55 protein-coding genes, 4 tRNA genes and 2 pseudogenes (2 of these 61 running past the window's edge) are annotated in these 55,574 nt (G+C 66.9%); 30 read left to right on the top strand and 31 right to left on the bottom strand.

Annotated elements, in window-relative coordinates; genetic code table 11:
* Positions 1-136, top strand: the 3' end of a protein-coding gene (dut, locus tag ACQPW1_RS34510) for a dUTP diphosphatase (RefSeq protein ID WP_433656313.1). 353 nt of this gene lie to the left of the window's left edge; the window shows 136 of its 489 coding nt (coding positions 354-489); the start codon falls outside the window, past its left edge; its stop codon occupies positions 134-136.
* Positions 137-141: 5 nt separating this feature from the next.
* On the top strand, positions 142-981 hold the full coding sequence (locus ACQPW1_RS34505) for a DUF3710 domain-containing protein (RefSeq protein ID WP_433665411.1): 840 nt from the start codon (positions 142-144) through the stop codon (positions 979-981).
* On the opposite strand, the gene ACQPW1_RS34500 is transcribed toward ACQPW1_RS34505, so the two are convergent.
* Positions 978-1,685 (bottom strand): alpha/beta fold hydrolase, encoded by a 708-nt coding sequence (locus tag ACQPW1_RS34500; RefSeq protein ID WP_433656311.1) that lies wholly within the window; start codon positions 1,683-1,685, stop codon positions 978-980. The two genes, ACQPW1_RS34505 and ACQPW1_RS34500, sit on opposite strands and share 4 nt — an antisense overlap.
* Positions 1,686-1,813: 128 nt before the next feature.
* On the opposite strand from ACQPW1_RS34500, the gene ACQPW1_RS34495 reads away from it, so the two are divergent.
* From ACQPW1_RS34495 to ACQPW1_RS34485, 3 genes are all read left to right on the top strand, one after another.
* Positions 1,814-2,191: an OB-fold nucleic acid binding domain-containing protein gene (locus tag ACQPW1_RS34495; protein ID WP_040736821.1), complete on the top strand. Its 378-nt coding sequence runs from the start codon at positions 1,814-1,816 to the stop codon at positions 2,189-2,191.
* A gap of 3 nt (positions 2,192-2,194) precedes the next feature.
* Positions 2,195-2,926, top strand: coding sequence for a DUF3159 domain-containing protein (locus ACQPW1_RS34490; RefSeq protein WP_433656309.1), 732 nt, complete (start codon positions 2,195-2,197; stop codon positions 2,924-2,926).
* Positions 2,927-3,128: 202 nt separating this feature from the next.
* Complete coding sequence (locus ACQPW1_RS34485) at positions 3,129-3,752, top strand: sigma-70 family RNA polymerase sigma factor (protein ID WP_433656307.1); 624 nt, start codon at positions 3,129-3,131, stop codon at positions 3,750-3,752.
* Positions 3,753-3,791: 39 nt separating this feature from the next.
* Here ACQPW1_RS34485 and ACQPW1_RS34480 read toward each other — a convergent pair whose 3' ends face one another.
* Together ACQPW1_RS34480 and ACQPW1_RS34475 are read right to left on the bottom strand one after the other, a co-directional pair.
* Complete coding sequence (locus tag ACQPW1_RS34480) at positions 3,792-4,463, bottom strand: potassium channel family protein (RefSeq protein WP_433656305.1); 672 nt, start codon at positions 4,461-4,463, stop codon at positions 3,792-3,794.
* 2 nt (positions 4,464-4,465) lie between these two features.
* Positions 4,466-5,131, bottom strand: coding sequence for a potassium channel family protein (locus ACQPW1_RS34475; protein ID WP_433656303.1), 666 nt, complete (start codon positions 5,129-5,131; stop codon positions 4,466-4,468).
* Between the two features lie 237 nt (positions 5,132-5,368).
* On the opposite strand from ACQPW1_RS34475, the gene ACQPW1_RS34470 reads away from it, so the two are divergent.
* A complete protein-coding gene (locus tag ACQPW1_RS34470; protein ID WP_433656301.1) occupies positions 5,369-7,357 on the top strand; it encodes an APC family permease in 1,989 nt (662 codons plus the stop codon).
* Positions 7,358-7,378: 21 nt separating this feature from the next.
* The gene (locus ACQPW1_RS34465; RefSeq protein ID WP_433656299.1) at positions 7,379-9,376 is read left to right on the top strand and encodes a TRAM domain-containing protein; all 1,998 of its coding nucleotides are present in this window, start codon (positions 7,379-7,381) and stop codon (positions 9,374-9,376) included.
* 15 nt (positions 9,377-9,391) lie between these two features.
* Here ACQPW1_RS34465 and ACQPW1_RS34460 read toward each other — a convergent pair whose 3' ends face one another.
* The 5 genes from ACQPW1_RS34460 to glsA all read right to left on the bottom strand — a co-directional run bounded on the left by ACQPW1_RS34460 (position 9,392) and on the right by glsA (position 15,635).
* Positions 9,392-10,195, bottom strand: coding sequence for an enoyl-CoA hydratase (locus ACQPW1_RS34460; protein WP_433656297.1), 804 nt, complete (start codon positions 10,193-10,195; stop codon positions 9,392-9,394).
* A 34-nt stretch (positions 10,196-10,229) separates the two neighbouring features.
* Positions 10,230-11,114 (bottom strand): lysostaphin resistance A-like protein, encoded by an 885-nt coding sequence (locus ACQPW1_RS34455; protein WP_433656295.1) that lies wholly within the window; start codon positions 11,112-11,114, stop codon positions 10,230-10,232.
* 107 nt (positions 11,115-11,221) lie between these two features.
* Positions 11,222-12,886: a DUF222 domain-containing protein gene (locus ACQPW1_RS34450; RefSeq protein WP_433656293.1), complete on the bottom strand. Its 1,665-nt coding sequence runs from the start codon at positions 12,884-12,886 to the stop codon at positions 11,222-11,224.
* A gap of 117 nt (positions 12,887-13,003) precedes the next feature.
* The gene (locus tag ACQPW1_RS34445) at positions 13,004-13,684 is read right to left on the bottom strand and encodes an SIMPL domain-containing protein (RefSeq protein WP_433656291.1); all 681 of its coding nucleotides are present in this window, start codon (positions 13,682-13,684) and stop codon (positions 13,004-13,006) included.
* An 85-nt stretch (positions 13,685-13,769) separates the two neighbouring features.
* Positions 13,770-15,635 (bottom strand): glutaminase A, encoded by a 1,866-nt coding sequence (gene glsA / locus ACQPW1_RS34440; protein ID WP_433656289.1) that lies wholly within the window; start codon positions 15,633-15,635, stop codon positions 13,770-13,772.
* A 167-nt stretch (positions 15,636-15,802) separates the two neighbouring features.
* On the opposite strand from glsA, the gene dxs reads away from it, so the two are divergent.
* Complete coding sequence (dxs, locus tag ACQPW1_RS34435) at positions 15,803-17,731, top strand: 1-deoxy-D-xylulose-5-phosphate synthase (protein WP_433656287.1); 1,929 nt, start codon at positions 15,803-15,805, stop codon at positions 17,729-17,731.
* Between the two features lie 36 nt (positions 17,732-17,767).
* On the opposite strand, the gene ACQPW1_RS34430 is transcribed toward dxs, so the two are convergent.
* Positions 17,768-18,424, bottom strand: a complete 657-nt coding sequence (locus ACQPW1_RS34430) for a PhzF family phenazine biosynthesis protein (RefSeq protein WP_433656285.1) — start codon at positions 18,422-18,424, stop codon at positions 17,768-17,770.
* 356 nt (positions 18,425-18,780) lie between these two features.
* A complete protein-coding gene (locus ACQPW1_RS34425; protein ID WP_433656284.1) occupies positions 18,781-19,512 on the bottom strand; it encodes a methyltransferase domain-containing protein in 732 nt (243 codons plus the stop codon).
* Between ACQPW1_RS34425 and ACQPW1_RS34420 the strand changes: the two genes are divergently transcribed.
* Positions 19,511-19,936, top strand: a complete 426-nt coding sequence (locus ACQPW1_RS34420; RefSeq protein ID WP_433656282.1) for a MerR family transcriptional regulator — start codon at positions 19,511-19,513, stop codon at positions 19,934-19,936. The two genes, ACQPW1_RS34425 and ACQPW1_RS34420, sit on opposite strands and share 2 nt — an antisense overlap.
* Positions 19,936-20,079: pseudogene (locus ACQPW1_RS34415) on the top strand (hypothetical protein); the annotation flags it as partial. The gene ACQPW1_RS34420 and the pseudogene ACQPW1_RS34415, both read left to right, overlap by 1 nt.
* 48 nt (positions 20,080-20,127) lie before the next feature.
* On the opposite strand, the gene ACQPW1_RS34410 reads toward ACQPW1_RS34415, so the two are convergent.
* Positions 20,128-20,706 (bottom strand): CGNR zinc finger domain-containing protein, encoded by a 579-nt coding sequence (locus ACQPW1_RS34410; RefSeq protein ID WP_433656280.1) that lies wholly within the window; start codon positions 20,704-20,706, stop codon positions 20,128-20,130.
* A 108-nt stretch (positions 20,707-20,814) separates the two neighbouring features.
* On the opposite strand from ACQPW1_RS34410, the gene ACQPW1_RS34405 reads away from it, so the two are divergent.
* Entirely contained in the window at positions 20,815-21,234 is a 420-nt protein-coding gene (locus tag ACQPW1_RS34405; RefSeq protein WP_433656278.1) for an SRPBCC family protein, read from the top strand.
* A 1-nt stretch (position 21,235) separates the two neighbouring features.
* Here ACQPW1_RS34405 and ACQPW1_RS34400 read toward each other — a convergent pair whose 3' ends face one another.
* Together ACQPW1_RS34400 and ACQPW1_RS34395 are read right to left on the bottom strand one after the other, a co-directional pair.
* A complete protein-coding gene (locus tag ACQPW1_RS34400) occupies positions 21,236-22,498 on the bottom strand; it encodes an HRDC domain-containing protein (protein ID WP_433656277.1) in 1,263 nt (420 codons plus the stop codon).
* 158 nt (positions 22,499-22,656) lie between these two features.
* Positions 22,657-23,295 (bottom strand): DUF3000 domain-containing protein, encoded by a 639-nt coding sequence (locus ACQPW1_RS34395; protein WP_433656275.1) that lies wholly within the window; start codon positions 23,293-23,295, stop codon positions 22,657-22,659.
* A gap of 202 nt (positions 23,296-23,497) precedes the next feature.
* Between ACQPW1_RS34395 and hemE the strand changes: the two genes are divergently transcribed.
* From hemE to hemQ, 4 genes are all read left to right on the top strand, one after another.
* Positions 23,498-24,553, top strand: a complete 1,056-nt coding sequence (gene hemE, locus ACQPW1_RS34390) for a uroporphyrinogen decarboxylase (protein ID WP_433656273.1) — start codon at positions 23,498-23,500, stop codon at positions 24,551-24,553.
* 26 nt (positions 24,554-24,579) lie between these two features.
* On the top strand, positions 24,580-25,086 hold the full coding sequence (locus tag ACQPW1_RS34385; RefSeq protein WP_433656271.1) for a uridine kinase family protein: 507 nt from the start codon (positions 24,580-24,582) through the stop codon (positions 25,084-25,086).
* A 94-nt stretch (positions 25,087-25,180) separates the two neighbouring features.
* Entirely contained in the window at positions 25,181-26,527 is a 1,347-nt protein-coding gene (locus tag ACQPW1_RS34380; protein WP_433656270.1) for a protoporphyrinogen oxidase, read from the top strand.
* Between the two features lie 201 nt (positions 26,528-26,728).
* Positions 26,729-27,424 (top strand): hydrogen peroxide-dependent heme synthase, encoded by a 696-nt coding sequence (gene hemQ, locus ACQPW1_RS34375; protein ID WP_433656268.1) that lies wholly within the window; start codon positions 26,729-26,731, stop codon positions 27,422-27,424.
* Between the two features lie 195 nt (positions 27,425-27,619).
* Here hemQ and ACQPW1_RS34370 read toward each other — a convergent pair.
* Positions 27,620-27,874: pseudogene (locus ACQPW1_RS34370) on the bottom strand (hypothetical protein); the annotation flags it as partial.
* A gap of 116 nt (positions 27,875-27,990) precedes the next feature.
* Between ACQPW1_RS34370 and ACQPW1_RS34365 the strand changes: the two are divergent.
* Both ACQPW1_RS34365 and ACQPW1_RS34360 read left to right on the top strand, forming a co-directional pair.
* Complete coding sequence (locus tag ACQPW1_RS34365; RefSeq protein ID WP_433656266.1) at positions 27,991-28,551, top strand: DUF6790 family protein; 561 nt, start codon at positions 27,991-27,993, stop codon at positions 28,549-28,551.
* 78 nt (positions 28,552-28,629) lie between these two features.
* Complete coding sequence (locus ACQPW1_RS34360; protein ID WP_433656264.1) at positions 28,630-29,052, top strand: MarR family winged helix-turn-helix transcriptional regulator; 423 nt, start codon at positions 28,630-28,632, stop codon at positions 29,050-29,052.
* Positions 29,053-29,062: 10 nt separating this feature from the next.
* On the opposite strand, the gene msrB is transcribed toward ACQPW1_RS34360, so the two are convergent.
* The 4 genes from msrB to ACQPW1_RS34340 form a co-directional block, all read right to left on the bottom strand.
* Positions 29,063-29,497, bottom strand: coding sequence for a peptide-methionine (R)-S-oxide reductase MsrB (gene msrB / locus ACQPW1_RS34355; protein WP_433656262.1), 435 nt, complete (start codon positions 29,495-29,497; stop codon positions 29,063-29,065).
* Positions 29,497-30,807, bottom strand: coding sequence for a glycosyltransferase family 87 protein (locus ACQPW1_RS34350; protein ID WP_433656260.1), 1,311 nt, complete (start codon positions 30,805-30,807; stop codon positions 29,497-29,499). Before ACQPW1_RS34350 ends, msrB begins: the two co-directional genes overlap by 1 nt.
* Before the next feature lie 84 nt (positions 30,808-30,891).
* A complete protein-coding gene (locus ACQPW1_RS34345) occupies positions 30,892-32,448 on the bottom strand; it encodes an alpha/beta hydrolase (protein ID WP_433656258.1) in 1,557 nt (518 codons plus the stop codon).
* Positions 32,449-32,480: 32 nt separating this feature from the next.
* The gene (locus tag ACQPW1_RS34340) at positions 32,481-33,242 is read right to left on the bottom strand and encodes a pyrimidine reductase family protein (protein WP_433665410.1); all 762 of its coding nucleotides are present in this window, start codon (positions 33,240-33,242) and stop codon (positions 32,481-32,483) included.
* Positions 33,243-33,277: 35 nt separating this feature from the next.
* Here ACQPW1_RS34340 and zapE point away from each other — a divergent pair, with 35 nt between their 5' ends.
* Both zapE and ACQPW1_RS34330 read left to right on the top strand, forming a co-directional pair.
* Entirely contained in the window at positions 33,278-34,294 is a 1,017-nt protein-coding gene (zapE, locus tag ACQPW1_RS34335; RefSeq protein WP_433656256.1) for a cell division protein ZapE, read from the top strand.
* A gap of 76 nt (positions 34,295-34,370) precedes the next feature.
* Positions 34,371-35,159, top strand: coding sequence for a tyrosine-protein phosphatase (locus ACQPW1_RS34330; protein ID WP_433656254.1), 789 nt, complete (start codon positions 34,371-34,373; stop codon positions 35,157-35,159).
* Between the two features lies 1 nt (position 35,160).
* Here the strand turns inward: ACQPW1_RS34330 and ACQPW1_RS34325 are convergent, their stop codons facing one another.
* The 3 genes from ACQPW1_RS34325 to ACQPW1_RS34315 form a co-directional block, all read right to left on the bottom strand.
* Positions 35,161-35,640 carry a GbsR/MarR family transcriptional regulator gene (locus tag ACQPW1_RS34325; RefSeq protein ID WP_433656252.1) on the bottom strand — a complete coding sequence of 160 codons (480 nt, stop codon included), beginning with the start codon at positions 35,638-35,640 and terminating at the stop codon, positions 35,161-35,163.
* 72 nt (positions 35,641-35,712) lie between these two features.
* Positions 35,713-36,492: an ABC transporter permease subunit gene (locus ACQPW1_RS34320; RefSeq protein WP_433656250.1), complete on the bottom strand. Its 780-nt coding sequence runs from the start codon at positions 36,490-36,492 to the stop codon at positions 35,713-35,715.
* A gap of 31 nt (positions 36,493-36,523) precedes the next feature.
* On the bottom strand, positions 36,524-37,408 hold the full coding sequence (locus ACQPW1_RS34315; RefSeq protein WP_433656248.1) for an ABC transporter ATP-binding protein: 885 nt from the start codon (positions 37,406-37,408) through the stop codon (positions 36,524-36,526).
* A gap of 102 nt (positions 37,409-37,510) precedes the next feature.
* Here ACQPW1_RS34315 and ACQPW1_RS34310 point away from each other — a divergent pair, with 102 nt between their 5' ends.
* Entirely contained in the window at positions 37,511-38,263 is a 753-nt protein-coding gene (locus ACQPW1_RS34310; RefSeq protein WP_433656246.1) for an alpha/beta fold hydrolase, read from the top strand.
* A 6-nt stretch (positions 38,264-38,269) separates the two neighbouring features.
* On the opposite strand, the gene ACQPW1_RS34305 is transcribed toward ACQPW1_RS34310, so the two are convergent.
* Complete coding sequence (locus ACQPW1_RS34305) at positions 38,270-38,809, bottom strand: GNAT family N-acetyltransferase (RefSeq protein WP_433656244.1); 540 nt, start codon at positions 38,807-38,809, stop codon at positions 38,270-38,272.
* Complete coding sequence (locus ACQPW1_RS34300) at positions 38,806-40,020, bottom strand: MFS transporter (RefSeq protein WP_433656242.1); 1,215 nt, start codon at positions 40,018-40,020, stop codon at positions 38,806-38,808. Before ACQPW1_RS34300 ends, ACQPW1_RS34305 begins: the two co-directional genes overlap by 4 nt.
* Positions 40,021-40,198: 178 nt before the next feature.
* On the opposite strand from ACQPW1_RS34300, the gene ACQPW1_RS34295 reads away from it, so the two are divergent.
* Together ACQPW1_RS34295 and ACQPW1_RS34290 are read left to right on the top strand one after the other, a co-directional pair.
* Positions 40,199-41,431, top strand: a complete 1,233-nt coding sequence (locus ACQPW1_RS34295) for a cytochrome P450 family protein (RefSeq protein ID WP_433656240.1) — start codon at positions 40,199-40,201, stop codon at positions 41,429-41,431.
* A gap of 58 nt (positions 41,432-41,489) precedes the next feature.
* Positions 41,490-43,127 (top strand): flavin-containing monooxygenase, encoded by a 1,638-nt coding sequence (locus ACQPW1_RS34290; RefSeq protein WP_433656238.1) that lies wholly within the window; start codon positions 41,490-41,492, stop codon positions 43,125-43,127.
* Between the two features lie 2 nt (positions 43,128-43,129).
* Here the strand turns inward: ACQPW1_RS34290 and ACQPW1_RS34285 are convergent, their stop codons facing one another.
* Positions 43,130-44,128, bottom strand: a complete 999-nt coding sequence (locus ACQPW1_RS34285) for a YncE family protein (protein ID WP_433656236.1) — start codon at positions 44,126-44,128, stop codon at positions 43,130-43,132.
* 133 nt (positions 44,129-44,261) lie between these two features.
* On the opposite strand from ACQPW1_RS34285, the gene ACQPW1_RS34280 reads away from it, so the two are divergent.
* On the top strand, positions 44,262-45,170 hold the full coding sequence (locus ACQPW1_RS34280) for a LysR family transcriptional regulator (protein WP_433656234.1): 909 nt from the start codon (positions 44,262-44,264) through the stop codon (positions 45,168-45,170).
* On the opposite strand, the gene ACQPW1_RS34275 is transcribed toward ACQPW1_RS34280, so the two are convergent.
* Positions 45,163-46,287, bottom strand: a complete 1,125-nt coding sequence (locus ACQPW1_RS34275; RefSeq protein WP_433656232.1) for a hypothetical protein — start codon at positions 46,285-46,287, stop codon at positions 45,163-45,165. The two genes, ACQPW1_RS34280 and ACQPW1_RS34275, sit on opposite strands and share 8 nt — an antisense overlap.
* Before the next feature lie 655 nt (positions 46,288-46,942).
* On the opposite strand from ACQPW1_RS34275, the gene ACQPW1_RS34270 reads away from it, so the two are divergent.
* Positions 46,943-47,890: a hypothetical protein gene (locus ACQPW1_RS34270; RefSeq protein WP_433656230.1), complete on the top strand. Its 948-nt coding sequence runs from the start codon at positions 46,943-46,945 to the stop codon at positions 47,888-47,890.
* Here ACQPW1_RS34270 and ACQPW1_RS34265 read toward each other — a convergent pair.
* A complete protein-coding gene (locus ACQPW1_RS34265) occupies positions 47,856-49,088 on the bottom strand; it encodes a sigma factor-like helix-turn-helix DNA-binding protein (RefSeq protein ID WP_433656228.1) in 1,233 nt (410 codons plus the stop codon). The genes ACQPW1_RS34270 and ACQPW1_RS34265 overlap by 35 nt on opposite strands.
* Before the next feature lie 221 nt (positions 49,089-49,309).
* Entirely contained in the window at positions 49,310-49,660 is a 351-nt protein-coding gene (locus ACQPW1_RS34260; protein ID WP_433665409.1) for an ArsR/SmtB family transcription factor, read from the bottom strand.
* A gap of 91 nt (positions 49,661-49,751) precedes the next feature.
* Here ACQPW1_RS34260 and ACQPW1_RS34255 point away from each other — a divergent pair, with 91 nt between their 5' ends.
* Positions 49,752-50,522 (top strand): glucose 1-dehydrogenase, encoded by a 771-nt coding sequence (locus tag ACQPW1_RS34255; protein WP_433656226.1) that lies wholly within the window; start codon positions 49,752-49,754, stop codon positions 50,520-50,522.
* Between the two features lie 514 nt (positions 50,523-51,036).
* Here ACQPW1_RS34255 and ACQPW1_RS34250 read toward each other — a convergent pair.
* From ACQPW1_RS34250 to ACQPW1_RS34240, 3 genes are all read right to left on the bottom strand, one after another.
* Positions 51,037-51,111, bottom strand: a tRNA-Val gene (locus ACQPW1_RS34250).
* Position 51,112: 1 nt separating this feature from the next.
* Positions 51,113-51,183, bottom strand: a tRNA-Cys gene (locus tag ACQPW1_RS34245).
* A gap of 48 nt (positions 51,184-51,231) precedes the next feature.
* Positions 51,232-51,303, bottom strand: a tRNA-Gly gene (locus tag ACQPW1_RS34240).
* Between the two features lie 356 nt (positions 51,304-51,659).
* Between ACQPW1_RS34240 and ACQPW1_RS34235 the strand changes: the two genes are divergently transcribed.
* A tRNA-Val gene (locus ACQPW1_RS34235) sits at positions 51,660-51,734 on the top strand.
* Positions 51,735-51,874: 140 nt separating this feature from the next.
* Positions 51,875-52,291: a hypothetical protein gene (locus ACQPW1_RS34230; RefSeq protein ID WP_433656224.1), complete on the top strand. Its 417-nt coding sequence runs from the start codon at positions 51,875-51,877 to the stop codon at positions 52,289-52,291.
* Positions 52,292-52,687: 396 nt separating this feature from the next.
* On the opposite strand, the gene ACQPW1_RS34225 is transcribed toward ACQPW1_RS34230, so the two are convergent.
* The gene (locus tag ACQPW1_RS34225; RefSeq protein WP_433656222.1) at positions 52,688-52,846 is read right to left on the bottom strand and encodes a hypothetical protein; all 159 of its coding nucleotides are present in this window, start codon (positions 52,844-52,846) and stop codon (positions 52,688-52,690) included.
* A 544-nt stretch (positions 52,847-53,390) separates the two neighbouring features.
* Between ACQPW1_RS34225 and panC the strand changes: the two genes are divergently transcribed.
* The 3 genes in view from panC to ACQPW1_RS34210 are tightly spaced (at most 48 nt apart) and all read left to right on the top strand, a layout consistent with a single transcriptional unit that may run on beyond the window.
* Positions 53,391-54,230 (top strand): pantoate--beta-alanine ligase, encoded by an 840-nt coding sequence (panC, locus tag ACQPW1_RS34220; RefSeq protein ID WP_433656220.1) that lies wholly within the window; start codon positions 53,391-53,393, stop codon positions 54,228-54,230.
* 48 nt (positions 54,231-54,278) lie between these two features.
* Complete coding sequence (locus ACQPW1_RS34215) at positions 54,279-55,418, top strand: serine hydrolase domain-containing protein (RefSeq protein ID WP_433656218.1); 1,140 nt, start codon at positions 54,279-54,281, stop codon at positions 55,416-55,418.
* Positions 55,409-55,574, top strand: the 5' portion of a protein-coding gene (locus tag ACQPW1_RS34210) for an ABC transporter ATP-binding protein (protein WP_433656216.1). The gene runs 773 nt beyond the window's last position; only the first 166 of its 939 coding nucleotides appear in the window; its start codon is at positions 55,409-55,411; the stop codon falls past the right edge of the window. The genes ACQPW1_RS34215 and ACQPW1_RS34210 overlap by 10 nt, the downstream gene beginning before the upstream one ends.

The raw sequence follows: 55,574 nt of genomic DNA, 5'->3' as shown, positions 1-55,574 counted from the left end.
GCAGCGGGTGGAATTGGTCGACTTCGTGGAGGTCGACACGCTCGACGAGACCGCGCGCGGTGCGGGCGGTTACGGCTCGAGCGGCGGTCACGCGAGTCTGACCGGTGCGAGCCAGGTCGTCGGCAAGGAGGCGTGATGGGCATATTCGGCAAGAAGAGATCCGCGGACGACGACCGGTATCCGGACGACGCCTACGACGAGGTCGACGAGTACGACGACGAAGACGAGTACGACACCGACGAACACCCGGTGGTCGCCGGGAACTACCGCGCCGCAGGCGCCGCGGGGTCGGGTCCGTACGACTTCACCGAGGTTTCCGACCTGCTCCAGAAGGTCACCGATCAGCGGCTCGATCTCGGCTCGGTGATTCTGCCGGTGCCGCAGGGCGGTCAGCTGCAGGTCGAGATGACCCCCGACGGCACCCCGCAGGCGGTGCACCTGGCCACCGAGCACGGCAGGCTCACCGTCGCCGCGTACGCGGCGCCGAAGTCGGCGGGCCAATGGCGCACGGTGGCCGCCGATCTCGCGGATTCGTTGCGCAACGATGGCGCCCGGGTCGCGGTGGAGACCGGCCCGTGGGGTCGCGAACTGCTCGCCGTCACCGAGGGCGCGGACCTGCGGTTCATCGGTGTCGACGGACCTCGCTGGATGGTTCGGCTGGTCGCGGCGGGTCCGTCGGGCGCGTCGAACGACGGCAGCCCGCTGGTCGCGGCGGCCCGAGCGATCCTGCGCGAGACCGTGATTCGGCGCGGCGACGATCCGCTGCCGGTGCGTGAGCCACTACCCGTGGTGCTGCCGCAGGAACTGGCCGAACAGCTGGCCGCGGCGCACCAGGCCCAGGCCGACGCTCAGCAACAGCAGGCGGCGGCGCAGGCCGCGGCCGCGCAGGCGGGCCCCGCGGGTGCGGTGCCGCCGCGGATGCCGGAGGGACCGCGTCGCGGTGCCGACGGTTCGGCGATGCAGCAGTTGGGTCTGAACTAACTCAAGGCGGCAAATCCCGTGTGCCCGAGGATCGCCGGATCCGCGCCGAGTTCGGCGAGGGTGATCCGGTGGATCGTGGACCGCGGGATGAGCGCCGCCCACTCCTCGGCGATCGCGAACGGATGCACCGGATCGTCGACGGCCGTCACCACCGCGACCGGCACCTCTATGGTGCCGAGCCGCTCGGTGCCCGGCCACTTGTAGTCGGCCGCTTCCTCCAGTGCCGCAGGCAGATTCGGCCACTGCGAGCGCCACGACTGCGTCAACGCGTCGGCGAGCCACTGCGGGCTGCTCGCCCGCATCCGCTCGACGACCGCGTCCAACCCGTCGGTCCGCAACTGGGCCGCGGTCGCCAGTGCACTCAGCGCCGCGGGACAGGCTGTGGTGTCCGGTCCGGTCCAGCCGGGCAGCGCCGCGACCACCCCGACCGTCAGGTCCGGATGCTCGGCCGCCCACTCGATCGCGACGGCGGCACCCAACGAGATTCCCGCCACAACAATCGGTCCCGCCGCGGCCGCCGCGTCCAGCGCGACCCGATAACTCGCGACCACCGCCCGCGGATCCGGCTCCACCGCGACTACGTCGAGACGGCGCGCTGTGCAGGCGGGCTCGAACGCGCGACGCGCGAAATCGGCGTCGGATCCGGTTCCCGGCAGCGCCACGACGACGTGGGCGGCCGACACGGAGTGTGGGGAGTCGAACACCGGTCCGAGCGTAGCGGGGGTGTGCTGGTGCATCTACAGTGGCGGGTGTACGTCCAACGCCGGTCGTGCTGAGAATCCACGATGGTGTGCGATCCACACTGTCTGCTCTATGCAGGAGAGCGTGCGAAATGTCATCCGCTGCCTCAGGGTATTTTCGACGTCTGGGCCGCAGACTGACCGAGGATCTCGACCAGTTGGACGCCGAGGAGCTTGCCGAGAAATCGGAAGCCTCCGGGGCGTGCCGTGCGTCGGAGTGTCGCCGCGGCGACGAAGCCACGATGCTCGGTAAGCTGCGCAGTGTCGAAGCGTGTTCGAAGTCCGCGGGCGCTACTGTGCAAGCGGAATTCTTCGACGGAACCGATGCCATCACCCTGGTGTGGATCGGCCGTCGGCGCATCCCCGGTATCGAACCGGGGCGGCGTATCTTGGTTCGCGGCCGCGTCGGCGATCGAGACGGCCGCAAGGTGATCTACAACCCCTACTACGAACTGCGCGGGAACAGCTGACGTATGCCATCGAGCAACGACAATGCCCCTTGGGGCGAACAGACCCCCTCGACCGAACAGATCGAGCCCACCGCGGCTCTCGACCCTGACGAGGCTGTCGACCCCGAAGAAGAAGCCGCCGAGCAGACGTTGCTCGAGCAGTTGGGCGGTTTCAGCGGCCTGATCTACTCGACCGTTCCCGTTGTCGTCTTCGTCCCCGTGAACAGTTTCGCCGGGCTGACCGCGGCGATCTGGGCGGCCCTCGGCGTAGCCGCGCTGATCCTGGTCTGGCGCCTGATCCGGCGCAGCCCCATCCAGCCCGCCATCTCCGGCTTCCTCGGCGTCGGTATCTGCGCGTTCATCGCCTACCGGATGGGCGAAGCCAAGGGCTTCTTCCTGTTCGGCATCTACACGAGCCTCGTCTACGCGGGCGTGTTCCTGATCTCGATGCTGGTGCGCTGGCCCCTGGTCGGCGTGATCTGGGGCGTACTGAACGGCCACGGCACCGAGTGGCGCAGCGATCGGCGCGTGCAGCGCCTGTACTACCTCGCGACCATCACCTGGGTGCTCGTCTTCGGTGCCCGCTACCTGGTGCAGTCGCAGCTCTACGACACCGACCGCACCGGCTGGCTCGCGTTCACCCGGATCGCCATGGGCTGGCCGCTCACCGCGGTGGCGCTGGCGGTCACCGTGTGGGCGGTCCGTCGCGCGGGCCACATGCCCACCAAGACCGCGGTCGCCGCCGAGCCCGCGTAAGTCGTGCGGCCTCGCGCATTCGCGGCTCGCAAGCGCTCTGTTAATTCCGCGGGTCTTTCCCGCGAAAGCCATCAGGGGTGGGGTAACTCCCACCGCCGAGGTGGGTGGTTACCCACCCTGGGGTGCCTGGCTGGTAAGTCCAGTTCGTCAGACGATCGTTGCGTACAGAAAACAACGCACGATCGTAGGAAAGGACTCGGACGTGGCTACCGAGCACAACACCGCAGCATTGTCGAAGAACCACAATCCGGCCCTGTCGGAGAGCCGCCGGGTGGCGGCCGAACTGGACAAGTTGATCGGCCCCGCGGCGGCGGGCGACAGTAACGCCATCACCGAGATCGTCCGCGTTGTCCATCCGCTGGTCCGTCGGTACTGCGGTGCGCGCCTTGGCAATACGTCGCACCTGCAGGTCACCGCCGACGACGTGGTGCAGGAGATCCTGATCGCCACCGTCAAGGCCATCCCGCGCTACCGCGATCAGGGCAAGTCCTTCCTCGCCTTCGTCTACGGCATCGCCTCGAACAAGGTCGCCGACGCGTTCCGCCGCTCCCAGCAGCACCCCACCTACCCGATGGCCGAGATGCCGGACGCCGCGTCCACCGAGGCCGGTCCCGAGGAATGGGCGCTCGCGCTCGAACGGCGCGCGGCCACCAAGGAACTCATGAAGATCCTGGCTCCCGCGCACCGCGAGGTGCTGGTGATGCGCATCGTGCTCGGCTGGTCGGCGGCGCAGACCGCCGAGGCGATCGGCACCAGCCCCGGCGTGGTCCGGGTGATGCAGCATCGCGCGCTGAACAAGCTGCGCGCGGAACTGAAGGCGGCCTAGGCGAACTCGCTACCGCCGCGCATCAGCCCTGTCGGGGAGTCAAGGCTTGATGCCATGGTTGGCGAGTTCGACCCGGAGGTCCTCTTCGGCCTCCACCGAAGTCACGAACAGCAGTTCGTCGTCGCCCTCGAACGGATCATCCGGTTGCGGCACGATCACTCGGCCGCCGCGCAGAATCGTCACCAGGGCGGCGTCGCGCGGCAGGGTGAGCGTGCGCACCGGCTTGCCGGCCAGCCCGGTGTCATTAGGCAGCGTGATCTCGACCAGATTGGCCTGACCCTGCCGCAGCGTCATCAGGCGCACCAGATCACCGACGGTGACCGCTTCCTCGACGAGCGAGGCGAGCAGGCGTGGTGTGGACACCGCGACGTCCACACCCCATGACGCGTCGAAGAGCCATTCGTTGCGCGGATCGTTCACCCGGGCCACCACCCGGCGCACGCCGAACTCGGTCTTGGCGAGCAGGCTGTGCACCAGATTGGCTTTGTCGTCGCCGGTGGCCGCGATGACCACCTCGTAGGTTTCCAGCCCGGCGTCTTCGAGCAACGCGAGTTCACAGGCGTCGGCGTGCACCCAGACCGCGTCCGGGATCGCCTCCGGCTCGATGTGGTCGAGTTGCCGCTCGAGCAGCATGACGTTGTGTCCACCGCGCAGCAATTCCCTGGCGATGGATCGGCCGACGGCGCCGGCCCCGGCGATGGCCACTTTCATGTTCAGTCCTCGCTCACGGGGGGCTTGCCTGCCAGTGCGACGGCCTCACCCACGGAACCGGAGGTGGCGGCGACATAGACGACGTCGTCGGCCTGCACGATGGTCTTGCTGTCGGGCAGCAGGCCCTGGCCGAATCGGATGATGAACGCGACCCGCACGCTCACCTCGCGCTCCAGGTCGCGCACGGTTCGGCCATACCAGTCTTCGTGCAGGGTCAGCTGCGTCACAGCTACCGTGCCGGTGGGGTCGCGCCAGGTGGTGGTGCTGTTGTCGCCGATGAGGGTGCGCAGGAACCGGTCGGTGGTCCACGGCACGGTGGCGATGGTCGGAATGCCGAGCCGCTCGTAGACCGCGGCGCGCTTCGCGTCGTAGATGCGGGCGACCACGCGTTCGACGCCGAACATCTCGCGGGCCACCCGCGCGGAGATGATGTTGGAGTTGTCCCCGGAGGAGACCGCGGCGAACGCGTCGGCCCGCTCGATTCCGGCCCGTACCAGCACATCTCGATCGAAGCCGACGCCGGTTACCCGCTCGCCGGTGAAGTCCTGGCCGAGGCGGAGGAAGGCGGCCGGGTCCCGATCGATCACGGTCACCTCATGGCCGACCCGGACCAGGGCACGGGCCAGCGCCGACCCGACGCGCCCACAACCCATGATCACTACGTACACCCGTGCAACCTCGTTCCTGGAACCAAGCGTTCGGTCTGCTAATTATGTGGTCGAACGGTACCTGCCGAATCATTCCATCGGCCACGTTCCCCCTTCGCCGCATGGCCAAACCTGCGAGCCACGCGCGCGACCAACCGTGTGGGGGGCTGTATCAGACCTGCGGCATTCGCGGGCCCTGCGTGGTTACACGGCGCTGCCGCCTCCGGGCCTGACGCTCGTGCCGCTATGCTCGCTCCAGTGTCCAAGTTGACGACGGCAGCGAAACGAATGCTGCTGGGCAGGCCTTTCCGTAGTGATTCGCTTGGCCATACCCTGCTGCCGAAGCGCATCGCCCTTCCGGTGTTCGCGTCCGATGCGATGTCCTCCGTCGCCTACGCGCCCGAAGAAATTTTCCTGGTGTTATCCGCCGCGGGAATCTCTGCCTACGTCTATGCCCCCTGGGTCGGCCTGGCCGTCGCCTTGGTGATGGCCGTGGTCGTAGCAAGCTATCGGCAAAACGTGCACGCCTATCCGTCCGGTGGCGGTGACTACGAGGTCGCCACGACGAACCTCGGACCCAATGCCGGTCTGACGGTCGGCAGCGCGCTGCTCGTCGACTATGTGCTGACGGTGGCCGTGTCGATTTCCTCGGCCGCGTCCAATATCGGCTCGGCGATTCCGTTCGTGGCTACGCACAAGGTGCTGTTCGCCGTCGTCGCGATCGCCATCCTGACCGCGATCAACCTGCGCGGCATCCGGGAGTCGGGTACCACCTTCGCCATCCCGACCTACGCGTTCATCGTCGGCATGTTCCTCATGCTCGGCTGGGGACTGTTCCGCATCTTCATCCTCGGCGACAACCTACAAGCGGAATCGGCGGGTTTCGGATTGAAGGCGGAGGACGAGCACCTGTACGGACTCGCCTTCGCCTTTTTGATCGCCCGCTCGTTCTCCTCCGGCTGCGCCGCGCTGACCGGTGTCGAGGCGATCAGCAACGGCGTGCCCGCGTTCCGGAAGCCGAAGTCGCGCAACGCCGCCACCACCCTGCTGATGCTCGGCACCTTCGCGATCGTGCTGCTGATGGGCATCATCATCCTGGCCCAGAAGATCGGCGTCGTGTACGCGCACAACGAAGCCGACCTGATCGGCGCGCCGCCCGGCTACCACCAGAAGACGCTGATCGCGCAGCTCGCCGAGACGGTGTTCCACGGCTTCCCGATCGGGTTCTTCTTCATCACGACGGTGACCGCGTTGATCCTCGTGCTCGCCGCGAACACCGCGTTCAACGGGTTCCCGGTGCTGGGTTCGATTCTGGCGCAGGACCGTTACCTGCCCCGGCAGCTGCACACCCGCGGCGACCGGCTGGCGTTCAGCAACGGCATCCTGTTCCTGTCCGGTGCGGCGATGGCGTTCGTCGTGCTGTTCGGCGCCGAGGTCACCAAGCTGATCCAGCTCTACATCGTCGGCGTGTTCGTCTCGTTCGTGCTCAGCCAGACCGGCATGCTGCGGCACTGGACCCGACTGCTGCGCACCGAAACCGATCCGGCGCAGCGGTCGCGGATGAAACGGTCCAGGGTGATCAACGCCGTCGGCCTCAGCGCGACCGGCGCGGTGCTGATCATCGTGCTGATCACCAAGTTCTTCGCGGGCGCCTACATCGCCATCTGCACCATGGTCGCGATCTTCATCGTGATGAAAATGATTCACCGGCACTACGATTCGGTGTCTCGCGAGCTGGACGAGCAGGAGTGGGACGGTGTGCTGCCCAGCCGCTCGCACTCGATCGTGCTGGTATCCAAGCTGCATCTGCCCACCCGGCGCGCGCTGGCCTATGCCCGCGCCACCCGGCCGGACACCCTGGAAGCGATCACCGTGAACGTCGACGAGGCCGACACCAGGGCGCTGGTGCGCGAGTGGGAGCAGAGCGATGTCACCGTGCCGCTCAAGGTGATCGAATCGCCCTACCGTGAAATCACCAAGCCCGTCCTCGATTACGTGAAGCGGGTGCGCAAGGATTCGCCGCGCGACGTGGTGACCGTGTTCATCCCCGAGTACGTGGTCGGGCACTGGTGGGAACAGTTCCTGCACAACCAGAGTGCGTTGCGGCTCAAGGGACGACTGCTCTTCGAGCCGGGTGTGATGGTGACCAGCGTGCCGTGGCAGTTGAGTTCGTCGACGCGAGCGCGGACACCGGGCATGGTGAATGCGCCGGGTGCGGTGCGGCGTGGTTATGACGACCGGTCATGAGTGCGTTGGCGAGGTGCGGGCGTGAGTGATTGGCGCGACACGACTTTCGAGGTGCGCCTCGGGCCGCCCGGACACGGGGGGTTCTGTGTCGGTCGGCACGAGGGACGCGTGGTGTTCGTCCGGCACGGGTTGCCGGGGGAACTGGTGCGAGTGCGGGTCACCGAGGATCGCGGCGGGTCGTTCTGCCGCGCCGACGCGGTGGAGATCCTCGAGCCGTCCCCGGACCGCGTCCCCGCGACCTGTCCGGTCTCCGGCCCCGGCGGTGCTGGCTGCTGCGACTTCTCCTACGCCACTCCGAAAGCGCAACGGGCACTGAAGGCTTCGGTGGTCGCCGAACAACTGCGCAGGCTCGCGGGGATCGAACGCGAGATCGTCGTTGAACCGATCACCGGCGCGGGCGACACCACCGGCGGCTGGCGCACCCGGATCCGACTGGCCGTCGACGCCGAAGGGCGAGCGGGCGTACACGGCTACCGCAGCACCGAGGTGATCACGGATCTGCGCTGCCCCCAACCCGTTTCGGGTGCGCTCGACGGCGTGGCGGATCGATTGTGGACGCCCGGAGCGGATTTGGTGATCGCCGTCGACGGCGACGGTGTGCGCCACATCATCGAACTGGCCCCCGCCGTCGAGAAGGGGCGCTCGAAGTCACGCGGTAGTGAGTGGCAGCAAGCCGAGCCGAGCGCGACCGGTGAGCGTCGCGGAGATCAGCGCGGCCGTGATCGCCGCGGCCGTGCCGATCGCCGCCGTGCCGGTGCCGAGGACGAGCGCGGGCGGAAGTCCCGAGCCGACGACCAGGGTGTGCGCGGACCTGACGACCGGGCCGGGCGCAGCGGAATCGAACGCGACAACCGTCGCCGCCCGACCGGCAAACCTGTCAGTGACCTGCGCGGAGAAGACGCACCCGGTATCACCGAGCGCACCCACCGCCGCCGTCCCGGCGAGATCGGTGGGGTCTGGCGCGGGGGCACTGCGCGGCGCGGTTCAGAGCAGAACGACGATCGCGGCCCCGATGAGACGGACGGCGGTCGTCGGCGCGCGGTGGAGCGTGACAGCGACCGACACGATGGCCTCGATCGGCTCGGCAGTGCTGACCGTGCGCGAGACGGGCTGCGCGGTACTGATGAGCATCGAGGTCGGCAGGATGCCGATCGCAGTGGTGACCGGGCCGGATCGGGTCGTCGTGACGGGTTGCCCGGCTTTGATGAGCATAGTGGCGATCGTCGTAGCGCCAATGAGTCTGGTGGCGGCCAGCGCGGGGGCGATGCACGAGGTGGCTCGCGCGGTCGCGATGGGTCGCAAGGTGCTGATGAGCGCGCCGCGGCACGCTACGACGCCGACGGTCGGCTCGAGGCACCGCAGGCCGGTGAGCGGCGCAATGCGTCTGCTCGGCGCGCGGCCACCCATGCCGCGCGCGACGAGTGGGTGATCTCGGGAACCGGGCGCGCGGTCGAGTACGTCGCGGGCCGCCGGTGGGAGGTCTCAGCGACCGGCTTCTGGCAAGCACATCACGGTGCCGCGCAATGCTATTCGGACCTGGTAGCAGAATGGTCCGGCCTGCACCCCGGCGGCCTGGCCTGGGATCTGTACAGCGGCGCAGGCGTTTTCGCCTCCCGCCTCGCCGACCAGGTCGGCCAGACCGGCGCGGTCCTCGCGGTGGAGTCCGCCCGCTCAGCAGTCGCCGACGGCACCGCGGCCCTCCGCGACCTGCCGTGGCTCGACCTGCACGCCCAACGGGTAGAACGCTGGGTCGCCGAACGAGTCGGCGGCGCAGCCCCCGACACCATCGTCCTCGATCCACCCCGCGCAGGCGCAGGCAAAGAAGTCGTCGCCGCCATCACCACAACCGGCCCCCTCCGCATCATCCACATCGGCTGCGACCCAGCCGCTTTCGCCCGGGACCTTGGCCTCTACCAATCCGCCGGCTACCACCTCACCGACCTCCGCGCCTTCGACGCCTTCCCCGGCACCCACCACGTCGAATGCATAGCCCTGCTGGAGCGTTCAGCCCAGGAGTGACGCAACAGCGTCGGGTCAGTCGCCGTATACCGGGGGCCGGCGGTCGCGGCGGGCGCGGATGGCTTCGTCGAAGTTGTCGGTGGTCAGGCGGACGTAGAGTTGGGCCATTCCCTCGTGCTGCATGTGGGATTCGAAGCTGCCTGCTTCCATCCCGCTCCACAGCATGCGTTTGGTGAGTTCGGTGCCGACGCGGCTGAAGCTGATGATGCGGTCGGCCACGTCGTAGCAGGTTTCGAGGAGTTTGGCGGCGGGCACGGTGCGGGAGACGAGGCCGATGCGTTCGGCTTCGGCGGCGTCGACGTCGCGGCCGGACAGCATGATCTCGAACGCGCGGGAGGAGCCGATGGCGCGCGGTAGCAAGTAGCTGATGCCGAGCTCGGTGGAGGTGAGGCCATTGTTGATGCCTGCCGCGCGAAAGTAGGCTTCCTCGGCCGCGATTCGCATGTCGGTGCAGACACTCAGACAGAATCCGCCACCGATAGCAGCGCCGTTGATCGCGCCGATCACCGGCTGATTCATCCGCCGCAGCGTGATCATCACATCGTTGAGCAGATCCATCGACCGCCGCGCAATGCTGGTCACGGTCAGCCCCTCGACATTGGGCACCTTCCCCGCACTCTGCAGATCGGCACCGGAGCAAAACCCCTGCCCCGCCCCGGTAAGCACGACAACCCGGATATCGTTGTCGGCGCTGACTTCTTCCAACGCCTCGCGCAGCGGAATCATCACATCGAACGCCATCGCGTTCATCCGATCGGGCCGATTCAGCGTGACCAGAGCAATATGCGGTCGCGGTGTATCAACGAGCACGAACGACACGTGAGATCACCCTTGCCGCAAGGGATGCGGTGCATTAGCCGAACGATGGCCAGGAGTTCGCCGGTGCCGCAAAGGATTCTGCTTTAGCGGTTGCCGGGCGGACGGGGAACCAGGTGAACAGGACTGCCGCGATGATGATGAGTACACCCCAGCCGACGAATCCGTACCCGGCGAGTAGTGGGTTCGCCTCGTGTTCGGTGGAGTTGAATAGGCCGAACAGCATTGCGCTGCCGTTGAATGCGGCGTGGGCGACGGCGCACGGCCAGATGCTGCCGGTGTACATCCGTAGCCAGCCGAGGATGGCGCCGAACGGTACGCAGAATCCGATGAACGCGACGGCGGCCCAGGCGCCGAGGTTCGGATAGTTGTAGCCGAGCAGGGTGAGCGGCGCGTGCCATAGCGCCCAGATCACGCCGGTGGCAACGATTCCGGCGGTGATGCCGAGGCGGCCGGTGAGCTGCGGCATCAGCCAGCCGCGCCAGCCGAGTTCCTCGCCGAGCGCGAACGGCAGGGTACCGAGGGTGGCGACGGTGACCGCGTCGAGGACGACGGCCGCCACGATCGAGGGGCTCGGGAATTCGAAGATGTACACGTCGAACACCACGCTCAGGGCGAAGGCCAGCCACAAGAACAGCGGTGCCGCGAACCAGGCGATCACGATCAGCCACGCTGTCCGCCGAGGTCGGGCGCCGAGCCGTAACCCGTTCTGCGCCAACAGCGCAGCCCAGGATAGTCGCCGGTATCGCCACACCGCCAACACACCGAGCGCCGGGGCGAGCATCATCAGCGCGGCACCCGTGTGCAACCACAGCCCGGACCGCAGACCTTCACCATCGAGCCAGGGCCCGGATGCGAGCACCCAGGCCGCACCGACCGCGACGAGCAGGAACAGAATGAAATCGTTGCGCCGAGCGATCATCCGACATCCTTAGGACGGAGTGCTGCTATACCTACTCGGACGCGGTGGACGTCCGTCCGGTTCCATCGATGTCGAAAGTTCTTCGCTGGTAGGGCCTTGCCGCCGGGTCAGAACGGCGGTGGCTCGTCGCCAGACGATCTGTTGCGCAGGCCAGCCGACACGAGCAACGGTTGGTAGGCAGGCTGTCCGATGTCCGAGCCGGAGACGTGCCGGACGGTAAGCCGGAGCGGGCCGGACTGCTGGAGGGCGATGAGTTCACCGAGATGAACCGCCATCGGGTCGGGATCTGTGAGCGTATCGATCACGGACCGCAGTTCGTACGGCTTGCGAGCAGCTCCGAGCGCGCCACCGGCGGTGGCGTTTTCGGCTTCGCGCGGGGAGCTGGGCGGTATTGCCCGCTCCGGGAACAGATATCCCGCGCCCTCCGGCTCGGTCGTCACGATTTCCCCACCGGGCGTACACCATTCGACCAGACGACCGGCGTGATGGACAACGGTCCACCCGTTCCGCCCGTTATCGGCGAGAGTCTTCAGCCGATGATGGCGTCGGCACAACCCACCGAGATTGTCTCCGCTGGTGCGCCCGCCCTGCGCCGGGTTTCGATGGTCGAACGGCCGCTGGTGGTCGAGATCGGCTGCGGCAGCGGGGACTCCGCATCCGGGCGCCCGGCAGGTCCCGTCGATCGCGCGGACCCGGGCCGCGAGCGCGGCCGACGGCCGGTACCGCAGTTCCGCATCGTCTGCCGAATGGGGTTCGGTCATGGGCGCTTCGAGGTCGTGGCGTGCGGACCCGGAGTTCGTAGTTGTTGCCGCCGAGTCGATTCCGCCGACCTGGTCGGTATCGGACGCGAGCGCGGTTTCGGCATCCGGGATGACCACGAATTGGGCGTGGCGGGCGAGCTGGCGGGCCAGGGTTGGGTCGATGGCGCCGTATCCGGCGAGGAAGGCTGGGTTGTCGGCGAGCCCCGCGAGGGTGTCCGCGGAAACGCCGACCTGGATGAGGGCCTTGCGGGCGGACTTTCGGTATTCCTCGGTGGATCCGGCGGCGCGGCAGTCGGGCTGGCCGCAGCCGCAGATCAGGTGGCCGGTGCCGTCCGCGAGGGCGACGAGCGCGTCGGCGCGGCGTTGGTGCACCGTGCGTGGGTCGCGGGCGCAGCATTCGGTGGTCGCCATTTCGCGGAGTCGGGCATAAAGGGTTTGCCCGCCTGCTGCGGGCAGCACACCTTCGAGAAAACTTGTTCCGTCTCCGGCATTCTTGATTTGAACGTATCGGTCGGCTTCGGCGCTTTCTCGGCGCGCTGTTTGTCCGGCCGGATCTTCTTCCAGCAACCAGCGGCGCAAGGTACGTCGCACTCGATTCGGGTCGGCCGTTTCCGCGTATCGGACAATGCGTTGTTCGAGCCGGTCGATCACCTCGCGGTCGGCCGCGCGCAGTACGTCGAAGATCACCCGGGCGCGCGGCAGGTCGATGCGGCCTTCGGTGAATGCCGCACGGGTGCAGGGGAATTGGAACTCCAACGCGAGCCCGAGGTCGATCAGGGTGTCGGCCTGCCGTTGCGATATCCGCAACATCATCGCTGCCTCGGTGGCGGCGCTCTGCCCGGCGTAGGCTGCGTTGACTCCGAATTCCATTTCCCGCGCACGACGCTGTCGATACAGCGCGACAAGCAACTCGATTTCACGTGACTGAGCAATGGCGGCAGCGCGATGAGCGTCCCGCAATTGCGGGACCATCTCCTCATCGGTGGACCACTCCACCCGCTGTTTGCTCATACCCGAATTGTATTCGAACAGAAGAGCGACACGCCAGCGCGATCTATCGACCGACACGCGAAAGTCCCACTACGGCAATTGATTACCCGATACCAGCGGTAGCTTAGTCCGGCTGGATTAATCCAGTTGCCAGGTAACGCGAATCCCCGCCGAGATCTCACTCTCGCCGAGCTCCACCGGAACCGGCGCGGCACCGTATGCATCCATCGCGATCGACATCGCCTTCACACGCGGAATGGAAGGCGGTGCGGAGGCAGTGTTCTCGGTGATCTCGAGCACTGAGCCGAGCGCCCGACCCGCACGCGCCGCGAACTGCTCCGCCTTGGCCACCGCGTTCTCCCACGCCGCGTCCCGCGCTTGGACGAGCAGCGATTCCTGGTCGGCGAACGTAAGATTCAGCCCACCGAGCCGAACATCATCGCCACCCGCATCGACAGCGTTGGCGATGATCGTCGCCGGACCCGGATCGGCATCATCACCGAGGTTGCGCAGTGCGATGGTCAGCGACGTGCTCGCGAGATACCCGGTGATGCGGTTGCCCTGACCCTCGGTCCACACGGTCTCGGTGTGCACAGACAATCCGCTGGTCGCGATGTCCTTGCCCTCGACACCATCGGAGCGCAGCGAACGGGTGACACCCGCGACCCGCTCACCGGCCTTGCTGTACGCAGTCGCGACCTTGCTGGCCCGACATTCGACGGAAATCGTGACGCGCATCAGATCGGGCGTAGCGCGCGCGGTGCCGCTACCGAAAATCGTGACGGTGCCCGCCCCAGCGGACTCGGACTTCTCGCTCACGGCATACTCCTCAATCGTTCGACGGTGAGTCTCGCTTCAAGTGGTCAACGGCGGAAACCGCGCAATCGTCCCCGCGGGCCGAAGTTCAATAGTCACCCCCACGCACCGCAATCGCCCGCACCGCCGCATCCATCTGCGCATAAGCCCCCGCCGCCAACCGCTCGAGCAACGCCAACTTCAACTGCGGCGCCCGCGAAGCGAGCTGATCGAACCGAGCCGGATTCAACACCGCGACCCGCACCCCGCTCTCCGCCCGCGCCTCGTTCACGAACGGCGTCCCCACCAGCATCGGAATCTCCCCGAACGACATCCCCGACGACAAACTCACCAGCCGATGCGTCCGATCATCACTGCCCACGAAGGTGATTCGCACCCGCCCCTCCAGGATCAGATACAACCCGGACCGCGCACTCCCGCGCCGCGCGATCACCTCACCGCGCGCGAAAGTGTGCCCCTCGAACTCCTTGGCCAACTGCACCCGATCATCGGCCTCGAGCGCGGCGAGCGCCGGATGATCCTCGATCGAGATCGACGTGCACACCGGCTCGTCATCGGGCCGGTGCTGCGCGAGCACGATGTCCTCACACCATTCGGTCGCGGTGTCGCGGTCGATGAAGACCCGCCCGTGCGGATCGTCCGGATCCAGGCTGGACGCCATGTGCCCGAGCTTGGCATCGGGATCGACCAGCGCCACCCGCACGCCGACCGCCGCGAGCTCGGTCTGCAGATCGTCGATCATCCGCACCGCGATCGCGCTCACCTCACCGACTCGGCGCAGATCCACCACGAGCGCCTCCAGCTCGCCCGCCTGCGCCTCGATGGTCCGCACCGCGCTCTCCGCGCCCGCGAACAACAGATCGCCGTGCAACTCGTAGACCCGCGCCCGATGCCCGTGTTCGGCGAGCACGGCGATCTCGTCGGTCGTCCTGCGCAGCCGCGACGGCACCTCGGCCACCGAGTATCCGGCCCGGATCGCCGCCCGTGCCGCCCGCGTGACGTGCAGAAAGTGCAGCTCCAGCCGCTGCGACAGCTCCCGGCAGGCCGCGACGCCGCGCACGCTGTTGCCGTGCTTGTCGAGCCGAGGGGAGTAGACCGCGATGCCGATCTGCCCGGGCAGCACCGCGACGATGCCGCCGCCGACCCCGCTCTTCGCGGGCAGCCCGACGCTGGTCACCCAGTCGCCCGCCGCGTTGTACATGCCGCAGGTGGTCATCACGCTGAGCACCCGCTCGGTCAATGCCGTCGACAGCGCGCGCTCCCCGGTCACCGGGTTGCGTCCGTTGTTGGCCAGTGTCGCCGCCATCTGCGCGAGGTCGCGGCAGGTCACGTCGAGCGAGCACTGCCGGAAGTAGCGGTCCACCGCCTCGTCCGGATCGGAGTCGATGATGCCGAACGAGCGCAGCATGTATCCGATCGCGCGATTGCGGAAACCGGTGCGCGCCTCGGACGCGTACACCGACTCGTTCATGCTCAGTTCGCGCCCGGCGAAGCGTGAATAGCAGCGGCGGATGCGCTCGAATCGCTCGATCGCATCCGAGCCGGTGATCAGCGAGGCGGCGGTGATCGCGCCCGCGTTGATCATCGGATTGCGCGGCCGCTCGGTCACCGGATCCAAACTGATCTCGTTGAACGCCTCCCCGGAGGGCTCCACATCGATGCGTTCGTCCACGAACTCGGTGCCGCGATCGGCGAGCGCGAGTGCGTAGGTGAACGGTTTGGAGATCGACTGGATGGTGAATGCGGTGTCCAGATCGCCGGTGCCGTAGACCCGCCCGTCGGCGGTGGCCAGGCACAACGCGAACGAATCCGGCTGCGCCGCAGCGAGTTCCGGAATGTAGTCGGCCAGTGTACCGGAATCGTCGGGTCGGCACAGCTGATAAACGTCGTTGACGATCCTGGACACTACGCCCGGATCGATTGTCCGCTGGATCGCCTCTTCGGGCTGGGCCACACGATCACTGTAGGCCGAGTACGGTATGCCGAGGCTCACATTTCGGCCTGATGTCGGCAGGTGGTGGTCGTTGCCAGGTGTGGCAGTTGGGTTCTCGTTCGAAGGCACTGCCCGCCGCTCCGTAGACTGATCGGATCAGAAGCGCTATCCGGAGGGAGCGAGTTCAGGTGGGAGTGCTTTCCCGGGTCGACACGCCCGAAGATCTTCGTCCGCTCACCGCACCGCAATTGCGTGAGCTGGCGGACGAGATCCGCGATTTCCTCGTGCAAAAGGTTGCTGCGACCGGCGGGCACCTCGGCCCGAACCTAGGCGTGGTCGAGCTGACCATCGCGCTACACCGGATCTTCGATTCGCCGGCCGACCCGTTGATCTTCGACACCGGCCACCAGGCCTACGTGCACAAGATCCTGACCGGTCGCAAGGGCGAGTTCGACACGCTGCGCAAGCAAGGCGGCCTGTCCGGCTACCCGAGTCGCGCCGAGAGCGCGCACGACTGGGTGGAGTCCTCGCACGCCTCCGCGTCGCTGTCCTACGCCGACGGCCTGGCCAAGGCGTTCGCGCTGACCGGCCAGGACCGGCATGTGGTCGCGGTGGTCGGCGACGGCGCCCTCACCGGCGGCATGTGCTGGGAGGCGCTCAACAACATCGCGGGCGCGCCGGACCGGCCGGTGGTGATCGTCGTCAACGACAACGGTCGCTCCTACGCGCCGACCATCGGCGGCCTGGCCGACCGGTTGACCGCGCTGCGCACCCAGCCCGCCTACGAGCACGCGCTCGACGCAGGGAAGCGGATCCTGAAGAGCATCCCGCGGGTCGGCGAGTCCGCGTACTCGATGATGCACGCGGTGAAGGCCGGGATAAAGGACGCGGTGAGCCCGCAGGAGCTGTTCAGCGACCTCGGGATGAAGTACGTCGGTCCGGTCGACGGCCACGACATCGTCGCGCTGGAATCGGCGCTGCGCCGGGCCAAGGACTTCGGCGGACCGGTCGTGGTGCACGCGGTGACGCAGAAGGGGCACGGGTACGCGCCGGCCGAGAACCACATCGCCGACCAGATGCACGCCTGCGATCCCATCGATCCGCTCACCGGCGTTCCCGTTGGCGGGCCGAAGGCGCTCGGCTGGACGGCGGTGTTCTCGCAGGAGCTCATCGCGCACGCCGAACGGCGGGACGACATCGTCGCGATCACCGCGGCCATGCCGGGGCCGACCGGGCTCGCGGCGTTCGGGGAGCGGTTTCCGGAGCGGATGTTCGATGTCGGCATCGCGGAGCAGCATGCGATGGCGTCGGCGGCCGGGCTCGCGCTCGGAGGCATGCACCCTGTTGTCGCGATCTACTCGACGTTCCTGAACCGTGCGTTCGATCAGCTGCTCATGGACGTCGCGCTGTTGAAGCAGCCGGTGACCGTGGTGCTGGATCGCTCCGGCATCACCGGACCCGACGGTGCCAGCCACAACGGCATGTGGGACCTCTCCGTGCTCGGCATCATTCCGGGGATCCGGGTGGCCGCGCCGCGTGACGCGACAACTTTGCGCGAGGAACTGGCGGAGGCGCTCGCCGTCAACGACGGACCCACCGCGATCAGGTTCCCCAAAGGCAGTGTCGCCGACGATATTTCGGCGGTCGAGCGACTCGACGGGGTGGATGTGCTCCGCCTCGCCGCAGGCGATCGCACCAACGACGATCTCGCGCTGGACGGCGGCGGATCGGTCCAGGCGGTACGCGGCGACGTCCTGCTGGTAGCCGTCGGCTCGTTCGCCGAGGTTGCCATGCAGACCGCGGATCTGCTGGAGGCCGAAGGGGTTTCGGTCACCGTGATCGATCCGCGCTGGGTACTCCCGATCTCCGACACCCTGGTCAAGCTCGCCGAGAACTACCGGCTCGTAGTCACTTTGGAAGACGGTGGGCTACACGGCGGCATCGGCTCGACCGTATCGGCTCGGTTGCGTAACTCCGGATTGGACATCCCGACCCGCGATCTCGGTGTGCCACAGCAGTTCCTGGATCACGCGTCACGTGGTGCGGTGCACGCGGAGCTCGGGTTGACCGCACCGGACATCACTCGACGGATCGGTGGGTGGCTCGCCGCACGGTGAGTTAGAGCCGAATCCCGGTACGCGGCTGGGTGTGAACTAGTACTCGGGTTTCGTCTCCAGTCTTACGCGGCCACCCACCTCGATCTGGCCGTTCGGCTGTGGGGCGGTCACGATCCGCGAGCCGCGTCCCTGCGAGATGTGCAGGGGGCGGGCGAGGCTGGCGGTGAGGAGTAGGGCTGCCGCGCCGGTTGCCTCGTCCTCGTCGATGCCGTCGCCGCGGCCAGGGAAGGCGCGGGCCCGGATTTGGCCCGCCGTTTCGTCCTGCCAGGCCCAGGCGTAGATCCAGTCGCCTGGTTCCGGTATCGGCAGTGCGTCTACCTCTGCCGCGGAGTCGTACTGGCGCAGGGTGCGTGGCGGTGCCCAATCGGCTTGCGCCGCAATCCAGGTGAACTCGCCGTCGGAGCGGGTGCCTACGACTCCTGCTTGCGTGACGAGGGTGGGCACGTCGAGTAGCCATGCCGAGCCAACGCACGGGTGACCGGCGAAGGGCAGCCGAAGTGTCGGCGTGTAGATGTCGATGACGCCTCGCTCGGGGTCATCGATGAACACGGTCTCGCTGAAACCCAGCTTCCTGGCGAAGGCTTGGCGTTCGGCTTCCGCTGGAATGGCTGCTCCGTCGCGGACCACGCCGAGGTGGTTGCCATGTCGGCCATCGGCCCCACAGAAGACGCGCAACACGTCGTACTCAGTCACCCACGCAGTCAACCACTTCGGGCGCACCTGCTGAGATCGGACGTGATCAATGGGACATGGTGGTGGAATAACGCGGAACGGCCGCCGCCATGCCCCGTTGGCGGCCAGTGCTATTCGATGCCGCACGGCAATCGCGGTATCGGATCTCGCACTCGTGCAACCAGGCTTCGGAGCGTTCGCAATCCAGCCGATTGGAGCGAGAGACTCCAGGCGATTACCGCGCCGTCGTCGGCATGTAACCGGCGATGGCCCGGAATTCGGCCGGTCCGCCGAAACCCGACGAATCCACATTCAGTGGCACATGGTGGCGGCAAAACGCGAGAAGGGTCCGCCATGGTGTGCCACTGAACGTGGATTCAGGTCTGAGCCGCCGCGATGAATAGCGGTACGGCCACGAGGAGGCGGCCCGATCGGGCGCGGGTGGTCTGTTCCGTCAGCCAGCGGTCGGCGCGTTCTTGGTTCAGGTTGTTGGTGGCGACTGCTGCTGCGGCGAGGCCCGTCAGCATCGGTAGCATGAGTTCGTCGGTGAAGATCGGTGTGCGTGCTTCCACGGTTACATCGTGGAAACCGCTGGCCAGGAGCAGGTTCCGGTATCCGCGGGCGGAGCGAGGGCTGGTGATCGTATCGGCTCGGGCGTGTACGACAGTGCGGGTGGTTTCCGGGTCGTCGGAGTCGATGATGATGGCGTCCCAGTCCTGGCCGAGGAGCACGATGCGTCCGCCCGGGATGAGGACTCGTCGAGCCTCGTTCAATGCCTCCACCGGGTCGGCGATTTCATGGAATACCTTGTCGGCGCGGAAGCCGGACACCGATTCATCCGCCAGCGGAAGGGCTTCCGCGCTGCCGAGGCGGAAGTCCAGTGCGGGCCAGCGTCTTCGCGCAACATCGATCATCTGCTCGCTCGGATCAACGCCGATCGCGACAGCACCCCGACCGGCCAGTTCGCTGACCGCGCGGCCCGACCCGCAGCCGACATCCACCACCACGGCGGTGGGATCTGCATGCAACAGGTCGTAGGAATGGGTGCGGAGGTCGGCGGCGCCTGGTGCGGCGTCGATGGCGTCGAGGCGTTGGATCAAGGTGGACATGGTGGTCATCGTGCGACTTAATGTTGACATGAAGTCAAGCGATGCGGTGTGCAGTATCGGGGCTGTGGCGGCTCGGTTCGGCCTGGGCACGCACGTCTTGCGGCATTGGGAGTCCGTGGGTCTGCTTATTCCGGAACGGGATTCGGCCGAGCGGCGGCGGTATGGCGAGGATGACGTCTTTCGGGTGGCGGTGATCCTGCGTGCCAAGGAGGCCGGGTTCACTCTCGACGACATCCATACGATGCTCACGACCTCTAACCGCTCGGTGGTGCTCAGTCGGCAGCGGGACGAACTGCGGGCGCGGATCGCCACCGCGCAGGCATCGCTGGAGATGATCGAGCACGCCATGGCTTGCGAGCACGCCGATTTCACTACCTGCCCACACTTTCAAGCGGCCGTGGCGGAGCGCCTGCTTCGGCGATAATGCGAAGGATGGACGAGCACACGGTCGAGAATCTGTTCGCCGATCGCCCGGACGCGCTGCGCCTGTTCCGCAGTCTGGCGCCGCGGATCGAAGCGCTCGGCGCGATCACCACCGCGGTCACCAAGAGCCAGGTCTCCTTCGGCGCCGACCGAATGTTCGCGTGGCTGTGGCCGTCCGCAGAATGTCTTCGACTAGCGCACAGTCCGTCGCCGTTGCGAGGCACGAACTTTGACGCGATTGCCGCACACATTCATCGAGCACCAGGTGCGACCGTGATTGCGGGAGTGGTCGTAGAAAGCCCAGCGACAGCTCGGTTCTCGGCAGGCTTTGAGGCGTGGCCAGGTGCCCGCGGCGACAGCAGTCGCGACATCGGCGAGCAGCGTGGCGAGTGCGTAATCGACCGCCTCGCGGGACTGCGGGACCAGCCGCGGCGGCCCGCCCGTCACCTCGAGGCGTAGTGGCAGCGCGGCGGTCAGCGTCGCGAGTTCTGTTCGCGCCGTGGGGTCGAGACCATCCGGACGTGGGCTGGTGACAGGTTCGGCATTGTTCTCGGCGAGCAACGCCCGCAGACCTTCACGCAGCCAGACGGCGCGCTCCCGATCGTCGGCATCGGCTTGCGCACAGATCGGGAGCAGGTCGTGCGTGTGCAACCAACTCGTCAACTGCTCGGGCGTGCTGAGCCCATCGCCATCCGCGCGACGCGTGTTGACGAAGTCAACGATCCGCTGCAGCACCGCGGGCCCGCCCATAGTTCCGATCTCACCTGACACAACGCCATCTTAACTACCTATTGACGATGGATAGTTAGCTAACTATCGTTCAGCCCACGTCAGTTAGTCGAAGACAACTGGAATCCCACCCGTGCAAGGAGTCTCCTGATGGCATCGGTCAAGAAAGAGCTCATCATCGAGGTCCCCGTCGAGAACATCTGGGCGATCATCCGTGATTTCGCCGCGGGCCCGGTCCGCATGGCACCCGGTTACGCCGTCGACAGCAAACTCGTCGGCCCGGACACTCGCGTGGTCGATTTCGCCAACGGATCGAACCTGCGCGAACGGCTCGTCACGATCGATGACGACGACCGCCGCTTCGTCTACTCGATCATCGGCGGCAGCGTGACGCCGGAACACAACAACGCCACCATGCAGGTCTTCCCGCACGGCGACGGGCACAGCCGTTTCGTCTGGATCCACGACGTACTGCCCGCGGAAGTCGCGGAAGCCTTCAGCGCCGGGATGGATGAGGGATTGCGCAGCTTCAAGCAGTCCCAGGAAGGTGTGGCGGCGAGCCCGTCCTGAGCTACTCGGCGGGCTTCGGGGTCAGCGCCACGGTGAGGTGCGGCACGGCCAGCTCGCGCTGCCAGGGCCTGGCACCGCCCGACTTGAGGAAGCCGTCGATGGCGGCGGCCAGGTCGTCGGGGGAGTCGGGGATACGGTCGTAATCGGGCAGTCCGTCCCAGCACAGGCGACGGACCAGGTCGGGCGAGAGCAGGTTCTCGACCGGGATCGAATGCTCGGTGGACAGCTCACCCATCGCGGTGCGCGCGCGGGTCAACCGGGCGGCGGCGGCCGGGTCGCGGCGTTCCCAGCGGTTCACCGGGGGCGGGCCGTCGAACGGCTGCGTCAGCGGGGGCAGGTCGGTGTCCGGCAGGGTCCGGCCGCGATCGACGGCGGCCAGCCACTCCCGGGAATAGCGCCGCTGCCGTGGTCCGCCGAAAACCGGCAATGCACGCAATTGTGCGATGGTCTTCGGGTCGGCGGTCACGGCCGCGATGATCGCGGCGTCCGGCAGGATCCGCGCGGGCGCCACATCACGGGCGCGAGCCAGCGAGTCCCGCGTGGTCCACAGTTCGCGGACCACGGCCAGCTGCCTGGTCCGGCGTAGGTTGTGGATGCCCGAGGTGCGTCGCCACCGGTCCGCCTTCGGTGCCGGCGGCTCAGCGGTCCTGACGTGTTCGAATTCCTGTGCCGCCCAATCGGTTTTGCCCTGCGCCTCGAGGTCGGCGGCGACCGCGTCACGCAACTCCAGCAGCAGTTCGACATCCAACGCCGCGTAATTGAGCCATTCGTCGGGCAGCGGCCTGGTCGACCAGTCGGCCGCGCCGTGCCCCTTGCGTAGCGCGTGCCCGAGCAGATTCTCGACCATCGCGGCCAGCCCGACGCGCTCGAAACCGGCCAGCCGACCGCCCAATTCGGTATCGAACAGACGCTTGGGCCGCAGGCCGAGTTCGGCCAGACCCGGCAGATCCTGGTCCGCCGAATGCAATACCCATTCGAGGTCGTTGATCGCGTCGGCCAGCGGTACAAGGTCGTCGGTAACCGGAATCGGATCGATGAGGAACGAACCCGAGCCCTTGCGGCGGAGCTGAATCAGGTAGGCGCGCGCCGAATACCGGAAACCCGAGGCACGTTCGGCGTCGACGGCGAGCGGGCCGGTGCCCGCGGCGAGACGAGCAGCGGCCGCGATGATTTCAGCGGCGGTGTCCAGTACCGGAGGCACGCCTTCCACCGGCGCGAGCAGGGGTGGCGCGCCGGTGAGTTCGGATTCGTCGGGTACGGACATGTTGATGAACTTTACGTGCAGTGCCGCAGCGGTCGTCGTCCTATCGGGCTTCCGTGTGTCGGGAGAGAGAACAACAGCGGAATCGACGGATGCTTTCGTTCATTTCAACACCGCGTCGCCCGCTGGTCTTCCCCGCGATCACGCGATGACGGGCGCGGCTACCGCTGATCGTTCGACAGGTCCGGTCGCATCTGCAGCTCGGTGATACCGGCAGGTGGGAGTCCGGCCGCGTAGGCGAGTACCTCGCAGAAACCTTCCACGTGCGGACGCATGTCGTTGGTGATCGCGGTCCACGAGGCGCGCAGCTCGAGCTGGTGGGCCCGCGGCGGGCCGGCGATGTCGCCGTAGCGGACCGAACTGGTCGAGGTCACAGTCCCGCCGAGCGCGGTGAACGGTTCCGAACGCGATTCCAGCGCGTCGACCAGCCAGCTCCATGCCACCTCGGGTAGCAGCGGATCGTTGGCCAGCGCGGCATCGATGTCGGCCTGGATGTAGGCAACCAGCCGCAGCGTGCCATGCCAGGCATCGTCACCGTCCGGATCGTGCAGCAGGATCAGTCTGCCGAACGCGTCGCCTTCCGAATCGACCGGCACGACACCGGATTCCGGATGTTTTACCTCGGCACCGAGTGCGTAAGAGTAGGGAGCCAGACGTTGCGGCGGCCGGATCGGCGCCAGCTCGATCCGAGGGTGCACGGTAGCGGTGCCCATCGCATCGACCGCGGCGCGAAATTGAGCTGGCTCGCCATGGGGTCCCTCGGTCGCTGCGGCGCCGTCGCGGAAGTCGAGCGGTGTCACGAAGGGGACGGTAGACCTTGTGCACCCGGCACAGTCGGAGGCGCGCCGCTGTATTGATGCGGCGTCCACGGGCCATTCCATGCTTCTCCGCGTTTCGTGCTTCGGCGTGTCGCGTTCGTGGAGGGTCGCGGGAGACCCTGCCGATGCGGTCCCACCGCAGGCCTGCGGGCTGCCGGATGGTGGCCCTTTACGATGGTCATCGATGAGCACTCATACTCGCCGCCGCCTGACCGATGCCCCGTTCCTGGCCGCCGCTACCGGGGCGACGCCGAGTCGGCGTCCGGTGTGGTTCATGCGGCAAGCCGGACGGTCGTTGCCCGAGTACCGCGAGCTGCGCAAGGGCGTGGGCATGCTCGAGTCCTGCTTCGATCCGGAGCTGGTGTGCGAGATCACGCTGCAGCCGATCCGTCGGCACGGTGTGGATGCGGCGATTCTGTTCTCCGACATCGTCGTTCCGCTGAAGGCCGCGGGGATCGATCTCGATATCGTGCCCGGCGTCGGGCCGGTCATTGCGTCGCCGGTGCGCACTGTCGATGATGTGCGCGCGCTGCCGCGGCTGCGGCCGGAGGAAGTTGGTGCGGTGTCGGACGGGGTGCGGTTGCTGGTCGACGCGCTCGGTGAGACGCCGTTGATCGGGTTCGCGGGTGCGCCGTTCACGCTCGCGTCGTACCTGGTCGAGGGCGGGCCGAGCAAGAACCATGAGCGCACCAAGGCGATGATGTACGCCGACCCGCAGACCTGGCACGCGCTGCTCGGTGCGCTCACCGACATCACCATTGCTTTCCTGCAAGCCCAGCTCGCCGCCGGTGTCGACGCCGTGCAGCTGTTCGACTCGTGGGCCGGTGCGCTCTCGCTCGCCGACTACCGGCGGTTCGTGCTGCCGCACTCCGAGCGCGTTTTCGCGGAGGTCGCGGACGCGGGTGTGCCGCGCATCCACTTCGGTGTCGGCACCGGCGAACTGCTCGGCGCGATGGGTGAGGCGGGCGCCGATGTGGTCGGTGTCGATTGGCGGGTGCCGCTCACCGACGCCGTGCGTCGCGTCGGACCCGGAAAAGCGTTGCAGGGCAACCTCGATCCCGCCGTGCTCTTCGCGGGCTCGGCCGCGGTCGAAACCGAAGCGCGGCGCATCGCCGCCGAGGCCGACGAGGCGATCACGTTGGGCGCCAAGGGACACATCTTCAACCTGGGCCACGGTGTGCTGCCCGATACCGACCCCGGTGTGCTGACGGCGCTCGTCGAATTGGTGCACGAACTGTAGTGCTCGCGGAGATCGTCGCTCGCGTTATGGCGAGCGAGCCGCGGCTCGGTTCGACCAGGCTGGTCGCGGTCGACGGACCGGGCGGAGCCGGAAAGTCAACGCTCGCCGCCGAACTCGCCCGCGAGTGCGATGCCCCCGTGGTGCCGACCGACAGCTTCGCCTCGTGGGACAACACGTTGAACTGGTGGCCGCGACTGGAAAGCCAAGTCCTCGAACCACTCGGTCGCGGCGCGCTCGCCCGATACCAGCGCTACGACTGGGATCGGCGAGCGCTGGCCGAATGGCACGAGATCGCCCCGGGCGGCGTGGTGGTCCTGGAAGGCGTGTCTTCCTCCCGCGTCGCCGTTCGCGCCCGCCTGTCGCTGTCCATCTGGGTCGACACCCCACGAACCCTGCGATTGGCCCGCGGCCTCGAACGCGACGGCTCGTCAGCATTACCCCTGTGGGAACAGTGGATGGCCGACGAAGACAACCACTTCGCCACCGACAACACCCGCGCCCACGCAGACATCATCGTCAGCGGCACCGCCTAACTCCTCTTGCGAGGATTGGACAGATGATCACTCGGCGCGTGTCGGGTGTGGACCGGTCGCGGGTGGGGTGGGGGCGGGGGATACCGTCGAGGACATGAGGATCGCAGTCGTCGGTGGTGGGATCAGCGGGCTGGTTGCTGCGTATAGGTTGCGGATGTTGCTGGGAGCCGCGGCCGACATTCTGGTGTTGGATCGGGCTGAGCGGGTCGGTGGGATTCTCTATACCGGTGAAGTCGCCGGGGAGCCTTTGGATCTCGGGGCGGAGGCGTTTGTCGGGCGGCGGCCCGAGGTGCCGGAGTTGCTGCGCGAGGTGGGGCTGGAGACGCAGTTGGTGACGCCCGCGGGGTTGCGGCCGCTGGTGTGGTCGGGTGGGGTGGCGCATGCGTTGCCGGGGCGGACGTTGATGGGGATACCGTCGGAGGCCGAGGCGATGCGGGGGTTGGTCGACGCGGAGACCGTCGAGCGGATCGCGGGGGAGTCGCGGCGGCCGCTGGCCTGGGAGCCCGGTGCGGATGTCGACGTGTATCGGTTGATCGCCGACCGGTTCGGGGCGCAGGTTGCCGAGCGGAGTGTCGATCCGTTGCTCGGTGGGGTGTACGCGGGGAGTTCCCGCTCGATCGGGGTGCGCGCGGCACTGCCGACATTGGCCGCCGCGTTGGACGACGGTGCGCCCAGCCTCACCCATGCGGTGTCCGTCGCGCTGCCGCCGCCGTCGGACGCCCCGGTATTCGGTGGGCTCCGTGACGGGTATCAGGTGCTGCTGGAGGCGTTGGCGGCGCGATCCGGTGCGAAGTTCGTCACCGCGACGCCCGCCACTCGCCTCGCCCGCGGATCGCGCGGCTGGGTCGTCGACCCGATCGGTGCCGTCGACGCGGTCGTGCTCGCCACGCCCGCACCGGTGACCGCCCGGCTGCTCGGCACCGTCGCACCGAACGCCGCCGCGGCGCTTGCCGGGATCGAGCTGTCCTCGTCGGTCGTTGTCGCCCTTGCCCTTCCGCGCGACACCGCGCTCCCGCAGAATTCGGGCATCCTGGTCGCCACCGGAGAACCGTTGCGCGCCAAGGCCTTCACCCTGTCCAGCCGCAAATGGACCCACCTGGCCCAACGCGAAACCGCCTTGGTCCGAGCCTCATTCGGCAAATTCGGCGACGACTCCACCCTGTCCTGGTCCGACGCCGACCTGATCACCGCCGCGGCCGAGGACCTGGCCACCGCCACCGGCGTCCCCATCGAGCCCCTCTCCGCAGTCGTCCAACGCTGGCGCGGCGGCCTGGCCCAATACGCCCCCGGCCACACCGACCGCATCGCCGCCATCGAATCAGCAGTAGCCCCCCTCGAAGGCCTAGCCCTCGCAGGCGCCTACCTCCACGGCGTCGGAGTCCCCGCCTGCGTCGCCTCGGGTAGTGCCGCCGCCCACCAGATCGCCGCTGCCGCAACCTGATTCGCGCTCGTGGCCGCCATCGGCACGAGGCCGGTTTCGCCTCAGATAGTGCGCTGCCCGCCACATCGCTGGTGTCGCAAGCTGACTCGCTCGTGCAAACGCCTACTTCCGCATCAGCCGCTGCGGCCGCTCGCTCAGCGTGGTGCGCGGCGACCCGGACCGCGAGACGAGGGCAACCCGGGGAGTGGCACGATAGGTGGCATGGCGCGACTCGATTATCAGGAACTCAACTCGACCATTCGCTACCTGATGTTCTCGGTGTTCCAGGTGCAGCCGGGGGTGCTCGGGGACGATCGGGCGGCGGCGATCAAGGAGGCGCGGGCGTTCTTCGACGGGCTGGCCGATCGTGACGTGGTGGTGCGCGGCGTCTACGACGTGGCGGGGATGCGCGCGGACGCCGATTTCATGATCTGGACGCACGCCGAACGCATCGAGGACCTGCAGGCCGCGTACGCGGACTTCCGGCGAACCACCGAGCTCGGCCGGGCCAGCGCGCCGGTGTGGAGCAACGCGGCGCTGCATCGGCCCGCCGAGTTCAACAAGAGCCACCTGCCTGCCTTCGTGACCGGCGAGGAGCCGGGCAACTATATCTGCGTGTACCCGTTCGTCCGCTCCTACGAGTGGTACCTGCTGCCCGACGAAGAGCGCCGCAAGATGCTCGCCGACCACGGCAAGGCCGCCCGCGGCTACCCGGACGTGCGCGCCAACACGGTCAGCTCGTTCGCCCTCGGCGACTACGAATGGATCCTCGCTTTCGAGGCCCCCGAACTACACCGCATCGTCGACCTCATGCGCGACCTGCGCGCCACCGAGGCCCGCCTGCACGTCCGCGAAGAGGTCCCCTTCTTCACCGGCCCCCGCGTCGAGCTCGACAAGCTCATCAACGCCCTGCCCTGAGACGGATCGAAGCCATAGCCGAAGTAGTCGTTGTCGCGCGCTAGCAATCGACCGGCGGGCCCCGGGTTTTCGGGGCGTGCGGGTCGTCGCGGCGAAACGTACTCTTCGGTCCGGTGCCGACCGCGGATTACTCCCTGCGCTGTCCGAGGGGTGCAGTCGCAGGGAGACGCGGCTGCATTCGAATACTTGCCTGCACTAGTCCGACCGGTGCGCCAGAAGGTCAGTGAGCCTTGGTTTTCCGGGCCCGGTCAGATCGACGAGCGCAGCGGGACGTCCGGCCATAGCCATCAGCAGCGCTTCCCCGCTCCCACGCACCACCGGGCCGGAGCCGCGAGTCCAGGCGAGATCGGTCGCCGCCAGCCGCAGCCCGCGCGTACGCCAAGCACCACGGATCAGCGGTCCGGCAGTAGGTGCGTAACGAGGCCGCGCGCCCACTCGGGGGTGGAGGGGGTCGTTGGTGAAAACGGCACGGTAGTAGAGGGGAGCGAGTACGGCATCCGTGGTGCGGTCCAGCCGGCCGAAATTGAGTCTTGCTTGGTTAATATTAACCATGCAAGACTGAACTCATGAACCCGATCTCGTACCTCGCCCAGACCTCTTTCCCTCTGATTTGGCCGCTGATCGCGGTCGTCGGGGCACTCGTTGCCACCCGGCGCAGCCCCTCCCGTCAAGCGGCGCTGGAAACCTGGCAGCGGTGGTGGGCCGTTGTCGCGCTCGGCTTCGGCAGCCTGTGGATGACGTTCACGTTCCTCACGGTTCCGGAGGTCATGGCCACCGCGATCGGCTTCGACTCGACTCCGTTCCAGTTCGAGATCGCGTTCGCCAACCTCGGCCTCGCCGTCATGGGCTTCCGCGCCGTCTCGGCCACGGCTCGCGAACGCATCACCATCGGCCTCGGTGCCGGAATGTTCCTGTGGGGCGCGCTGATCGGACACGTCTACCAATGGTTCGCCAACGGCGACCACGAGCCGGGCAACACCGGGGGAGTACTGGTCTGCGACCTGCTCTTCCCTGCGGTCATGATCATCCTCGCCCGCCGCTCGCAACGACTGTCCGCCACCGAGCAGCCCCCAGTCTTGTTGCCCAGCAGCATGACCGACTCGGCGCACGAGGCCCGGACCGCATGAACACCGCATCCTGGACACTCGAGGCTACCTTCGCCGACGATGAGTCTTAACCAGGCAAGACTCGGCTATGCTCGACCTGTGGACGATGGACTAGGTGACTTGCTGCATCGCGTGGTGTACCTACTCGGCGAAGCAACCCGGCGTCGAGTAGACAACACTTCCGGGCTGAGCTACAGCCAGATACGGCTGCTGGGAACGCTGGAAGACATCGAACCGGTAACCCAGCACCAACTGGCACAAGCGCTCGCGGTTTCCGATCCGGCCGTCAGCCGCGCCCTGCGCCCTCTGGAAGAAGCCGGTCTCGTGCAGATCAAGACCGACCCCGACCACAAACGACGACGACTGGTCGCCATCACCGAAGCCGGCCGCACCGCCTTCCACGCCACCGGCAAACCCCTGGCCGACGAACTGCGCACCGCCCTACTCGCGGCCGACTTCCCCTACGAGCGCTACCTACGCGACACCATCGCGCTGGCCGAACTCCTCGAGCCGTCCGGCTAGTAGACGAAGGCTAGCCCTCCGCAGGCTGCAACCGCAGCGAGATGGAGTTGATGCAGTAGCGCTTGTCGGTGGGCGTGTTGTACCCCTCGCCCTCGAACACGTGGCCGAGGTGGCTGTGGCAATTCGCGCACAGCACTTCGACCCGATGCATGCCGAGGGTGTCGTCCGTCTTCAGGATCACCGCTTCGGACTTCGACGGGTCGAAGAACGACGGCCAACCGCAGTGTGAGTCGAATTTCTCGGTGCTGCGGAACAATTCGGCGCCACAGGCCCGGCATTCGTAGACGCCGTCGGTTTTGGTGTCGGTGTATTCACCGACGAAGGGACGTTCGGTGGCGGCCTCGCGCAGCACCGCGTATTCCTCGGGGTTCAGCTTGGAGCGCCATTCCTGGGGCGTCAGCTGGATCCGCGGCGCGGGCAGGGACGTATCGGCTTCGGAACTCATCACTCCACGCTAATAGGTTTCGCCACCGCCGTCGCGGAACCATTGGCCGGCCTGGGCGAATCCGGCGTGATGGCCGCGGTGGTCCCGGCCGGTACCGGCTTGATCCACGTCGGATCGATGCCGAACTGCAGCCGCCCCTCACGCTTCGCGGCCAGATACCGATCACCGAGCACACAGAACACCACGACCAGCAGCAGTCCCCAGCCGAACGTGATCCGCAGGTACTCGACGTCGCGCCCGATGTGCTGCCAACGGTCCGACAACCACTTGTCGTAACTCATGAACCCGAAGACCGCCAACCACGCGGGCCAGTTGCGCAGCACCGAATTGCGCAGCACCACCGTCATCAGGAACGGGAACAGCATCATCGAGTAGTACATCTGCCCCAGCGAGAGCAGCACGAACGATGCGGTGAGCAGCACCCCGGACGCAGTGCACACGAAGAACAGTTCGTCATGGCGGTAGTAGCGCCACAGCAGCCACAGCGTGATGGCGACCAGGATGCCCATGCCGAGCCGCATGCCCAAGATCAGCCACGGCGGCAATCCGTAGTACTCGCCGTTGCCCGGGATCGAGCTGTTGAAGTAGTCACGCGTCTCGAAAAGGTAGGGCGCGGTATGGCTGAAGAACTTCTCCGGGTCCTTCGACAGCGGCCAGGCGATGGCGGTCAGCGCGATCGGCACCCCGAGCGCGGTGATGAACACCTTCCACTGCCCACGGACCAGTGCGATCAGCAGTAGCCACACCAGCGTGGGTTTCACCGCGATACTCAACCCGAGCGCGACACCCGCCCACAGGTCTCGCCGCTTGAGCAGCAGATGCAGGAAGAGCAGCTCGGCCAGCAGAATACAACCGTTGACGTTGGTGAAAACCAGCGTATTGGTGACCGTCTCCGACATGAACATGGCGAACAGCAACACCGGCGCGACAACGGAATTCACCGTGAACCGGAACAGCCGCAGTAGCAGATACCAGGCGAGAATGATCGCGGCCGCGTTCAGCAGGATGAACAGCCAGCGCGCCTTCTCGTAATCGTGCACCCAGGCCACCGGCGCGATGAGCAGCGTGCCGCTCGGGTAGTACAGGTAGTGCGGATCGACCGAGTCCAAATTGGCCGTGTACACCGGTCGCCCGTTGAGAAAATCTAGCGATGCCTGGTACACGGGCCGGAAGTCGTCGGTGACGAAACCGTTGACAGCCTTGATGAAAACCCGGTTCAGCACAGTCATGACCGCGAACGGCCAGAGTGCGAACTTGATCACCTCGGCGGTGGTGCGAGCACTGCGGGGCTCGAGCTGTCGAAGTAACACTGGGGCACGGTACACCGGATCAGCTTGCGACGGTTGTCCGGACCCGCTCGACGCGCCGCTCGAGGCGCTATTCGGAGCGCCAGGTCACGCGGGGCAGACGGTCCCGTCGGCGGGCAGCTTCGCGTCCTTCAGATAGTCGACCAATGTGCGTTGTGCACAAGGCGAGTGCGTGGACACCGGGTGACCCCAGCCCTGCCAGGTGAGTCCGGCATGCCGCGCCCCGGCCGCGCCGAGCGCACCGGCCACCGACGCCTGCCCGGCGTTGCCGACGACCGGGTCGGCGATGCCGCCGAGCACCAGCACCGGAATGTTCAGCTTGTCCGGCATCGGCGGCGCGACGGACACCGGCCAGGCCGCGCATTCCATCAGCCCGATCGCCGTGTTCTTGCCGAACACCGGGTACTTGGCGCCCCAGGTACCCATCAGCTCCTTGGCCTTGGTCGGGGTGGGCGGCTGCTGAGTGTCGGTGCAGCGGTTCACGAATTGGCCGTCGCCGCCGATGGCCGCGGACTCGCGCTGGATCAGATTGCCGAGCGCACCGCGATCGCCACGTCCGGCCGCAGACAACGCGTCGGCGAGTTCGCGAACCCGGTTGGCCTGGTCGGCGCGCGGGCTGCCGAGGAACCCGGAGACCGCGGTGAGCAGCGCGTTGGCCGAGATGTCACCGAGCCCACCGGCACCGGCCCGGGTCACCAGTTCGGTGATCGCGGCGCGCGGGTCCGGGCCGAGCGAACAGCTGATCCCGGTGCAGCGCTGGGCGAATGCGGTCAACGCCGCCTCCGCGCCTTCCAGTTGCTGCTCGGCCCGGGTGATGGCGTCCGCGCCGACCGCCTCGGGGGAGTCGACGACGAGCCGGGCCAGGTGGTCGCCGTACTTGCGGGCGTAGCTGAGCGCGACCTTCGCGCCGTTGCCCGAGCCGAGCAGCGCGACGTGCTCGACCTGCCACTGCCTGCGCAGCTGTTCGATGTCGTCGGCGGCGTGCTGGGCGTCGAAGGCGCCCTCGTAGGGCTGCAGGAAGTCGCGGCAGGCGATGGTGCCGTCCTGGCTGAACGTGGTCATCGCCTCGACGGGATCGCTTGCGCCGGGACCGAATTGGGCGTTGTCGGCCAGCCCCTTGCGCACCTCGGGTGGCAGGCAGTCGATCGGCTGCGAGCTGCCGATGCCGCGCCGGTCCACCGCGACGATCGGGCGCGCGGCCAGCAGGGCGCTCGCCGGTCCGGCGGCCAGTCCGGCGAGGGTGGCGGTGGAGGAGCGGTCCGCGCCGGAGGTGAGGATCAGCGGGGCGGCGTCGGCGGGGGTCTGTGGCAGCCGGGCCCGGATCGCCGCGGCGCGGAAGTTGCCGAGCACGCCGCCGCTCGCGTCGATCGGGGTGGTGTATTCGGCGCAGTCCAGCACGAGTCCGGCGGGCGCGGGACCGAGGCCGAGCAGATCCAGCGTCGGCGTCGTGCAGTCCTTCCACGCCAGGTCTGTCTTGGGCAGCTCGGCACTCGGCGGCGGGGGCGCGGTGACCGAGGTCGGGGCTACGCCGCCGACTCGTTGGCGCTCGACGGCGACGCCGGGACGGTCGGAGGGTCCCGCCCCGCATCCGGCGATCATGATCGAGAGTGTCGCGGCCAGCACGACGGCCCGAGTCCAGCGCATGCGCTACAGCCTGCCAGGTTCCGGCAGTTGTTTCATGCACGGGCCCATCGGGTCAGCATCGTGCCGTCGTTGTCGAGCAAGATATGCGCGCGGGACATGGGTCGGTGGAACTCGTGCGCGGACAGCGAAATTCGCCGGGCCGTGCCGCCGACCAGCACGGGTGCGGTGGTCAGGCAGAGCTCGTCGACCGCGTCGGCGGCCAGCAGCTCGCCGAACAAGTGCGGTCCGCCCTCACACAGCACGCGGTGTAATCGGCGCTCGGCCAGCACCCGCAGCAGCGCCTTGGGGGTCACCGCGAGGTCGCCCGCCTCGATCACGTCCGCGCCCGCGTCGGTCAGCTGCTGCTTGCGGTCCGCGGGGGCGGTGGTCGTGGTGATGATGAGCGGCGGGACGGTCGTATCGGTGAGCAGCCGGGCGCCGAGGTCGATCGCCGCGCTCGCGGTGACCACCGCGATCGGCGGTGCCGCGCCCTCGGGATGACCGCCGATGCCGTGCTCGTGCAGTGCGCGCCGCCGCTGCGCATCGGTCCTGGCGCCACCGTAGTTCTCCGAGCGGACTGTGCCCGCGCCGACGAGCACGACATCGGCCAGATCCCGCAGCATCAGGAACACGGCTTTGTCGGCGGGCGTGCCGAGCCCCGCGGACTGTCCGTCGCTGGTCGCGCCGCCGTCGATGCTGGACACGAAATTCGCGCGGACGAACGGTTCGCGAAGCTCGGCCGGGTACGCGTACAACTGCGCGAGGTCGTCCGGTCTCAGGTCTGTGAGCTGGATCGCATTGTGGATACGCTGCATGAAGGTAGATCTCACCACGTCATTAGGCTTCCGTCATGCAAGAACGCCTCGTCGACCGCCACCCTGAGGTTCCGGCCGACCAGCTCGTCGCCCAGATGGTGCCCCCGCCGATGTTCGACGAGGTCAGCTTCAGCTCCTACATTCCCGACCCCAAGGAGCCGAGCCAGGCGGCGGCCGTGCGCAAGGCCGAGGAGTTCGCCGGCGAGGTCGCCAAGATCCACCAGGCGGTGAACAAGAAGAGCCTGTTCGGCAAGAAGAAGCAGGTGTCCGGGGCGGGGCTGTACCTGGACGGCGGCTTCGGTGTCGGCAAGACCCACCTGCTCGCCTCCGTCTTCCACAGCGCGCCCGCGCCGAAGTCGTTCGGCACCTTCGGCGAGGTCACCAATCTCGTTGGCGCCCTTGGGTTCACCAACGCGGTGGAGCGGTTGTCGGCGAACAGCGTGCTGTGCATCGACGAGTTCGAGCTCGACGATCCCGGCGACACCATGCTGGTCTCGCGGCTGCTGACCGAGCTGTCCGCGAAGGGTGTTTCGATCGCCGCGACCTCCAACACGCTGCCGGGCCAGTTGGGCGAAGGTCGTTTCGCCGCACAGGATTTCCTGCGCGAGATCAAGAAGCTCGGGTCGATCTTCGAGCCGGTGCGGGTCGATGGTCCCGACTACCGGCACCGCGATCTGCCGCCCGCGCCGGAGCCGACCTCGTCGGCGTTGCTGACCGAACGGGCCGCTGCCACACCGGGTTCCACGCTCGACGACTTCGACGAGCTGCTGAAGCATCTGAGCACGCTGCACCCGTCGAAGTTCGGTGCGCTGATCGCCGGGGTGTCGTCGGTGTTCATCGCGAACGTGCACCCGGTCACCGATCAGGCCGTGGCGTTGCGCGTTGTGGTGCTGGCCGACCGGCTCTACGACGCGAGCATCCCGGTCACCGTTTCCGGTGCCAAGCTGGACCAGATCTTCTCGCAGGAGATGCTCGACGGCGGATACCGGAAGAAGTATCTGCGTGCGATTTCCCGACTGCTCGCGCTGTCGCGGTTCGAGGTCGTGGCGTAAAGACCCCTGGTTTGACCAACCGATGTTTCAGTTGGTTTGCTGGGGCCTCGGGGGAACCGATGATTGGAGCACTCGCATGACCCGCTCGCTTCGCACCCCGATCGCGCTGGCCGCCGGTCTCGCCGTCGCCTTCGGGCCGATGACCGGTGCCGCGCTCGCCGAGCCGCCCGCCGCCTCGGCCGTCGCGTTCGACCGCTCGCTGAACCTGCAGGGTGTGCAGAATGCCCGTGACATCGGCGGATACCAGACCAGCACCGGCAAGACGGTCCGCACCGGCCTCGTCTACCGCACCGGTCAGCTGAACAACGCGACCCCGGCCGACCTCGCCGACCTGACGGGCCGTCAGGTTCGCGTCGTCGACGACCTGCGCACCGTGTACGAACGTGCGCTCGGCCCGGACAAGGTGCCTGCGGGCGCGACCGCGAACTGGGACGACGTCATCGGCCAGGCCCCGCCCGAGGTGCTGGCCAGCACCCTCACCGGCGGCGACAGCCTCTACCGCGCGTTCATCACCGCCCCCGGCGCCAACCAGGCCGTCGCCTCGGTGCTGCGCGACATCATCAATACCGACGGCGCCGTGCTGTTCCACTGCACCGCGGGCAAGGACCGCACCGGTTGGACCGCCGCCGTCCTGCTCACCGTCCTCGGCGTCGACCGCGACACCGTCAACCAGGACTACCTGCTGTCCAACCAGTACCGCAACGCCAAGCCCAACGACACCATCAACGGCGTCCAACAGCCATGGCTCGACGCCGCTTTCGACCAGGCGAACCAGACCTACGGCAACTTCGACAACTACGTCCACGAGGGTCTGAAGCTCTCCGACGGTGACATCGCCGCACTGAAGGCCGAGCTGCTCGCCTGATTCAGGCGCGGTACTCCTCGTACCAGCGGTTGATCAGGGCGGGGAGTTCCTTGCCCATCCACACGAAGAACTCGTGCATGTCGCGGACGCGGGCGGCCTCGTCGCTTTCGGGATCGTCGAACAGGGCCAGGCCGCGCGAGGTCATCGCGGTGAGGTCCCTGTACATGCCGCTTTGCTGGCGGGTCAGTTCGGGCAGGATGCCGGGGCGGATGGCGTAGTAGTCCCTGCGGTCGCCCGGCTTGGAGATCTTGTCGACCCAGCGCATGGTGACCAGCGCCTTGAGTGCGCTGGAGATGGAGCCTTTGGAGGCTTGCAGCGCGTCGCCGATCTGGCCGAAGGTCTGCTCGGGCGGATCGGAGACCAGGAGCCAACCCGCGGCGCGGCCGGTCATCCGGACCAGGCCCATCCGCTCCAGTACCAGAGCGAAATCCTCCACGAAGGCCAGCTGTTCCGGGGTGGGGGCGGTGGTGCTGTCGCTCATCGGTCGAGTATCCCTTCGGAGGTGCGGAGAGCGGTAAACGGGGCGGGCCGGTGTCGGCTCGCCCCGCTCGGGTCAGACCGCGAGATCGCGGCGTTCGAAAGCGCGTAGCGCCACGGCCAATGCGACGGCGGCGAGCGCGATCAGCACGACCAGGTGAAAGCCGTTCCAGCCGTTCACCAATGGCGCATGACCGTTGGCGTAGTAGAAGGGCGACAGCCTGCGCAGCCATTCGCCGCCGTCGAACATGCCGCCGAGATTGTTGGCCAGGTAGCCCGCCACCGCGACCAGCGATGCGAGTCCCAGTGTCAGCGAACGCTTTCCGGTGACCGCGCCGAGCAGCAGCGTGATCGTGCCGACGGCGAGCGTCAGCAGGCCGAGTCCGGTGCATGCGGCCAGAATGTGCCCGGCGGGGACGTCCAGCTTGCCCGCGCTCGCCCCGGCGAGCACGCTCAGCGTGAGCACGGCGGTGACCACCGTGGTCTGCACCGCAAGTGCGGCAAATCGCTGCGCCAGCAGGCTTATTCGACCGATGGGCTGGGCCAGCAGGAGGTCCAGCATCCCGTTCTCCTCCTGGGTCACCGACCTCGTCGCGAAGGTGACGGCGAAGATGAGCAGCAGCAACTGGCCCATCAACGAGAAGATGGTGGCGTTGAGATAGCCGGTGGCGCTGGCGAAGTCGCTCACACCCATGACGTCGTACATCTTGTTCTGCTTGATATCGAGCGTGCCCTGTTCCTTCAGCGATTGGTAGGAGGGCAGATACATCAGCGGAACGATGGTCAGGCCGATCGACCAGCCGATGAGTCCGCGCCGCTGTTCCTTCAATGTCTGGCTGAAAACCGAGCGAGTCATGTCGAGTTCTCCCGTGCGATAAGTGATTCGGTCAGCGGCCGTACAGGCTGAAGAAGATCTGTTCGAGGTCCGGCTCGGTCGACAGCACGCTCACCAGCTCGTACTTGGCCGCCGTCTTGAACAGCTCGTCCACCTCGCCTTCGGTGGTGCAGCGCAACGTCTTTCCGTCGATGCTCAGCTCCCGCACGCCGGGCAGCCTGGCGAAATCGTCGGCGAACACCTCCGCGCCGAACACCAGCTCGACCGAACGCGGCGAACGCCGACGCAGATCGTCCACGTTCTCCGTGCCGAGCAGCTTTCCGGCCCGCATGATGACGGCCCGGTCGGCGGTCCGCTGCACCTCGCTGAGCACGTGCGAGGACATGAACACGGTCTGCCCGTTGTGCTTGGCCTCGGTCACCAGATCCAGAAACCGTTGCTGCAGCAGCGGATCCAGGCCCGACGTGGGCTCGTCCAGGATCAGCAGTTCGGGCCGGTGCATGAAGGCGGCGATGATGCCCACCTTCTGCTTGTTGCCCCTGGACAGGGCGCCGACCTTCCGGGACAGGTCCAGGTCGAGCAGGTCGGCGAGCTCGATGATCCGGCTCGCCGGTACGGTGCCGCGTTGGTCGGCGAGGAAGTTCAGCAGTTCCCGCGCGGTGTTGCGCCCCTCGATCGCCAATTCGCCTGGCAGATAACCGATCCGCCTGCGTAGCTCCGCGCCGCCCGCCCGCGGATCGATACCGAACACCTCGACGCGGCCCGAGGTCGGGCGGATCAGGTCGAGCAGCATGCGGATGGTGGTGGACTTGCCCGCGCCGTTGGGGCCGAGGAACCCGAACACCTCGCCCACGGTGACCTCGAGATCTAGGTCGGCGATGGCAACATGCTTGCCGTAGTGCTTGGTCAGCCCTTCGGTGCGAATCGCGGCGGTCATGACATGCTCCTGAGTGCTGGAAGTTCTGTAAGGAACGATGTGTTCAGTAAAGACTGAACATGAAGAACTTGTCAACATCGAGGCTGCCATTACGATCCGGTCATGACGAAGTTCAAGACGTGGGACGGCCTGGAACTCAACTATCGAGTGTGGGAGGGCGAGGGCGTTCCCGTCGTACTCCAGCACGGGGTGGTCGCGGACACCAACGCGAACTGGATGAGCACCGGCGTGGTCGGCGCGCTGCAGGCGGCCGGGCGCACCGTGGTGTCGCTCGATGCCCGCGGACACGGACGCTCGGCGAAGCCGCACGATCCGGCGCAGTACTCGTGGGAGTTCATGGCCAAGGATGTGCGGGCGCTGTACGACGAGCTCGGTTTCGATCGTGTTGTGCAGGTGGGTTATTCGATGGGTGCGATCATCTCGCTGCTGGTCACCGCCGCCGACGAGCGGGTGGAGCGGCTGGTCATCGGCGGTATCGGTTCAGGCGTGCTGGACTGTGGTGGCGTCGACCGCCGGGTCGTCGAGCTGACCGACCTGCAGACCGCGATGGGCGACGACAACGAGGGCGCGCCGCCGACCGCGATGATGTTCCGGATCCTCGCGGACGCGGTGCACGCCGACCGGCACGCCATCCAGGCGGTCGCGACCGGCCTCGACGCCCGCCCGATCAGCGGGCTGTCCGATATCACCGTGCCGACCCTGGTGCTCGCGGGGGACAGCGATCCGTTCGCGGCCGAACCCGAGCGCCTCGCCGACGCACTGCCCAAGGGAACACTCAACGTGGTCCCCGGTGACCATCTGATGGCCGTCGTCGCACCGAGCTTCCACAGCGCCCTGGTGGATTTCGTCAAGTGAAGTGACCTAGAAAGCCAACTGCATCACGAAGTCATCGAGCCGTTGATTGCCGACGGTGTTGGTCTTGGTGCCGACCGAACTGAACCCGTGCTTCCCGTAGAACCGCTGCGCCCGCACGTTTTCCTGGCTGACACCGAGCCACACCCCGGCGAACTGCCCCTCGCGGGCCCGCTCCAGGCAGGCGTACATCAGTGCCGTCGACACCCCGCTGCCATGGTGGCCGGGCACCACATACATCTTGTTGATCTCCACCACCGGCCGCAGCGTCACCGCCTCGGCAACCGCGGGATCCGCCGGTTCGCCCGCGATGAGCATCGCGTAGCCGACGATGTCGTCGCCCGCGACCGCCTTGAGCACGGTTCTGGCCGGATCGCTCAGGTATTCGCCGAACCGTTCGCCGGACAATGCCTCGGTGATGAAGATGTCGATATCGTCCGGGGTTGCCTCGGGCGGGCAGGCAAGCGGAAAGGTTGCCGCCGCAACGTCACTGAGTTCTTCGGCGTCCCACAGGCCGGCCCGGTCGACGGTGACTGGGATGTTACTCATGAGTCCAGTAGAGCATGATCGCCGGGAGAGGTGGGATGTTTGTCTGCTTCGGGCCGCGTGTGGAACACCCGCGCCAGGCCGATCAGCGCCGCCGCGAACATCAGCGGAATTACGAATCCGATCCGATGCCCGAATCCCGCCGCGACCGCGCCGACCACCCCGCCACCCACCAAAGTGCCTGCGTAGTTGAACAGATTCAGCCGCGCGATGAGCGCGTCCAGACCACGACCACTGGTCAGCTGCCCGGCCTCACTGAAGCACAGCGGCGCGATCACCGGCATGCCGACGCCCGCGATCAGGAACCCGATGATCGCCACGATCGGCCCGGGCGCGGCGATCACGATCGCCAGTCCGACGACACCGATGGCCGCCGCCGTCCGCACCACACGCCGCGGTCCGTACCGACGTACGAACAGGTCGCCGGTGAGTCGCGCGACCAGGGATGTGCCTTGATAAGCGGCCAGTGCCAAAGCCGCGGTCGCAGAACTCGCGAGCAGGTCGTCGGTCAGATACAGCGCCGACCAGTTGCCGACGGCCAGGTCGATCGCGAACACCAGCGCCATCGCGATGCCGAACACCAGGTATGCCCGGAACGCCACGGGTGGCGGTTCGACGACCTCCTCGGCCGGACCTGCCTCCGCCTCCTGGGGTCCCAGCAGCCGCGGTCCGAGCACCAACCCGATGACGAGCACGATCCCCGCCGCCCCGAGCAGCGACTCGCGCAGCGTCACCTCCAGCGCCTCACACCCCGACACGTACAGCGCACCGAGAATCGAACCCGCACTCCACGCCGCATAGAACGACGACAGCACGAACTTCCCGTACCCGTGCTGAATGAACACGGCCTGCATATTGGTGCTCGCGTCGACGATGCCGACCGCGATCCCGTAGCAGCTGAGCGTGATCAACAGCACCGCCGTATTCGGCGCGAACGCGACCCCGGTGCCGAAGATCGCGATGAGCAGCAGCCCGATCCGCACCGTCACCCGGCTCGACCAGCGCAGCGCCAACTGCTCCGCGGCCACGCTGCCACCACCCGCGAGCAGCGACACCAACACCACCGAACCGACGATCAGCCCGTCGGACAGCCCGAACTTGTCCTTCTGCTGCGGCAACTGGGTCAGCACCACGGCGAAGAAGAACCCCTGCAACCCGAACGCGAACGAGTTCGCGATCCGGGCGCCCCGCAGGATGGGCGCGATCGAACTCATCTGCGCAGGGTAGCGGGGTAACGGGGGTCGCGCGCGCCGAATCAAACGGCAGCGTGCGACGGTGATCGACAACCGCGATCGACCGGATGACAGCAACAACGGCGCTGGCCGTCAATGGTGGCGCGTGTCACCATCGAAGGGCCGCAACGACACTCGCGAAACGTGGAGGCCAGCGTAGATGAGACAGCTGCCAGCGGACTTCTTCCGGACGCCGCATGCCTTCTACGGGCAGCTGCGCGCGGAGGGTCCCGTGCACCAGATCACCCTGCGCAACGGCGTCCGCGCCTGGGTGGTCGTCGACTACGACGCCGCCAAGGAGGTGCTGCGGCATCCCGATATCCGCAAGGACCCACACTCCACGACCGGCGCGCAGGCCAGGCAGACCGCCGCGGGCAGCAGCGGGGTCACCGCGGCCAACCAGCGATTGAGCTACCACCTGCTCAACGCCGACCCGCCGCACCACTCGCGCCTGCGCAAACTGGTCACCCCCGCGTTCGCCCCCGCCAGGATGGAAGCCCTCGTGCCCCGGGTGGAGGCCATCGCCGATGAACTCCTCGATCGGCTCGACCCCACCGCAGGTCGAGTCGATCTGCTGGAGGAGTACGCCTTCCCGCTACCCATCACAGTGATCTGCGAGCTGCTCGGCGTGCCCGTGGAGGATCGCGAGCCGTTCCGCGAGTGGTCAGCCGCCGTGGTCGACACCCCGATGTCCACGCCCGAGGGGATGCGCAAAGCGACCGACGCCATCGTCGACTACTTCGACGGCCTGGTGGCCTTACGCCGCGAACACGGTCTCGGCGACGACCTGATCTCACACCTGCTCACCGTCACCGACGACGGCGATCGGCTCAGCCACGACGAACTCATCTCGATGGCGTTCCTGATCCTGGTCGCCGGGCACGAGACCACCGTCAACCTGATCGGCAACTCCGTGCTCACCCTGCTGAACGATCCGCCGCGCTACCGAGCCCTGCACGACCGGCCCGACGCGGTCGCACCGCTGATCGAGGAGGTGCTGCGGCACAACGGCCCGGTGAACATGGCGACGCTGCGCTACACCACCGCCCCGATCGCCGTCGGTGCCACCGAGATCCCCGCGGGCGAACTCGTCCTGGTCGCGCTCGGCTCCGCCAATCGTGACGAACGTCATTTCACCGATCCCGCGGCCTTCGCGCCGGACCGGCCGAGCAACCACATCGCCTTCGGCTATGGCATCCACTACTGCCTCGGCGCGGGCCTGGCCCGCCTGGAGGCCCGCATCGCCCTGACCCGCCTGATCGCGCGCTTCCCGGAGCTGCGCCTGGCCGTCGATGACGACGAACTGCGCTGGCGTGAGAGCATTCTGATCCGCGGACTGCTCGATTTGCCGGTCGATTTGGCCGGTGCCCCGGTGGATTCGGTGCTGCGTTGAATCGCCGATTAGGGCAACCGACTTTGCTGCGCGCCTTAAGCGACGTAATCTCCTGCGCATGACGAGCGGAAACCGCATCGCGATCGTTGGTGCGGGTATCGCAGGTCTTGCCTGCGCGAAAGTGCTGATCCAGAAGGGTTTTCCGGTCGAGATCTTCGACCGTGCGCCCGATGTCGGTGGCGTGTGGAGTGCGACCCGCAGGTACCCGGGGCTGCGAACCCAGAATTCCAAGAACACCTATCACTTCTCCGACTTCCCGATGCCCTCGGATTACCCGAAGGTGCTCGACGGCGAACAGATGCAGGCGTATCTGGCCGCCTACGCCGACCACTTCGGTCTGCGCGCGCACCTGCGGCTCAACACCGAGGTCGTCGCCGCGGATCCGGTGGACAGTGGCTGGCTGCTGGAGATCCGTGATCAGGGCGGTATACATCGCACCTCCTGCGATCACCTGGTCATCGCCAACGGTGTGTTCAGCGAGCCCGCGGTCCCGGACTTCCGCGGTATCGAGCTGTTCCGTGCCGCCGGCGGCCAGATGGGCCACGTGTCGGAGTTCCTGGATGTCGAGGCGGTGCGCGGCAAGTCCGTCGTTGTCGTCGGCTACGGCAAGTCGGCCTGTGACATCGCCGAGGCGGTCAGCGACGTCGCGGGCTCGACCACCGTGGTGGCGCGGCGACTGCTGTGGAAGATGCCGCGCAAGATGGCCAAGGTGCTCGACTACGAGCGGCTGATGCTGACCCGCTTCGGAGAGGCGCACTTCCATCACCTGGAGCCCGGCCGGATGGACCGGTACCTGGACGGCCCCGGAAGTTCGTTCCGGATCGCCAATCTCGACCTGATCCAGGAACTCGCCACCAAGCACATGAACCTGCGCGAGCTGGGTCTGCTGCCGGAGGGCCGGTTCGAGCAGATCGCCGAGAGCACGGTCAGCCTCGCCACCGAGAACTTCTACGAGCAGGTCGCGAACGGCCGGATCGTCGTGCAACGGGACACCCACATCACCGAAATGCGCGGCGGTGGCGGCGAGGTTCCCGCGGTGCAGCTGGCCAACGGACACCTCATCCCGGCCGACATCGTTGTCTGCGCCACCGGATTCCAGCAGCGGGTGCCGTTCCTGACCCCGTACGTCCAGCGCAGGCTCACCGACGAGCACGGCAACTTCCGCCTGCACCGGCAGATCATGCCGCTCGACGTGCCGAATCTGACCTTCGCCGGCTACAACTCGTCGGTCATCAGCACGCTCAACGCCGAGGTCGGCGCGCACTGGACCGCCGCACTGCTGGCCGGCCAGCTCGACCTGCCGCCACGTGACGAAGTGAGCGAACAGATCGATGCCCGGCTGCGCTGGATGGAGGAACGCACCCACGGCCACCACGCGAAGGGCACCGCCATCACCCCCTTCTCGATCCGCAACGTCGACGAGATGCTGGCCGACCTGAAGTTCCGGCTGCCGCTGCGAACCCGTGCGGCGCAATGGTTCCGCACGGTCCGGCCGGAGTCCTATCGCGGGCTCACGACCAAGCACGAGTCCACCAACGCCGCGCCACCGGCGCAGCCGATCATCGAGCACGCCGAGGTCGCGTCGCCCGGCCCGAGCCTCGGCGCACCCAGGCCACCGGACCTCGGGGTGCCCAGGTCGCACGACCTGAGCACCGGCATGCCCAGCGACCTGCTGCACGGGTCGCAGGGCAAGTAGGTTCAGCGCGCGGGGAGGTAGGCGATTCCGTGCGCACCCTGGCTGTTCACCGTGTCCACCTCCAGCGTGGCCCGCACGGCGCACCGGTCGACATCGACCACGCTGACGGTGCCTGACTGGAGGTTGCTGACGAAACCCGTTGCGCCGTCCGGGGTCGCGCAGACGTTGATCGGCGCCTTACCGATCTCGGCGTGCCCGAGCGGCTCGTAGGTGTCGGCGTCGTAGATCGACAGCAGATCGTCGCCGTCGGTCCGCCACTGACCGACGAGCAGCTTGCCGGTGCTCGTGACGCACACCGGGCCCGGCGCGCCCGCGATCGGAATGCTGTGCACCACGGTGTCGGTGCCGACGTCGATCACCTGCACCGCGTACACATCCGCCGGGTCCGGCGACAACGACAACGCGGGCGTCGCGACGAACATCCGCGAACCATCCGGCGACAGCGCCAGACCTTCGCTGCCCGACACCGGAACTCGCCGCGCCTCCCGTTGACCGGTCGGGTCGAGCACCGACACGAACGGCGCCCGCTTGTTGGTGGTGTACGCCTTCTTGCCGTCCGGCGTGACCACCACCCAATGCGGGACCGCCGCATCGGCACTCACCCGATGTAGCGGGCGCCTCGTGTGCAGATCAATCGCGAGTAGCGCGCCGGGACCGGCCGGGCCCTCCTCGACACTGGCGTACAGCACCTCGCCGTCGATGTGCAGCCCGTGCGGCGCGTGCTCCGGCGAGATGTCGAGCACCTCGACGATTTCGTGCCTATCGACATCGACGATGGTGATCTCGTGGCTCTCGGCTTCGTGCGCGAGCCAGATCCCCGCGCGGTAGGTGTGGCTCGCGTACAGCAGCCGGGTGCGCGGATCGAAGCACAACTCGTGGCCCTGCGGGAGGACGTCGAGCTGTGCTCTGCGGGTGTGCGTGGTGAGGTCGAAGAAGCTCAGTGTGCAGCCGCCCTGGCTGAGGACCGCGAGCTGAGCGCCGGGTTCGAAAGCAGTGGACATGAGAGTTGTGCGTCCTTCCGACAAGGGGTTTCATTCGGCAGGACGGCGCCGTCTGGATCAACGCTAAGACTCGCCGGGGGTTATCACCAGTGCAATGTTGGTAATCAGCCATTGCGCTGGTGATAATCCAGGGATGGAGGCGCTGGACATGAATCTGCTGGTAGCACTGGACGCGCTGCTGGAAACGAACAGCGTCACCCGGGCCGCCGAACGGCTGCACACCTCGGCCCCGGCGATGAGCCGGACGCTGGCCAGGCTCCGTCGGGCGCTCGGCGACCCGCTGCTGGTGCGGGCCGGCCGCACCCTGGTGCCGACGCCACGCGCGCTGGAATTGCGTTACGAGGTCAGCATTCTGGTCGAGCAGGGGCGGGCGCTGCTGACGCCGCGCGGCGCGATCGATCCCGGCGCGCTGAAGCGGAACTTCGCGGTGCAGGCGGGGGACATGGTGCTCACCGAGCTGGCCGCGCCGCTGCTGGCCGCCGTGCGCGCGCAGGCGCCAGGGGTGACGTTGCGCTTCCTGCCCGACACCCTCGAAGGCACCGCGGCGATGCGCGACGGCCGCGTCGATATCGAGGTAGGGGTGATCGACCACGCCGATCCGGAGACGACAGTGCGGCGAGTGCTCGGCGATCGGATCATCGGGATCGCCGCCGCCGATCATCCGCTGGTCACCGAGCGGGTGACAGTCGCCAGGTTCGCGGCGGCGGCGCACCTGAGCGTTTCGCGAAATGGTTACGCGCGCGGGCCGATCGACGACCGGTTGGCGTTGCACGGCCGCACCCGCCGGGTGGTCGCCACGGTGGCGAATCTGACCACCGCGTTGTTCGCGGTGCACGGCAGCGATCTGATCTGCCCCGGACCCGCGTTGTTGAGCAGGTCGGCGTTGCCCGCGCTCGGCTTGGGCACGTTCGAGATTCCGCTGCCGCTGCCGGAAGTCGCGATCGGCATGGCCTGGCATCCGCGCAACACCGCCGACAGCGGGCATCGCTGGCTGCGCGAGCTGATCGAAACGATCCTGACCAGGTCGATGGCGCCTACTTAGGCGGGCTCGACAACCGGTAGTCGCGCGGCGTTTCGGTGGCGCGTTCGGGTTGGTAGCTGTTCGAGTTCAGGTCTGTCGCAGGTGGTCCGAAGACGTCGGAGCGACCTAGTGGGGCCGCCGCGGTCTTCTTCAGTTCGTCCAGCATCGCCTGCAGCTTGTCGACGTGGGAGTTGTCGACCGGGATCAGGTCTTCGTCGGCGCGGTGCGCACCGGTCAGCGCGCTGCCGTTCGTCTCCGGTGCCGAGCCGTTGGTGGTGCCGCGGCTGTAGTCGCTGCTGTCCGGCGACGGGGGGACCATGCTCTCGTACGGATTCTCGTGCGGGGTGGTGAAGTTCTGGTACGACGAGGCGGCGGGTTCGCGCGGCGCGGTGAAGCTCGACTGTCGGATGGGCAGCGGCTCGCGTGGCGTCGGCGCGGTGAAGTTCGTGGACGGCGCCGGGATCGGCTCGCGCGGTGTGGGCGCGGTGAAGTTCTGCGACGGTGCCGGGGTCGGCTCGTACGCCGCGGGTTCGCGTGGTGCGCTGAAGGTGCGTTGTGGCAGGGAGTTTGCTTCGTGTGCCGCGGAGTCACGGGCCGGTGGTGTCTCGCGGGGGCCGGGCGAACCCTCGTAGCGCCGGGAGACGCTCTCCCTGGTCGCGGTGGCGTTCTCGCGGGCCGCTGTGGTGTTGTCTCTCGCGGTCTGTGCGAGCTCGTGCGAGCTGCCGATGCTTTCCCGGACGGTGGGAGTGGTCACGGCGGAAACGGATTCGCGCTGCGGCGGGACGCTCGGCTCGACCGTCGCGGAGTTCCGGCGGGACGCGGCGCGCGGTAGTGGACGCTCGGCGCGCGCGGTGTCCGGCGCGGCATGCGACGGACCACTGCCGGATTCGACCTTCTCCAGTCGTCCGTCGATGCCCGAAATGTCCTGCCCGGCACGGAAAGCCCACGCCTCGAGCTTGGCCAGCCGCGCCTCGACGCTGCGATCAGCGGGCACGACGGTGGCAATGTCGATCCCGTCGACACCGTCGACCCTGGCCGCCACCGCGTCCAGCTTGTCGCCGACCTCACGGAGAACCGCCGCGATGCTCGACAGCATCGCGCCGATCGACTCGCCGGCCGCCTCTTGACCGTGCTCCATCCAGTAACCCACTTCCCCGTATCGGCCCAGCTCGCACTCGGCCGGACGATTCTATCCGCCCAGTTGGAAATACGCGGTCCACGACGAAGCCTCGCTGACGCTCCGCTTCGTCGTGCCGACGCTGTGTTGTCGGTTCGCTCCGCTCATGCCGCGCTGACGCTCGGCTCTGTCGTGCGCCGACGCTGTGTTGTCGGTTCGCGGACCGGTTCGGTACCGGCCCCTTGGATCTGATCGAAGCAGCGTAGGCGGGCCGTCCTGCGCCGTTGCAAGCGGAGGTCGACGCGATCCGGTTTGTCCGGAACAGATCTGCTTACCAATCGGCACCTGCCGAGGCGCACCCCGACGTAGCCTAAGCGTTTTCTCGCTCCGGTGGCAGACCGAAGGGCGTGCGACGGCGCACACGGGCGCGTGGCGCGGCGAAGTCGCAGGATGGCGGTTACTGTCAATCCACCGACATATGCGTGTCGTTGTGGCCGCCCACTGCGGCGAAATTCCTTGTGGCACAGCCTACACCAGGCGTTCAACCGGAAATCTGCCAGTGTGGCGCACCCGGGCGCGGGGTAAAGGGGACTGGCGAGGTTTGCGAGACTGGCGCACTCTTGATCTATGGCGTAGGTCGCCAGACCTGCGGTGGTTTGGGCAGGGGAGTGGTCGCGTGAGAACGAAGCAGCGGGCGGAGATCGCCTGCGGTCGCCAGGCGATGCTCGCCGAGTTGGGTATAGCGGACGGTCCGGGCAGAGCCCTCAGGCGGTCCGGCGGATACGGCTGTAAGTGTCCGGAATGTGACGCCGCGCAATGGGATATGCGGCGATTGAAATACTGGGTGTGCGGCAGGTTGCTGGCGTATGGCGCCGAAGTGGCCGAGGTGGATCGCCGGGTAGATGGGCTGCCCGTGGACATCTACTGGCGCAAAGGTGACCGCGAGTTCGTCATCGAGGTGCGCAGCGGTGCGCTGGAACGCTCTCTCGCGCAGGAACATACGGATCGGTTGCGGGCGGCCGGCATCGAGGACGTGCTATGGCTGTGCCCGCCCGGCTACTGGGTCGATCATCTGCACGCGCTCGGCGTCGCCGATTTCGCCCCGCCCGCATGCGATTACCAGACGGTGGCGGGCGTGCTGGACACCGTGCACAGCGCGGTGGCCTCGCCGCGCAGGCACCCGCTCGAGCTGCGCGACTTCATCAGCGGCTGGGTCAGCGGCGAGATCGTGTGGGGATATCGTGATGTGACGACAGGAGGTTGGGCCGCCGTGGCCGACTGGGAGCATCACACGAAAACGCAGGCGATGATCATCGCCCGGCAGCGTCAGGAGCTGGTCAACCAGCGCACCACGCTCGCCCTGTCCCGGAAAACCGTGCGCGACAAGCAGAAACATCTGATGAAGCTGACCACCCGGTTGGAGCGGGCCGAGCAGGAGGCGCAGGAGCGGGCCGATTCACTCGCCCAGGCGCGCCGCAAACTCGACGACCATCATCGGCTCGACACGTCGCTGCGCAACACCATCAAGCATCTGCAACAGACCATCAATCACTGGCAGCTGGTGACCTGCTGCGCGATGATGCTGATCGTCACGTTCCTGGCGGGCGCGATGGTGGTGCGCTGAGCCGAAACGGGCCACGGTCCCAACGCCATTCGTTGCGTAGCACGAGGGCGATGAAGTCGAGTAGCTCCAGGCCGGTGTTGTCGCGGATCTGTCGGATCGCGGACCATGGTGCCGGGCCGTGCTCGACGAGGTCGGTCAGTTGAGCCGTGCTTTTCGCGTCGACCTTCCGGGCGAGCAGATCGGGGAGGCCGATCAGGCTGCCGGTCCAGACGAGCCAGCCCCAGCCCTTGCTGTGTGCGTAGGTGCGACCCGCGGCGGCTCTTGCTCGATTGACGTGGAAGGCAACGTGTCCGAGCGGTTGAACATCGATCAGCACGACCCGGCCGTCGGTGAGGCGGGCGGCGATGCTCGGATAGCTGAGTTGCTCCGTGCCGTCGATGTCGTAGCTGACGGCGCCGGGTTGTTCCTGGAATGAGTCGACGAGGTCGCTCGCGTTGAGAATCCACAGCAGTCGCGCCTCCAACCCGGAGTCGAACGGGACGTCTCGGCCGACCTTGTCCAGGTAGAAGTGTCCGCGCCCGTCGTCGTCGCTGTCGACGGTGCGGGCGGATGTCACGGGTAGCGCGTCCGGTGTTGCCGATCCCGGCCAATCCACTTGCCCCAGCCACGGATTCAGCTGACTCGTCGCGCGCGGTTCCGCGTCGCGCAGTTTGGCCAGTCGCCGGTTCGTCTTCTTCTGCCAGGCCGCGATCCGTTGCGTCACGAATCCCGCGACCCGTTTGGCATCCTCGGAGGCGTGCCCGGCCAGCCGCAACTTCAAGTACGACAGCTCATTTGCCGCGATATCGGTGTCGGTGGCATAGGTCTCCACCAGCAACGCGCGGACCAGTTGCTGGTCGCGGGCATGGATCGGATAGCGCTCGGCGAACACACTCGCAACTCGATGCCCGCTCAGCTGAGCGTTGCGAATCAGCTGTCCCACGGCCTTGGTGTGCAACTGCCGGATCCGGTCGCGGGACAGGTCGTAGCGCGCGCCGATCTTGGCCAGCGTCTCGGGTTGCTCGCCGGTGACGCCGAGCCGATAGGACAGGATCTCGCCGTCCTTGGCCTTGCGGTCCGCCTGCAACGCGATCAACTCCGCCAGCAGTTCGTTGACTTCCTCGAGCCCGAACGAGATGTCGTCCTGCAGATCGAGTAGCTCGGGGTCCGTCCCCTCCGCCGCAGCGGCGAGAGCCTCGACCTCCCGGCTTGCCGTCACGCTGCGACCCCCTGGCTCGGTTTCATGTGCGGCTCAGCCTAATGCCGACCACCGACAATTCCGCCGCACCGACGGGGACGCCCGTGTCAGACTCCTAGCTGCTCAGCTGCCAGCGCGGTGCCGTCGATGCGCGCCTTGATCTTGGCGAACGCCGTGTCCCGCGAGGTGGAGACTGGGTTTGCTCTGCTCGCCGTCAGTGACGGCTGGCGACCCTATCCCTTCTAGTGCGCGGATAGTGTCACGGACGGCCCGTTCTTGAACGGGTCCTCGACTTCGCTGCGCGCGGCGGCGAGTAGGGAGTCGAGCAATCCGGGGAACCGTGCGTCGAGGTCTTCGCGACGCAACGACTGCAGCGTCTCGCGGCCGGATACGCGCTGCCAGATGATGCCTGCGTCGCGCAGCACTCGGTAGTGGTGGGTCAGGTTCGACTTCGGCACGCCGTCCACGATCGAGCCGCAAGTGTGCTCACACCCATCGGCCAGCACTCGAACGATGCACAGCCGCAGTGGATTCCCCACGGCCGAGAGCACGTTCGCCAACTGGATCTGCGCCCGTTCGGGATGTGCCGTCATCACGATACCCAGGATAGCGCGACTGTTGACAAACAGTCGAACTGTACGTAAGTCTTTGAACAGTTCAACGGACTTGAAAGGTCGCCGCCAAATGCGTGCTAACAGTCCCCGATTCGACGACAAGATCGCCCTCATCACCGGCGGCACCAGCGGCATGGGGCTGGCGACCGCCCGTCGCCTGCTCGACGAGGGCGCGCGGGTGGTCATCACGGGCCGCGACAAGGGCCGCCTCGACGCCGCCGTCAAGGAGCTGGACGGCGGGGATCGCGTGCTCGCGGTCTCCGGCGACGCCGCGAATCTCGCCGACCTCGACACACTGACGGCCGCGATCAAGAACCGATTCGGCCGACTGGACGTGGTCTTCGCCAACGCAGGCATCGGCGCGTTCCAACAGGTCACCGACGTCACCGAGGACGAGTTCTACCGCGTAGTCGACATCAACTTCAAAGGAGTGTTCTTCACCATCCAGAAGACCCTCCCGCTACTGGCCGACCACGGTGCGATCGTGATCAACGCATCGTTCGCACTGCACCGAGGCAGCCCCGGCGCCGCCCTCTACTCGGCAACCAAAGCGGCAGTACACAACCTGGCACGCACATTGGCAGCTGAACTGGCACCCAAGCGAATTCGAGTCAATTCCGTAAGCCCCGGGTACACCGCCACCCCGGCGTTCGAGGCGGAAGCCTCGCCCGAAATCCAGGCCGCCGCCGTAGCCTCAGTTGCTGCGGGTCGCATCGGCACATCCGAAGAGGTCGCCGCCGCAGTCGCTTTCCTCGCTTCAGACGAAGGTGCTTACATCAACGGACAAGACCTACTCATCGATGGAGGTCTGGTCTCCGTCACCCCTGCGGCCATGATCTAAGCCCACGCCGAACGTGAATCCCGATTCGCCGTAGGAACACTCGCCCTACGCTACTGGTCGGTCGCACCTACTCGTCGAGGTGTGATCGACCCGACCGGGTATCCAGATCACCAAACGCCACCGAACCCGTAGCGGCAGCCTCTACACCCTGCCGAGATTCGCCCTCCACTCCAAACCGCTTGTGACGCAACCACAGCCAGATGACCACGCCGGAACCTCCACGCCGTGCACCTGACTGATAACTAAAGCCGGGTACCCCGCCTGACGCGCCCAGCACTACTCACGGGAAAACGTGGGTAGGTCTTCAGCTCTATGGACTGTGCTCGTCGGGGGAGTCTGTAGAAGTGCCTATCGGGTAGGTGCACGTTTCCGACCCACCAGCCAACCTACGGACCACCCCCACCCCCCAGATCAGTTCCAGATCACCACCAGATCATCCGAAACCGAACGCGGGACCGATTGGGTGCACAACAAGAAAGGCCCCCTCGAAAGGGGGCCTGACCTGGTACTACGGTGGTGCGCGATACTGGGATTGAACCAGTGACCTCTTCCGTGTCAGGGAAGCGCTCTCCCGCTGAGCTAATCGCGCGAGGTGGAGACGGGAATCGAACCCGTGTGCACGGCTTTGCAGGCCGTTGCCTCACCACTCGGCCACTCCACCGTGCGAAGGGGGACGGCTAAACTAGTTTCGCCTGGCCCTACCTCTTCGAGCGGATGACGGGATTCGAACCCGCGACCCTCACCTTGGCAAGGTGATGCGCTACCACTGCGCTACATCCGCATTTTGCATCTCGGCGGCTGTTCTGGCCTCCGTGGTGCGAGACAGAACATTAGCGGACGCCCGGTGAAAGCTACAAATCCGCTGGTAGAACGGGGGAAATCGGCGAGGTTGCCAGAGTGGCGGAGGTGACCGGTGTGGTTTGGGAGGCTCCGGCGACCCAATCCGATCGTCCGAAGCGCGCTGAACAGGGGAGCGGGACCTCATCTCCACCCCTGTCGAGACACCCTGCCGCCCACCACCTTCCGCCCCTGTCCGGGTGGCGATTTGGTGAACCGCCGGTGGCGCATGCTAATGTTCCATCTCGTTCGGAGGGCGTTCCCGCGCCACCCGGCCCGCCACCATGTGGCATGAGTTCAGGTCCCATAGCTCAGCGGGAGAGCGTCCGCCTCACACGCGGAAGGTCGCTGGTTCGAAACCAGCTGGGACCACCATAGAGGGCTTATTCGAAACACCGTCTGCTCGTTGGGCGGTGTTTCGTTGTTTCTGGGCCTGCTTCAACCTCGTTTGAGGCTGGGGGCCGGTTCAGTCAGTCGTTGGGTGCGTCGTCGGTATTTGGCCGTCCAGGTAGTGGGTGGTCCATGAAACCGTCGGCGAAGAACATCATCGAGCCGCATCGGCCGCAGCGGTAGGCGTGCTGTTTGATCACTTGCTGACCCAACTCGCTGGGGTGCTCGGTCAGGAAACCTGGGTGGCCGGTGACGAAGCCGAGTATCCCGATGTAGGTTCGCTGGCGTTGACACCATGGACAGTTCAGGTCGACGGATTCTCGCTGACGGCGAAGTTCGGCTTCGCTCTGCGCTATCCGCTGCTGCGTCTGTTCGAGGTAACGTCTGGCATCCTCCAGGGACACGCGCTGTGGTTCACCCCAGGGCCCTTCGTATGCGCCGTCGACCGCGGTTCGAAGATGCGCGAATTCTGCTTCGCTGCGGCGGACGACCCGCGTACCACGGAGTCCGCCCTCGACGCGGAAGGTGATCTCCGCGCGTGAGATCCCCTTCGGTAGCCCTGCGGTTATCCGGACTCGCTTCGGGTCGTCCGCGTCTGTCTTGAAGTCGATGTTCGGGACCTTCACACCCGGCACGCTACCGGGATGAATCGAAGGGGTGGGTTCTGTGCCAATGACCGTCGGCTGAACGTTCCACAGAATTCGGCACAGGTGAACTCCCGGTAGCTCAACGTCGCAGCCACTCACGCGAGAGAAGTTGCCGCAGCTGTTATTCCGTGTGGAGGATCGCTGAAACGCTTCCGGCGCTGAAAGCGGGAACGGGATCGTCCGTACGGGCCTCCGATAGCGGGAGCACGGCCACCACCGCGAGGGGGACGGCCGAGCGGATCCTGCTGGAATCGGAGTCCTGCAAGAATTTCCAGGCTAGCGGAGGCTAGGCTAGGTGACCGGCGGGGGTTGTACGAACACCACGCTGTCGGGAACGGCACCGACCCGCGGCGGTGGTTTGCGCTCAGCGTCAGTCGATTGCTCGGGGCTGTCGATGGCGGACTCGGGTTCTTCAGCCTGTTCGGAATCGTCGGCGGGGTTGTCGGTCATGGCGCCACCTTGTTTCGGTCGGACCGTTCCAATCCATCAAGTATCGCAGCGATTCTCGATGAGAATCCCTGAATGGGCGGATGCTGATCCCAGTCCGACGTGACCTGTCAAGCGTTGCGGACGCCCGCTGTCACCGATTGCAGATCGCTTCTGTCGCCGGGAAGGGGACGTAGCTCGTCCTTCCCGTTTCCTGGACCGCCGATCGGGCAATACGCCCTGGAACGAAAGACCCGAAGGTCGGGGGGATCTTTTGTGTCTTGGTGAGTGGGAGCATGGGGTGGTGATCGAGCGCCGATTGTTCGGTCAGCACCGGCTCTTTGGGGCAAAGCTGTGACGAGGATTGAGCGCGCTGGCTGTGTGACGAGGGTGGCAGTCATGCGTGGACGTTGTCGGGGCGGGGGTTCCCGCCCTCGCCCGAAAACCGTTCTGAGTAGGACTGATTCGAGAATGTGGGTCAGGAGTCCTTGTTAGGATCGCGGGGTGTATCAAGCGTGGGGGGTTTCACACGTGAACGGCGTGTCGCACCGCTGAGGGAATCAACGCGATGATCGTTGTCAGGAGTACTGCGGAGCTGCGGCGAGCGTTGGCGGAACCGCGTAGGCAGGGCAAGAGTGTTGGGTACGTGCCCACCATGGGTGCTCTGCATGAAGGACACCTGGCGCTCGTGCGGGCGGCGCGGGGGCGGGATGACGTGGTGGTGGCCTCGGTCTTCGTCAATCCGTTGCAGTTCGGGCCGAACGAGGACTTCGAGACCTACCCCCGGGACGAGGAACGCGACCTGGGGCTCTGCGAGAAGGCGGAGGCGGATATCGCGTGGTTGCCTACGGCGGAGGAGCTGTTTCCGCCTGGGTTCGGGGTGACTGTTGCGGTGCCGCGGCTTTCGGGAGTGCTATGTGGGGAGGGGCGGCCTACCCACTTCGCCGGGGTTACTACGGAGCTGTCGAAGATCTTGATTCTGCTTGCGCCGACCGCGGTGTATCTGGGGGAGAAGGACTTTCAACAGTTGGTGGTGATGAAGGCGGTTGTGCGGGATCTGGGGTTGCCGGTCGAGGTTCGGTCGGTGCCTACCGTGCGGGAAGTGGACGGTCTGGCGCTGTCATCCAGGAATGCCTACCTTGCTGTCGACGAACGGCCGGTCGCCGCATCGCTGTTTCGTACTTTGTCGGAGCTCGCAACACAGCTGCGAGCGGAAACCGAGCCGGTCGAGGCCGTGCTCGCCGAGGGCCGTCGGGCACTGACCGAAGCGGGTGTGAACCGGATCGACTACCTGGAACTGGTCGACAGCGAAACCCTCGACCCGGTCCCCGCAGCCACCCCGGGCAACCGGCTGGTGGCAGCAATCGGGATCGGGAGTACCCGCCTGATCGACAACGTAGCGATTTAACCTCCGGCGTCCGCGAAGGGCGCCGGAACGGGGGCGCGGGAGGCGACGATGGACATGATGACGGACCTGCTGGAGGTCGTGACGGCCGATGTCGACGCGCGCCGGATACCGGGAGCGGTCATCGCGGTCACGGCGGGCGGGTCGCTGATCGACTTGCAGACCGTCGGCACCATCGACCCGAACAGCGGGCGGCCGATGCAGGAAGACGCTGTGTTTCGCATCTACTCCATGACGAAGGTCTTCACCGCGCTGGCGGCGTTGACGATGGTGGCAGAAGACCGACTCCGACTGGATGACCCGGTCGCACAGTGGCTGCCGTGCTTCACCGGCACCCGTGTCGAAGCGGCCGGTGCGCTGCGGCCACCGAGTCGACCACTCGTGGTCGAGGATCTGATGCGCCAGACCGCCGGCATCGGCGGCGGCTACCACACCTCGGCGAACACCAAGCCGTACTACGAGCACGTAGAGCTGCGGAAATACGAACATCGGACCGAGTCGCCCACGCTGGACGACGTCGTACGGAAACTCGCGACGCTGCCAATCGCCGCCGATCCGGGGACCGTCTGGGAGTACGGCATGGCCATGGACGTCCTCGGCCGCATTCTCGAAATAGCAGACAGCCGACCACTCGACGAGATCATCGATCAACGGGTCTGCCGCCCACTCGGACTGCGCGACACCGGCTTCAGCGTTCAGCGACCGGATCGCGTCGCACAACCGTTCACGAACGGAACCCCACCGGGACTCGTGACACACCAGGAAACCCCGGCCTGGCTGTCAGCGGGGTCCGGCGGCTATTCAACCGCCATCGACTTTGCCAAGCTGCTCTGCGCAATCGCCCCCGACCGTGACGGCGAACTGTTCATCCCCGCACTAGGTCCCATCACCCGCGAACTCTTCATCGATCAGATCGGACCACTCGCAGGCAGCGGCCCCGACTACATCCCGGGCAAGGGCTACGGCTTCTCCTACGGACTCCACGTGCCGAGTGGCGATCCGACCTGGGCAGCGCAGGATCCGCACGCGCACACCGTAGGTTGGCTCGGCCGCGCCGCAACCTCCTTCGTCCACGACATCCCCAGCGGGGTGGGCGCGATCCTGATGACCCAGTGCTACGGCCGAGCCGTCCACTACCGCGATCAAGTCCGCACAATCGTTGCGAGACACCAGGCCTCGTCATGGACGTAACCTCCGACGAACCGGTCGTCCTGGTAGACGGCTTGCGCAAGAAATACGGCCCAGTCCTCGCCCTGAACGAGATAAACCTGGCAATCGGTCGCGGCGAGATCTTCGGTCTGCTGGGCCGCAACGGCGCAGGCAAGACCACGGCGCTGGACATCATCT

Origin of the sequence: Nocardia sp. CA-128927, from assembly GCF_050955855.1 — a bacterium.
In the GTDB taxonomy this organism is placed as follows: Bacteria; Actinomycetota; Actinomycetes; order Mycobacteriales; family Mycobacteriaceae; genus Nocardia.
Note: the sequence above shows the minus strand (reverse complement) of the source record. Positions and strands in the feature narration are given on the sequence as shown.

Excerpts from the sequence above, each read along its gene's own strand:
- ACQPW1_RS34495 (WP_040736821.1), top strand. The coding sequence starts at position 1,814 with ATGTCATCCGCTGCCTCAGGGTATTTTCGACGTCTGGGCCGCAGACTG.
- ACQPW1_RS34490 (WP_433656309.1), top strand. The coding sequence starts at position 2,195 with ATGCCATCGAGCAACGACAATGCCCCTTGGGGCGAACAGACCCCCTCG.
- ACQPW1_RS34480 (WP_433656305.1), bottom strand. The coding sequence starts at position 4,463 with ATGAAAGTGGCCATCGCCGGGGCCGGCGCCGTCGGCCGATCCATCGCC.
- ACQPW1_RS34455 (WP_433656295.1), bottom strand. The coding sequence starts at position 11,114 with ATGATCGCTCGGCGCAACGATTTCATTCTGTTCCTGCTCGTCGCGGTC.
- ACQPW1_RS34450 (WP_433656293.1), bottom strand. The coding sequence starts at position 12,886 with ATGAGCAAACAGCGGGTGGAGTGGTCCACCGATGAGGAGATGGTCCCG.
- ACQPW1_RS34420 (WP_433656282.1), top strand. The coding sequence starts at position 19,511 with ATGGTGGTCATCGTGCGACTTAATGTTGACATGAAGTCAAGCGATGCG.
- ACQPW1_RS34425 (WP_433656284.1), bottom strand. The coding sequence starts at position 19,512 with ATGTCCACCTTGATCCAACGCCTCGACGCCATCGACGCCGCACCAGGC.
- ACQPW1_RS34405 (WP_433656278.1), top strand. The coding sequence starts at position 20,815 with ATGGCATCGGTCAAGAAAGAGCTCATCATCGAGGTCCCCGTCGAGAAC.
- ACQPW1_RS34400 (WP_433656277.1), bottom strand. The coding sequence starts at position 22,498 with ATGTCCGTACCCGACGAATCCGAACTCACCGGCGCGCCACCCCTGCTC.
- hemE (WP_433656273.1), top strand. The coding sequence starts at position 23,498 with ATGAGCACTCATACTCGCCGCCGCCTGACCGATGCCCCGTTCCTGGCC.
- ACQPW1_RS34385 (WP_433656271.1), top strand. The coding sequence starts at position 24,580 with ATGGCGAGCGAGCCGCGGCTCGGTTCGACCAGGCTGGTCGCGGTCGAC.
- ACQPW1_RS34380 (WP_433656270.1), top strand. The coding sequence starts at position 25,181 with ATGAGGATCGCAGTCGTCGGTGGTGGGATCAGCGGGCTGGTTGCTGCG.
- hemQ (WP_433656268.1), top strand. The coding sequence starts at position 26,729 with ATGGCGCGACTCGATTATCAGGAACTCAACTCGACCATTCGCTACCTG.
- ACQPW1_RS34365 (WP_433656266.1), top strand. The coding sequence starts at position 27,991 with ATGAACCCGATCTCGTACCTCGCCCAGACCTCTTTCCCTCTGATTTGG.
- msrB (WP_433656262.1), bottom strand. The coding sequence starts at position 29,497 with ATGAGTTCCGAAGCCGATACGTCCCTGCCCGCGCCGCGGATCCAGCTG.
- ACQPW1_RS34345 (WP_433656258.1), bottom strand. The coding sequence starts at position 32,448 with ATGCGCTGGACTCGGGCCGTCGTGCTGGCCGCGACACTCTCGATCATG.
- ACQPW1_RS34340 (WP_433665410.1), bottom strand. The coding sequence starts at position 33,242 with ATGCAGCGTATCCACAATGCGATCCAGCTCACAGACCTGAGACCGGAC.
- zapE (WP_433656256.1), top strand. The coding sequence starts at position 33,278 with ATGCAAGAACGCCTCGTCGACCGCCACCCTGAGGTTCCGGCCGACCAG.
- ACQPW1_RS34330 (WP_433656254.1), top strand. The coding sequence starts at position 34,371 with ATGACCCGCTCGCTTCGCACCCCGATCGCGCTGGCCGCCGGTCTCGCC.
- ACQPW1_RS34325 (WP_433656252.1), bottom strand. The coding sequence starts at position 35,640 with ATGAGCGACAGCACCACCGCCCCCACCCCGGAACAGCTGGCCTTCGTG.
- ACQPW1_RS34320 (WP_433656250.1), bottom strand. The coding sequence starts at position 36,492 with ATGACTCGCTCGGTTTTCAGCCAGACATTGAAGGAACAGCGGCGCGGA.
- ACQPW1_RS34315 (WP_433656248.1), bottom strand. The coding sequence starts at position 37,408 with ATGACCGCCGCGATTCGCACCGAAGGGCTGACCAAGCACTACGGCAAG.
- ACQPW1_RS34310 (WP_433656246.1), top strand. The coding sequence starts at position 37,511 with ATGACGAAGTTCAAGACGTGGGACGGCCTGGAACTCAACTATCGAGTG.
- ACQPW1_RS34305 (WP_433656244.1), bottom strand. The coding sequence starts at position 38,809 with ATGAGTAACATCCCAGTCACCGTCGACCGGGCCGGCCTGTGGGACGCC.
- ACQPW1_RS34300 (WP_433656242.1), bottom strand. The coding sequence starts at position 40,020 with ATGAGTTCGATCGCGCCCATCCTGCGGGGCGCCCGGATCGCGAACTCG.
- ACQPW1_RS34295 (WP_433656240.1), top strand. The coding sequence starts at position 40,199 with ATGAGACAGCTGCCAGCGGACTTCTTCCGGACGCCGCATGCCTTCTAC.
- ACQPW1_RS34290 (WP_433656238.1), top strand. The coding sequence starts at position 41,490 with ATGACGAGCGGAAACCGCATCGCGATCGTTGGTGCGGGTATCGCAGGT.
- ACQPW1_RS34285 (WP_433656236.1), bottom strand. The coding sequence starts at position 44,128 with ATGTCCACTGCTTTCGAACCCGGCGCTCAGCTCGCGGTCCTCAGCCAG.
- ACQPW1_RS34280 (WP_433656234.1), top strand. The coding sequence starts at position 44,262 with ATGGAGGCGCTGGACATGAATCTGCTGGTAGCACTGGACGCGCTGCTG.
- ACQPW1_RS34275 (WP_433656232.1), bottom strand. The coding sequence starts at position 46,287 with ATGGAGCACGGTCAAGAGGCGGCCGGCGAGTCGATCGGCGCGATGCTG.
- ACQPW1_RS34260 (WP_433665409.1), bottom strand. The coding sequence starts at position 49,660 with ATGACGGCACATCCCGAACGGGCGCAGATCCAGTTGGCGAACGTGCTC.
- ACQPW1_RS34255 (WP_433656226.1), top strand. The coding sequence starts at position 49,752 with ATGCGTGCTAACAGTCCCCGATTCGACGACAAGATCGCCCTCATCACC.
- ACQPW1_RS34225 (WP_433656222.1), bottom strand. The coding sequence starts at position 52,846 with ATGACCGACAACCCCGCCGACGATTCCGAACAGGCTGAAGAACCCGAG.
- panC (WP_433656220.1), top strand. The coding sequence starts at position 53,391 with ATGATCGTTGTCAGGAGTACTGCGGAGCTGCGGCGAGCGTTGGCGGAA.
- ACQPW1_RS34215 (WP_433656218.1), top strand. The coding sequence starts at position 54,279 with ATGGACATGATGACGGACCTGCTGGAGGTCGTGACGGCCGATGTCGAC.